The sequence below is a fragment of the Nocardioides euryhalodurans genome (genome assembly GCF_004564375.1).
GTDB lineage: Bacteria > Actinomycetota > Actinomycetes > Propionibacteriales > Nocardioidaceae > Nocardioides > Nocardioides euryhalodurans.
In genome coordinates this window covers 3174955-3228646 of record NZ_CP038267.1, presented here as the reverse complement: position 1 = coordinate 3228646, position 53692 = coordinate 3174955, and the positions used below count along the sequence as shown (strand labels likewise).

The window sequence follows — 53692 nt, the reverse complement described above, 5'->3', positions numbered from 1 at the left end:
GGTGGCGGCCACCGGACGTCTTGCCCTCGCCACCACCGTGCGGGTGGTCGACGGGGTTCATGACGACACCGCGGACGGTCGGGCGCTTGCCCTTCCAGCGCATGCGGCCGGCCTTGCCCCAGTTGATGTTGGACTGCTCGGCGTTGCCGACCTCACCGACGGTGCCGCGGCAGCGGACGTCGACGAAGCGCATCTCGCCGGACGGCATCCGCAGCGTGGCGCGGGAACCCTCCTTGGCCACCAGCTGCGCGCTCATGCCGGCGGAGCGGGCGATCTTGGCGCCGCCACCGGGACGGAGCTCCACGCAGTGGATGGTGGAACCGACCGGGATGTTGCGCAGCGGCAGGTTGTTGCCGGGCTTGATGTCGGCGTTGGGGCCGGACTCGACCGCAGCACCCTGCACCAGGTCGCGCGGGGCGATGATGTAGCGCTTCTCGCCGTCGGCGTAGTGCAGCAGCGCGATGCGCGCGGTGCGGTTGGGGTCGTACTCGATGTGAGCGACCTTGGCCGGCACGCCGTCCTTGTCGTAGCGACGGAAGTCGATGATCCGGTAGGCCCGCTTGTGGCCACCGCCCTGGTGACGGGTGGTGATCCGGCCCTGGTTGTTGCGACCGCCCTTCTTGGGCAGCGGACGGGTCAGCGACTTCTCCGGCGTGGTCCGGGTGATCTCGACGAAGTCGGCCACCGACGAGCCACGACGGCCCGGGGTGGTCGGCTTGTACTTGCGGATAGCCATGTCTGTTCCTTCTCGGGCGCTCAGGCGCCGAAGATGTCGATGCGGTGGCCCTCAGCGAGGCTGACGATGGCGCGCTTGGTGCTCGCGCGCTTGCCGATGCCGTAACGCGTACGGCGGGTCTTGCCCTGGCGGTTGATCGTGTTGACCGACGTGACCTTGACGTCGAACACCTTCTCGACCGCGATCTTGATCTCGGTCTTGTTGGCGTCCGGGCGCACCAGGAACGTGTACTTGTTGGCGTCGAGGAGGCCGTAGCTCTTCTCGGACACCACCGGTGCGATCAGGACGTCGCGGTGGTCCTTGTGCAGGGTGCTCACTTCTCGCCCTCCTCGGCCTTGGCGGCCTGCTTCTCGTCCGCCGGGGCGGCCTTGCTCACGAAGGCGTCGTAGGCGCCCTTGGTGAAGACCACGTCGTCGGAGGCCAGCACGTCGTAGGTGTTGAGCTGGTCGACCGCGACGATGTGGACCTCGGGCGCGTTGCGCAGCGAGAGCCAGGTCATCGAGTCGTTGCGCTCGAGCACCACGAGGAACTTGGTGCGGTCGGCGAGCCCGGCCAGCGCACCGAGCGCCGACCTGGTGGACGGCTTGTCGCCGCTCACGAGGCTGTCCACGACGTGGATCCGGTCGTTGCGGGCCCGGTCGGAGAGGGCGCTGCGCAGGGCGGCGGCCTTCATCTTCTTGGGGGTCCGCTGGGAGTAGTCACGCGGCTGCGGGCCGTGGACGACGCCACCGCCGGCGAACTGCGGCGCGCGGGTCGAGCCCTGACGGGCGCGGCCGGTGCCCTTCTGCTTGTAGGGCTTCGCGCCACCGCCGCGGACCTCGCCGCGGGTCTTGGTGGCGTGGGTGCCCTGACGCGCGGCCGCCTGCTGGGCCACCACGACCTGGTGGATCAGCGGGACGTTGACCTCGACGTCGAAGATCGCTGCCGGGAGCTCGACCTTCAGGGTCTTGACGGTGTCAGCCATGCTCAGGCCTCTCCATTCTCAACGGTCTTCTTCGCGGCGGTGCGCAGCACGACCAGACCACCCTTGGGGCCGGGGATGGCGCCCTTCACGAGGATCAGGCCCTTCTCGGCGTCCACCGCGTGCACGGTGAGGTTCTGGGTGGTGACGGTGTCCGTACCCATGCGGCCGGCCATCCGGACGCCCTTGAACACGCGACCGGGGGTCGCGCAGGCGCCGATCGAGCCCGGCTTGCGGTGGTTGCGGTGCGCACCGTGGGAGGCGCCCACGCCGGAGAAGCCGTGACGCTTCATGGTTCCGGCGAAGCCCTTGCCCTTGCTGGTGCCGGTGACGTCGATCTCCTCGCCGGCGGCGAAGGTGTCGACACCCAGCTCCTGGCCGACGGAGTACGCGGCGGCGTCGCTGGTCCGGATCTCGACCAGGTGACGACGCGCGGTCGTCCCGGCCTTGGTGAAGTGACCCGCCTGCGGCTTGGTGACCTTGCGGCCGTCGATCTCGCCGTAGCCGACCTGGACGGCGTTGTAGCCGTCGGTCTCGGGCAGGCGGACCTGGGTGACCACGTTGGTGGTCGCCGCGATCACGGTGACGGGGACGATGCGGTTGTTCTCGTCCCAGAGCTGGGTCATGCCGAGCTTGGTGCCCAGCAGTCCCTTGACGGTGCGTTCGAAAGTGGCAGTCATCGAAGATTCCTCAGAGCTTGATCTCGATGTCGACGCCGGCGGGAAGATCCAGGCGCATCAGCGAGTCGACGGTCTTGGGGGTGGGGTCGATGATGTCGATGAGGCGCTTGTGGGTGCGCATCTCGAAGTGCTCGCGCGAGTCCTTGTACTTGTGGGGCGAGCGGATGACGCAGTAGACGTTCTTCTCGGTCGGCAGCGGCACCGGGCCGGCGACCTTGGCACCCGTACGGGTGACGGTGTCCACGATCTTGCGCGCCGAGGTGTCGATCACCTCGTGGTCATAGGCCTTGAGCCTGATGCGGATCTTCTGTCCCGCCATAGGTCTCTCTCGTCCTCTTCGTAGTCAGTGCCGCGTACTGTCCCGGAGCCCCCGGTCGGGGACCTCCGCATCGCTCCCACCCGAGCTCCGACCCCCGCGGTCGGGCGTGTCGCGCAACGTGGCGCAACACAAGACCGCAAGGATCCTGCTCGTTGTCTGGTGGCGCCCGGCGTGAGCCCGGGCCGATCGGGTCTCACGGTTCGGTGCGACCACACAGGTCCTACCGCTTCGATCTCGTGAGACGCGATTAAGTAGTCAAGATGTGGCGCACCCCGGCAACCCGCCGAAGCAACCGGACTATCTTGGCAGACGCGTCCGCGTGAAGCCAAATCGGATGGAACCGGCCGCCCCCGAGGCGGGGATCGCGAGGCACGCGACGGCGGCCAGGACGCACAGCCCACCGGCCGTGAGCCAGGCCGCGAGGTAGTCACCCTGCACCGTCCGCACCCATCCCGCGAAGCTGGCGGCCACCCCCGCGCCGACCATGTGGGAGGCGAAGACCCAGCCGAAGACCACGCCGGAACGCTCGATCCCGAAGTGCTGGCGGCACAGGGCGACCGTCGGAGGGACCGTGGCGACCCAGTCGAGCCCGTAGAACAGGATGAACAGGAACAGGCTCGGGTGCACGTGCGGGCCGAGCAGCCACGGCACGGCGAGCAGCGACAACCCGCGGAAGAAGTAGTAGCCGAACAGCAGGTAGCGGCTGTCCACCCGGTCGGTGAGCCAGCCGCTGGCGACGGTCCCGACGATGTCGAAGACACCGATCAGCGCCAGCAACCCGGCGCTCGTGGTGGCGGGCATCCCGTGGTCGTGCGCCGCAGGGATGAAGTGGGTGCCGATCAGTCCGTTGGTCGACCAGCCGCAGATCCAGAAGGTGCCGAGAAGGATCCAGAACGTGCGCGAGCGTGAGCTCTCCCGCAGGGTGCGCAGGGCCAGCGTCGCCGCTCCGGCCCCTTCGGCGGGTGCAGGTGGCGGGGTGGCCGGCTCGTCGTCCGGGGCGCCGTACGGCGTGGTGCCGACCTGCGCCGGGGAGTCCCGCAGCACCCACAGCACGAGGGGCACGAGCAGCAGCGCGAACACCGTCACCAGCGCCGCCGCCCACCGCCACCCGGGGCCGGCCGCCAGCGCCGCGATCGCGGGCAGGAAGACCAGCTGGCCGGTGGAGCTGGCCGCGCTGAAGACGCCCACCACCACCCCGCGGTGGCGGACGAACCACCGGTTCGCGACGATGGCGCCGAAGACGAGGGCCAGCGAACCGGTGCCGATCCCGACGGCGAAGCCCCACAGCAGCCAGAGCTGCCACGGGCTGGTCATCACCAGGGTCAGGCCGGAGCCGAGGGCGACCAGGGCCAGCGCGGCGGCCACCACCCGGCGCACGCCGAAGCGCTCCATCAGGGCTGCGGCGAAGGGGGCGGTGAGTCCGTAGACGACCAGGTTGAGGCTCACCGCGCCGCTCGTGGTCGCCCGGGACCAGCCGAACTCCTCCTCGAGCGGGACCAGGAGCGCGCCGGTCGAGGAGCGGAACCCGGCAGCGGCGACGAGTGCGGCCATCGTGACCCCGGCGACCCACCAGGCGCGGTGGATCCCGGTGCGCGCGCCCGGCTCGCGGATGACGGTCACCGAGAGATCGTAGGGGCAGGATGCTGCCAGCGCAGGGTGTGGCCGGGTCCCGGACGGCGGCGTACGGTCGGAGCATGTCCGGGGTCCTCGAGGCCGTGGCCTCGTTGCTGCTGATCGCGATGGTGCTCAAGATCATCCTCGCGGCGCTCCTGGGCGGTCTCTACGAGTGGCGCAGCTGGCGGCTCCTGGTCCGGCTCGGCCGGCGGGTCCTGGGGCGTCCCGAGACCGAGGCGCCCCCGACCCGCCCGATCGAGCAGATCGCGGCCGACGTGCGTCGGATCTCGGTCCGCTACCACCAGGACGGCATGAGGTTCGCGCAGTACGAGGGGCGTCGTCAGGCCTACGACCGGGTGCTCGCCGAGGCGGCCGACACCCTGGACATCCCGCACCTCGTCGGCGTCCTCCCACCCGGTGCCGAGCTCGACCGGGAGCGACTGCGCGTCGAGACCCTGCTGGTCGATGCCGGGGTGCTGCCCCACGCGGCCTAGGGCGGGTCTCAGCTCTCGGCCGTCGCGAGCGTCGTCCAGCGAGGTGCCCGCGGGCGGAGCGCAGCAGGCCATGGAGCTGGGAGACAGGCCCTAGGAGGGCACGACCCGCCGGTAGCTGAGGTCGGTGATGGAGCGCCCCACGGCCAGGCCCTTGCGCTCGAACTTGGTGACCGGCCGCTCGGACCACCGCTCCACCTCGCCGCCCTCGAGCAGCGGCTCGGCGTCGAGGACCTCGTGCATCTGCTCGGCGTAGTCGGGCCAGTCGGTGGCGAGCCGCCACTCCCCGCCCGGACGGAGCCGGGAGGCCGCGAGCCGGGCGAAGCCGGCGTCGACGAGGCGGCGCTTGTGGTGCTTCTTCTTCGGCCAGGGGTCGGGGAAGAAGGTCCAGAGCGCGGCGAGCCGGTCGGGCTCGACCACGTGCTCGAGCATCCAGGCGGCGTCCACGGAGCAGAAGCGGACGTTGGTCGCGCCGGCCGTGGCGACCTCGGCCAGGGCCGCGGCCACCCCGGGCCGCCACACCTCGATGGCCAGGACGTCGTGGTCGGGTCGAGCCGCCGCCAGCACCCCGGTGGCCTCCCCCACCCCCGGGCCGATCTCGACCACGAGCGGGGCCTCGCGCCCGAACCAGTCCGAGAGACGGAAGGACGGGTCGTCGACGGCCTCGTCGGGGATGACCATGCGGTCGGCGTACGCCTCCCAGGCGGCGGCCTGCGAGGGGGTGAAGCGGCTGCCACGGCGCGAGTAGCTCAGCACCTCACGCATCCGGCGTCCGTCCTCGGTGAGCCGCTGGTGGGGGCGTGCAGGCCGGACCGGTTCGTTCACCCCTGCATTGTCCCGTCACGCGGGTCGCCCGGTGCGCCCGGGTACGCCCGCGCCCTAGATTGCCTCCATGATCGACCGCGACCGCCTGGCCTCCCTGCGTGCCGACGAGGAGGAGCGCTTCGCGCGCGGCCATCCGGCCTCCGCCGACCTCGCCGCTGCCGCCGACCGCAGCCTGCTGGCCGGGGTCCCGATGCCGTGGATGACCCGGTGGCCGGGGCGGTTCCCGGTCTTCGTCGAGTCCGCCGGCGGCGCGCGGCTCACCGACGTCGACGGCCACGAGTACGTCGACCTGTGCCTCGGCGACACCGGGGCGATGACCGGGCACGCCCTCCCCCAGGTCACCGAGGCGCTCGCCACGCGCGCCGGCGCCGGGATCACCACGATGCTGCCCTCCCCCGACGCGATCTGGGTGGCCGAGGAGCTCGCCCGGCGGTTCGGGCTGCCGGCCTGGCAGCTGGCGATGTCGGCCACCGACGCCAACCGGTTCGTGCTGCGTTTTGCGCGCCACCTCACCGGCCGGCCCCGGGTCGCGGTCATGGACTGGTGCTACCACGGCACCGTCGACGAGACCCTGGCCGTGCTCGACGGCGACCGGGTGGTGCCGCGGCCCGGAGCTCTCGGTCCACAGGTGGACGTCGCCGTCACGACCGCGGTGGTCCCCTTCAACGACGCCGAGGCACTCGACCGCAGGCTCGCCGAGGGGGACGTCGCCTGCCTCCTCATGGAGCCGGCGCTCACCAACATCGGGATCGTGCTCCCGGAGCCGGGCTACCTCGACGCGGTCCGCGAGATCACCCGACGCCACGGCGTGCTGCTGGTGGTCGACGAGACGCACACCCTGTGCGCGGGGCCGGGCGGCTGCACGGTTGCGTGGGGCCTGGAGCCGGACCTGCTCGTCGTCGGCAAGCCGATCGGCGGCGGGGTGCCCGTGGCGGCGTACGGGATGACGGCGGAGGTGGCGGGACGCCTCTCCGGCCCCATGAAGGGGCACGAGATCGACGTCGCGGGCGTGGGCGGCACCCTCACCGGCAGCGCCCTCGCGCTCGCCGCGGTGCGGGCGACGCTGTCGACCTGCCTGCGCGAGGAGGACTTCGCCGTGGCCATCCCGCTCGCGGAGCAGTTCACGGCCGGGGTCACCGAGGTGATCGAGCGCCACGGACTGCCCTGGCACGTCCAGCGGCTCGGCTGCCGGGCGGAGTACTGGTTCTGCCCGCCACCGCGGGACGGCGCCGCCGCGGCCGCCGCCGTCGACGAGGAGCTCGAGGGCTTCCTGCACCTGTGGTGCCTCAACCGCGGGGTGCTGCTGACGCCGTTCCACAACATGGCGCTGCTCAGCCCGCACCACTCGGCGGCGGACGTCGACCGCCACACCGAGGTGTTCGGCGAGGCCGTCGCCGCGCTCGTCGCGCCCTGACCGGCTCGGGACGGTGCGGCCGGATCACGGCTAGGGTCCCCGCCATGGACATGCTGCGGGGCGAACGGATCGCCGAGGCCGACCTGACCGACTGGCGCAAGCTCGCCCAGGGACTGCACGCCAGGTTCCTGGTCGACGACTTCGGCGCCGGCGCACGGTTCGTCGTCGCGGTGGGCGAGGCGGGCGACGTCCTCGGCCACCACCCGCGCGTGTCGATCGGCCGCGGGTACGTCGACCTCGAGCTGGTCACTGCCGACGCCATCTATCGTGACGACGAGGGCACCGAGCACGTCGTCGAGTGGGTGACCCAGCAGGACGTCGACCTCGCGCGTCGGATCACCGAGATCGCGGCCGACCAGGGGCTCGACGCCGATCCTGCCTCGGTCAGCGAGGTCGAGCTCGGTCTCGACACGACGAGCTCGGCCACCATCGCCCCGGTGTGGGCCGCCCTGCTGACGGGGAGCGCTGACTCGCAGGGACGCGGCAGCCCCAGCGACGAGGTCCGGGACGCCACGGCGCGGGTGCCGAACCTGTGGTTCGGGGACGCCGAGGAGCACGAGACCCCGGGTCAGCGGTTCCACGTCGAGGTCTACGTGGCGCCGGAAGCGGTCGACCGACGGATCGCCGCCGCCGTGGCCGCGGGTGGGACCGTCGTCGACGACAGCAACGCGCCCTCGCTCACCGTGGTCGCGGACCAGGACGGCAACAAGGGTGTCGTCTGCGTCGACGTGTCCGCTGCGACGAAGGGCTGAGCACGCCGACGCCCTTGCCCCGTGGTGGGGTCAGGCCAGGCCCGCGGACTCCGCGCTAGCGGCGACGCAGAACTGGTTGCCGTCGGGGTCGGCCAGCGTGACCCACCGGAAGTTGTCGTCACCCCGGCGCCCGACCAGGGACGCGCCCGCACCGAGCAGGCGCTCGACCTCCGCGTCGAGGTCGTCGGCCGACAGGTCGAGGTGGACCCGGTTCTTGCCGGGCGTCGGGTCGTCGACCTGCTGGAAGGCCAGCAGCGCCGGCAGCCCGCCGCCCGCGAGGATGAGGTAGCCACCGTCGAAGTCCTGCACGACGTGGGAGCCGGTCTGCTCGGCCCACCAGCCGGCGAGAGCCGTCGCGTCCGAGGTGTCCATGGTGATCATGCCCAGGGTGAGTGCCATGCGCGGCAGGCTAGCCGCAGCCACCGACAGGGTCGCCGGAAATGCAGCTCGGCCCCGGACCGGAGCCCGGGGCCGAACTGGTGGATCAGCGGGTCAGCGACCCGCGGGGATCACTTGGTGATCTTGGTGACCCGGCCGGCGCCGACGGTGCGGCCACCCTCCCGGATCGCGAACCGCAGGCCCTCGTCCATGGCGATCGGCTGGATGAGCTCGACGGCCATCTCCGTGTTGTCGCCCGGCATGACCATCTCGGTGCCCTCGGGGAGGGTCACGACGCCGGTCACGTCCGTGGTGCGGAAGTAGAACTGCGGACGGTAGTTGTTGAAGAACGGCGTGTGACGGCCGCCCTCCTCCTTCGAGAGGATGTAGACCGAGGCCTCGAAGTTGGTGTGCGGGGTCGTGGTGCCCGGCTTGATGACGACCATGCCGCGCTCGACGTCCTCGCGCTTGGTGCCACGGAGCAGCAGACCGACGTTCTCACCGGCCTGGCCCTCGTCGAGCAGCTTGCGGAACATCTCGACACCGGTGACGGTGCTCTTCTGCGAGCCCTCGCGGATGCCGACGATCTCGACCTCCTCGTTGACCTTCACGATGCCCCGCTCGATGCGGCCCGTGATGACGGTGCCACGACCGGTGATCGTGAAGACGTCCTCGACCGGCATCAGGAACGGCTTGTCGGTCTCGCGCTCCGGGGTCGGGATCGCCTCGTCGACGGCGTTCATGAGCTCCATGATCGACTCGCCCCACTTGGCGTCGCCCTGCAGCGCCGGGAAGGCAGCCACCTGGACGACCGGGATGTCGTCGCCCGGGAACTCGTACTCGGAGAGGAGCTCGCGCACCTCCATCTCGACGAGCTCGATGAGCTCCTCGTCGTCGACCATGTCGCACTTGTTGAGCGCGACCACCAGGGCGGGGACGCCGACCTGGCGGGCCAGCAGCACGTGCTCACGGGTCTGCGGCATCGGGCCGTCGGTGGCGGCGACCACGAGGATCGCGCCGTCCATCTGCGCCGCGCCGGTGATCATGTTCTTGATGTAGTCGGCGTGACCGGGGCAGTCGACGTGGGCGTAGTGACGCGCCTCGGTCTGGTACTCGACGTGCGCGATCGAGATCGTGATGCCGCGCTGACGCTCCTCGGGAGCCTTGTCGATCTCATCGAACGCCGACGCCGCGTTGAGGTCGGGGTGCTTGTCGTGCAGCACCTTGGTGATCGCCGCGGTCAAGGTGGTCTTGCCGTGGTCGATGTGACCGATCGTGCCGATGTTGACGTGCGGCTTGGTCCGCTCGAACTTCGCCTTAGCCACTGTGGGCTCCTCCTGGTGTGGTGGTGAACTTGACTCGTATTGCTGTGTGTTTGCCGAGGGTCCGGCGACTTACTCGCCGCGGACCTTCTTGACGATCTCGTCGGCGATGTTCGTGGGAACCTCGGCGTACGAGTCGAACTCCATCGAGTACGACGCCTGACCGGAGGTCTTGGACCTCAGGTCGCCAACGTACCCGAACATCTCGGACAGGGGCACGAGGGCGTTGATGACCATGTCACCGTGACGCTCCTCCTGTGCCTGGATCTGGCCGCGACGGCTGTTGATGTCGCCGATGACCGTGCCGAGGAAGCTCTCGGGAGTGGTCACCTCCACGGCGAACATCGGCTCGAGGAGGACGGGCTTGGCCATCCGCGCGGCCTCCTTGAAGGCCTGGTTGCCGGCGATCTTGAAGGCCAGCTCGGAGGAGTCGACGTCGTGGTAGGCGCCGTCCTCGAGCGTGAACTTCACGTCGACCATCGGGTAACCGGCGAGGACGCCGAACTCCATGGCGTCCTGACCGCCCTGGTCGACCGAGGGGATGTACTCCTTCGGCACGCGACCACCGGTGACGTTGTTGGCGAACTCGTAGCCCGCACCCGTCCCGGTCTCGGGGTCGATGTTCGGGCCGAGCGAGATGACGACCTTCGCGAACTGGCCCGAGCCACCCGTCTGCTTCTTGTGGGTGTAGCTGTGCTTGGAGACCTCCTTGCGGAGGGTCTCGCGGTAGGCGACCTGCGGCTTGCCGACGGTGGCCTCGACGCGGAACTCGCGCTTCATCCGGTCGACGAGGATCTCCAGGTGGAGCTCACCCATGCCCGCGATGATCGTCTGCCCGGTCTCCTCGTCGGCCTTGACCGTGAAGGTCGGGTCCTCGTCGGAGAGACGCTGGATCGCCATGCCCAGCTTCTCCTGGTCGGACTTGGTCTTGGGCTCGATCGCGACCTCGATCACCGGGGCCGGGAAGGTCATCGACTCCAGCACCACCTGGTGGGCCGGGTCGGACAGGGTGTGGCCCGTCTTGGTGTCCTTGAGGCCCATGACGGCCACGATCTGGCCGGCGCCGACCGACGCGATCTCCTCACGCTTGTTGGCGTGCATCTGGTAGACCTTGCCGATCCGCTCCTTGCGGCCGTTGACCGAGTTGACCACGGTCGAGCCGGCCTCGAGCTTGCCGGAGTAGACCCGGACGTAGATCAGCTTGCCGAGGTGCGGGTCGCTGGCGATCTTGTAGGCGAGGCCGGAGAAGGGCTCGTCGTCGCTGGGCTTGCGCACCAGCTCCTTGTCCTCGTCCTTCGGGTCGTGGCCCACGATGCCCTCGATGTCGAGCGGCGACGGGAGGTACTTGACGACCGCGTCGAGCAGGGGCTGGACGCCCTTGTTCTTGAACGCCGTGCCGCACAGCACCGGGTTGACCTTGTCGGCCAGGGTGGCGCGACGGATCGCGTCCTCGAGCTCGGGGACCGTGAAGGTCTCGCCCTCGAGGTACTTCTCCATGATGTCGTCGTCGGCCTCGGCCAGCGTCTCGAGCAGCTTCTCGCGGTACTCGTCGGCCTGGGCCTGCATCGCGGCCGGGATCTCCTCGACCTCGTAGTCCTCGCCCATCGTGGTCTCGCCACGCCAGGTGAGGGCGCGCATGCCGACCAGGTCGATCACGCCGAGGAAGTCCGACTCCGCGCCGATGGGCAGCTGCAGCACCAGCGGGGTGGAGTTGAGGCGGTCGACCATCATGTCGACGCAGCGGAAGAAGTCGGCACCGGTGCGGTCCAGCTTGTTGACGAAGCACATCCGCGGGACGGAGTACTTGTTGGCCTGGCGCCACACGGTCATGGTCTGCGGCTCGACACCGGCGACACCGTCGAAGACCGCGACCGCGCCGTCGAGCACGCGCAGGGAGCGCTCGACCTCGGCGGTGAAGTCGACGTGGCCCGGGGTGTCGATGATGTTGATCTGGTGGTCCTTCCACCAGCAGGTGGTCGCGGCGGACGTGATGGTGATGCCGCGCTCCTGCTCCTGCTCCATCCAGTCCATGACGGCCGCGCCGTCGTGGACCTCACCGATCTTGTAGGAGATACCGGTGTAGAAGAGGATGCGCTCGGTGGTCGTCGTCTTGCCGGCATCGATGTGGGCCATGATGCCGATGTTGCGGACGACGTTGAGGTCGGTGGTGATGTCGACAGCCACTGTGGTCAGCGTTCCTTAGGAAGTCGGGTTCCAGCGATGGGAGCGAGGCGCCTGCGGTGCTGCGAGCAGCAACCTGGATCGGTGACCACAGGCGGCCCCGGCCACATCACCAGCGGTAGTGGGCGAAGGCCTTGTTGGACTCGGCCATCTTGTGGGTGTCCTCGCGCTTCTTCACCGCGGCGCCGAGGCCGTTGGAGGCGTCGAGGATCTCGTTCATCAGGCGCTCGGACATCGTCTTCTCGCGACGGTCGGCGGCGTAGCCCACGAGCCAGCGCAACGCCAGCGTGGTGCCGCGCGTGCCCTTGACCTCGATCGGGACCTGGTAGGTCGCACCACCGACGCGGCGGGACTTGACCTCGATGGCCGGCTTCACGTTGTCGAGCGCACGCTTGAGCGTGATGACCGGGTCGGTGCCGGTCTTCTCGCGGCAGCCCTCGAGGGCGGAGTAGACGATGCGCTGGGCGACCTGCTTCTTGCCGTCCTGGAGCACCTTGGAGACCAGCTGGGTCACCAGCTGGGACCCGTAGACCGGGTCGACGTCGATCGGCCGCTTGGGAGCGGGACCCTTGCGCGGCATATCAGCTCTTCTCCTTCTTCGCGCCGTAACGGCTGCGGGCCTGCTTGCGGTTCTTGACACCCTGGGTGTCGAGCGTGCCGCGGATGATCTTGTAGCGCACGCCGGGCAGGTCCTTCACACGACCGCCGCGGACGAGCACGATGGAGTGCTCCTGCAGGTTGTGACCGACACCCGGGATGTAGGCAGTGACCTCGACGCCGCTCGACAGGCGCACGCGGGCGACCTTGCGGAGGGCGGAGTTCGGCTTCTTGGGGGTGGTGGTGTAGACGCGGGTGCAGACGCCGCGGCGCTGCGGGGATCCCTTCAGGGCAGGCGTCTTGTTCTTGGACACCTTGTCCTGGCGGCCCTTGCGGACCAGCTGATTAATGGTGGGCACCTGGGCGGTTCCCTTTCTGGGCTTCTCTCAGAACCCGGCACCTTGCCGGGCACGACGTGTTGCGATGGAGCGGTGTGCCTGTGATGGGCGCCCTGCGAGATCGGGGCGCGCTCAACGGTCTGGTCGTCCCAGACACGAGGATTGAGATTACTCCCCGCCCCAACACCGGTCAAAACGGCGGATCAGCGCCCGACGGGCACTCCCGCGGGCGCTGTCGGAAGGGTCACCGTCTCCGGCTCGGGGGCCGGCCGGGTGCGGAGGTAGAAGGCGCTCGCGGCCAGCACCCCGACCGCGGTCGCGGCACCGCCGATCCACAGCGTCCACCGGGGTCCTGCGACCTCCCCGATCCACCCGATCAGGGGCGCCCCCAGGGGCGTCCCACCGATGAAGATCATCATGTAGAGGGCCATCACCCGCCCGCGCATCCCCGGGTCGGTGTGCAGCTGGACGAACGAGTTCGCCGCCGTGATCATCGTGAGCGCGCTCAGCCCGAGCAGCGGCGTCATCAGCGCGAAGGTGAGGTACGTCGGCATCGCGCCGGCGATCATCTCGAGCACCGCGAAGGTGAGGGCCGCCAGCACGATCAGCCGGTGGCGTACGCGGACCCGGCGGGCGGCGACGAGCGACCCGGTGAGCGAGCCGACCGCCATGAAGGTCCCGAGCAGGCCGTACTCGGTCGCACCCTTGTCGAAGGTCTCGGTGGCCATCAGGGCCGAGGTCAGCTGGAAGTTGAGGCCGAAGGTGCCGGCGAAGAACACGATCGCCATGACCAGCATCAGGTCGGGGCGGCCCCGGACGTAGGCCAGCCCCGCCCGGATCTGGCCGGGCTCGCGGCGCACCAGCTCGGGGCTGTGGAGCAGCCGCGCGTCGAGCGAGCGGAGCGACAGCACCGGGGCGACGTAGCTGACGGCGTTGACGAGGATCACCCACCCGGTCGCCACGACGCCGCCGCCGAGGGCTGCGATCAGGATGCCGGCCACCGCCGGCCCGACGATGCGAGCCGCGTTGAAGCTGGCGGAGTTGAGGCCCACGGCGTTGGTGAGGTCGTCGGCGTCGACCAGCTCGGAGACGAAGCTCTGGCGGGCAGGCGCGTCGAAGGCCGAGGCAGTGCCGAGCACGAGGGCCAGCACGTAGACGTGCCACGTCTGGGCCACGCCCGTGACCGCCAGCAGCCCCAGGACCACGGCGGGGACGGCCATGCCGACGTTGGTCAGCTGGAGCAGCCGCCGCTTCGGGATCCGGTCGGCGACCAGCCCGGCGAGCGGCGAGAGCAGCAGGAACGGCAGGAACTGCAGCCCGGTGGTGATGCCGACGGCGGCACCGCTGCCGGCGGTGAGCTGGAGCACCAACCAGTCCTGGGCGACGCGCTGCATCCAGGTGCCGGTGTTGGAGACGACGCCACCGGCTGCGTAGCGACGGTAGTTGGGGTTGTGGAGGGAGCGGAACGTGGGACTCAACTAGAGGAGAGCCTTTCGAGGATCGGGGCCGCCTCACGGAGGACGGCGCGTTCGTGCGGCGAGAGCTCGGCGAGCCGGCGGGCGAGCCAGGCGTCGCGGCGGCGTCGGTCGGCCAGCACGGTCTGGCGACCGCTGTCGGTCAGCACGACCACGACCTGGCGGCCGTCGGTCTCGTGCTTGCGGCGGACCACGTGGCCGCCGTCCGCGAGGCAGTTGACGGTGCGGGTCATCGACGGGGGCTGGACCATCTCGAGGGCCGCCAGCTCCCCCACCGTCAGCTCGCCGTGGCGGTAGAGGGACCCGAGGACCGCCATCGCGTTGAGGCTGAGCTCGTTGTCGGGGTGGCGCTCGTTGGCGAGCCGGCGTCGCAGCCGCATCACCGAGAGCCGGAGCTGGGAGGCGAGGCCGGCGTCGGTACGCGCTGCCTTCTCGACCGTGGGAGCCATGTCGTTAGCCTAACTCATTACCTCTGCTAACTATTCCGGATCGTCCTATGCTCGTGCGGTGGTCGAGTACCTGATGCCGCGCGGTTCCGGGAGCGACGTCTTCCTCGTCGAGGCCGACCCGGCGTGGCCCGCCGAGTACGCCCGGCAGGAGGCAAGGGTCCGTTCAGCCTTGGGCGACGTCGTCGTGGAGCTGCACCACGCGGGGTCGACCTCCGTGCCCGGCCTGGCCGCGAAGCCCGTGATCGACATGGTGCTGGTGGTGCCGGACGCGAGCGACGAGGCGGCGTACGTCGAGGGGCTCAGGGCTGCCGGCTACGTGTTCCGCCTCCGCGAACCAGAGTGGTTCGAGCACCGGCTGTTCTGGGACCAGGACCCACGGGTCAACCTCCACGTCTTCGGCGCGGGGTGCGAGGAGGTGGACCGGATGCTCGCCTTCCGCGACCACCTCCGCCGCCACGAGGCGGACCGGGCGACGTACGAGCGGACCAAGCGCGCCCTGGCTGCCCGCTCGTGGGACCGGGTCCAGGACTACGCCGACGCCAAGTCCGAGGTGGTCGCCGACATCATGACCCGCGCGCTCAGGTGAGCCAGTCGGTGATCGGGTTGATGCCGAAGTAGACGAGGAACAGTGCTGCCACGATCCACATCAGCGGGTGCACGGCCCGGACCTTGCCGCGGATCAGCTTCAGCAGCACGAAGGCGAGGAATCCGGCGCCGATGCCGGTGGTGATGGAGTACGTGAACGGCATCAGCACGATCGTGAGGAAGGCCGGGATCGCGATCTCGAGGTCCTCCCAGTCGATGCCCCGGACCTGCTGCATCATCAGGAAGCCCACCAGCACGAGTGCCGGCACGGCCGCTTCGCTCGGGATCACGTTGACCACCGGGGCGAAGAACATCGCCAGCAGGAAGAGCACGCCGGTGACCACGCTGGCGAGGCCGGTGCGCGCGCCGTCGGCCACTCCCGACGCGGACTCGATGTAGGAGGTGTTGCTCGAGACCGAGGCGGCGCCGCCGGCGGCAGCCGCGACCGAGTCGACGATCAGGATCCGTCGGGTGTTCGGCGGGTTGCCCTCCTCGTCGAGGAGCCCTGCCTCGGCCCCGACCGCCGTCATCGTCCCGAGGGTGTCGAAGAAGTCGGCCAGCAGCAGCGTGAAGACGAACAGGGCGGCGACGACGACCCCGGCGTTCTCCCACGAGCCCAGCAGGTTGAACTCACCGATCAGCTGGAGGTCCGGCATGCCGACGATCTCGCTCGGCCAGACGGGCACGTTGAGGAGCCAGCCGGTGGGGTTGAAGCCGGCCTCGGAGAACGCCGGGCCGGTCTCGGTGATCTGCTCCACCACGATGGCGAGCACGGTCATCGACAGGATCGAGATCAGGATCGCGCCGCGCACCCGCAGCACGTAGAGGGAGAAGGTCAGCACCAGGCCGAGGCAGAAGATCGCGACCGGCCAGCCGGCCAGCTGGCCGGTCGGGCCGAGCTGCACGGGCACGGTGGTGTTGGCGACGTCCGGGATCCGGCGTACGAAGCCGGCGTCCACGAGCCCGATGATCGTGAGGAACAGCCCGATCCCCACCGAGATCGCGATCTTGAGCTGTGCCGGGACGGCGCGGAACACGGCCTCGCGGAAGCCGGTGAGCACCAGCACCAGGATGATCAGGCCCTCGATCACGACCAGGCCCATCGCGTCGGCCCAGGTCATCTGGCTGGCGATGGAGAAGGTGACGAACGCGTTGAGGCCCAGCCCGGTCGCCAGCGCGAGCGGGTAGTTGGCGACCACGCCCATGAGCAGCGTGAGCACGCCCGCGGCGAGCGCCGTCGCGGCGCTGATCGCTGCGAAGTCGCCGCCGGCGAGGAGGTCGCCGTTCATGTCGACGCCACCCAGCAGGATGATCGGGTTGAGCACGATGATGTAGGCCATCGTCAGGAACGTGACGACGCCACCGCGGACCTCGCGCTCCACGGTCGAGCCGCGCTCGGAGATCTTGAAGAACCCGTCCAGCCCACCACGGGAGGATCGGGTGCCGGTGGCCGGGCCGGGGTCGGTCTTCTCGCTCACGGCGGCAGCATGTCAGAGCGCGGGCCCGTCCTGCGGGTGACCTGCCGGGCAGCCGGGATATCGTGGCGGACGTGGAGCTCCGCGACGACCAGCCGATGAAGCACGAGATCGGCAACCGCACCTACATCGTCGCCGACGTCGAGCCCCTGGACGTCGACGGCGTCCGCACCGTCGAGGTCGGCTCCGCGTTGTGGCTGCTCGGGTTCCTCGCGCTGCTCCCCTTCTACGGCCGCCTCGAGGGGGACGGGAACCTCTGGTGGCTCTGGACCTGCCTCGCGGGCTTCGGCCTGGGCCTGTGCGGCCTGGAGTACTGCCGTCGCCGCCGGCGTGCCCGCGCGGAGCTCGCCGCCGACACCGATGAGTGACGCTCCGCCGACCCGCTGGCAGCTGGCCGGCGGCGCGGGCGGGCACGCCTACGGACGCGCCTTCGCCGACCTGATCGCCGCCGGGCGCGACGTGGACGGCGAGGCCAGGCTGGCCGACGCCCTCCTCCCCCGCGGCGCGACGGTCCTCGACGCGGGGTCGGGCATGGGACGGGTCGCCGCGGCACTCCAGGCGCGCGGGCACCGGGTCGTGGGGGTCGAGGCCGACGCCGCCCTCGTGGCCCAGTCGCGCGAGGCGTGGCCCGCGGTGCCGGTGGTGGGGGCCGACCTGGTCCAGACGACGCCCGAGCTGCTGGCCGGCGAGGGCCACCCCACGGCGTACGACCTGGTGGTGGCGGTCGGGAACGTCATGGTCTACCTCGCCGAGGGCACCGAGCGGATCGTGCTCGGCAGGATGCGCGACCTGCTCGCCCCCGGTGGCCGCGTCCTGGTCGGGTTCCACCTGCGCGAGACGCCGACCCGGGCGCGCCACTACCCGCCGGAGGAGTTCGTCGGGGACGTCGAGGCGGTCGGCCTCCAGGTCGAGCTGCGCGCCGGCAGCTACGAGCTGCACCCGCCAAGCGACGAGTACGCCGTGTGGCTGCTCGGCCGCGCCGGGACCTAGAGCGGGTCGAGCTCGTCCACGCCGACCGTGTCGAGGACCGGCGGCGGCAGCGGGACCGGCTCGTGCTTCTTGGCGATCTGCACCTCGGAGTGGGCGCCGCAGCCGTGGTCGAGCGAGACGACACGACCGTCGTCGTTGGCGTTGCCGTTGGCGCAGACACCGAAGGTCAGCGACAGCGGACCCGCGATGCGGACCAGGAAGCCGCAGGTGGAGCAGACGTCGGGCGCCGACTTGGCCAGCGGCGCCTCGGGGCCGCCGTCGCCGTCGTACCAGCGCTCGGCCGCGAGGTCGCGCCCCTCCACCGAGAGCGTCCGCACCCGGCCCAGGCCGAGGTCCTGGGCGACCTGGCGCACCTGGGCCTTGTCGTCGCTGTCGAGCGGGTCGTCGCCGAAGGAGTACGTCGGCACCAACCGCGGGTCGTCGTCGGGGACGGGCATCAGGTCGCCCGGGGACAGGTCGCCCGGCTGCACGCGCTCCTTGTAGGGGATCCACGCAGGCGCCACGATCGCCTCGTCACCCGGGACGAGGACGACCTCGTCGACGGTGACGTTGCGCTGGCGGCTCGCCCGGGCCACGGTCACCGCCCAGTGCCAGCCGCGGTAGCCGCGCCGCGTGCAGGCGAACAGGTGGGTGACCAGCCGCTCCCCCTCGACGACGTGGCCGAGGTGCTCGCCGACGTCCGCCGCGTCGACCTCCTCGGTCAGGGCGGCGCGCGCGGCGTCCGCCGCCTTGACGGCGACGGCGTCTGACTTGGCACGCAGGGTGGGGGTCACGGGTCGCATCATGACAAATCACTGGTTCCCGTGTCAGGTCGGGGCGCCGATCGTCTCGCGTCAGGACGATTGGGCAGGATGGGCGCATGACCGAGCAGCGACCGCAGGGCGAGCCGGGGCCGGGTCCTGGCACCCGTTCGCGGACACGCGCGGTCGGGGACGGCATCAGGGCCAGCGCCCGCGCCACGGCGCGGGGAGCCGCGGCAGCCGCGCGCGGCACCGGCCGGGCCAGCCGGTTCACGGTCCGGCAGGCCACCCGGGCGTCCGAGGCGGAGGGTGCGGGCGAGTCCGGGCTCTCGCGGCTCATCCAGATGCACTTCTTCAACACCGCGGGTGACTCGGCGGTCGCGATCTCCCTCGCGGGCACGCTCTTCTTCCAGGTCCCCTCGGGCGAGGCGCGCGGCCAGGTGGCGCTGTTCCTGGGCCTGACGATGCTGCCGTTCGCCATCGTCGCCCCCCTCATCGGGCCCTTCCTGGACCGGTTCGCCCACGGCCGGCGCTGGGCGATCGGGGCGACCATGGCGATCCGGGCCTTCCTGTGCTGGGCGCTCGCCACCTCGGTCGCCGACGAGTCCCCGTGGCTCTTCGCCGCTGCGCTCGGCGTGCTGGTCTCCTCCAAGGCCTACGGGGTGACCCGCGCCGCCGCCGTGCCTCGCCTGCTGCCGCGGGACTTCACCCTGGTGCGTGCCAACGGCCGGGTGTCGCTCGCCGGCACCGTGGGCGCCGCCGTGGCTGCTCCGATCGCCGGCCTGCTGTCCCTCGTGGGGCCGGAGTGGTCGTTGCGCTACGCCTTCGCGATGTTCGTGGTCGCCACCGTGTGTGCGATCCGGCTCCCGGAGAAGGTCGACTCCTCGGCCGGCGAGGAGGACCTCGTGCTCCGGGGTGGTGCCGCCGAGGCCGCCACCACCCGCCGGGGCCGTGCGCGGATGCAGATCCCCCCAGCCGTCGCCTTCGCGCTCCGGGCCAACTGCGGGCCGCGGTGGGCGTCGGGGTTCCTGATCATGTTCATGGCCTTCCTCCTGCGCGAGAACCCTCCCCCGACCGACCTGCAGCCCGAGCTGCTCGTCGGCCTGGTCGTCGGCGCGGCCGGGGCCGGCAACGCGCTGGGCATCGTGCTGGCGTCGGTGCTCAAGCGCATCAACCCCAACGTGACCGTCGTGCTCGCCCTCCTGGCGGTGAGCGCCACCACCCTGCTCGCCGCGCTGTTCTACGGCGTCCTGCCGCTGGTGCTGCTCGGGCTCAGTGCCGGCCTGGCGCAGTCGCTGGCGAAGTTCTGCCTCGACGCGACCATCCAGCGGGACGTGCCGACGCGGGTGCAGGCCAGCGCCTTCGCGCGCAGCGACACCACGCTCCAGCTGGCGTGGGTCATCGGCGGCTTCGTCGGGATCGCCCTCCCGCTCGAGCCGGCCCGGCTCGGGCTCGGGGTCGCCTTCGTGGTGCTGACGGCCTGGACGGTCTTCGTCCTGGCCACGCGCCCGCAGGCGAGCCGACCCGCGGCCGCGGCCTGAGCCCGCGACGGTCGGCCGGGCTCAGATCTCCAGCTCGCCGGCGAGCGCGCGCAACAGCTTGGCGGTCGGACGGGCGGTCTTGGCGTCGGGGTGGCGGCCGTGGCGGTAGGACTCCCCGACACCGTCGAGCAGACGGATCGTGTCCTCCACGATCGTCACCATCTCCTCGGGGTCCTTGCGCCGCTGCTGGGCCTGGTTGCGCTGGACGGACTGCGGGGCGTCGAGCAGCCGCACCTGCAGGGCCTGCTCACCCCGTCGTCCCTGCGCGATGCCGAACTCCACGCGCGCACCGTTCTTGAGGGTCGTCACGCCCTCGGGGAGCGCGTCGGAGTGCACGTAGACGTCCGGGCCGTCCTCCTGCGAGAGGAACCCGAACCCCTTCGCGGGGTCGAACCACTTCACCTTGCCAGTCGGCACGACTGTCGCCTTTCCACCTTCCGTTGCCAGCGGCACGGCGCCGCAGCAGCGACCCACCCTATGTCGCCGCCTCCGGGCGGGCCAACCGAGTTCAGGCGGAGGCCAGGTGGTCCTCGAACCAGGCGGGGAACGCGGTCAGGTCCTCGAGGACCACGTGCGTGCCGGCCGCCTCCAGCTCCTCGCGCGTGCAGCCACCGGTGAGCACCGAGACGCTCACCGCTCCGGCAGCCAGCGCACCCTCGACGTCGTGCACGTGGTCGCCGACGTAGACGCTGCACCCCTCGCGCAGCAGCACCTCGGCCTTGCCGACACCCCAGAGCTCACCGGCGAGGACGTCGTGGTCGAGGGCCAGGTGGTCGAGGTGGAGCCGGGCGTTGGGCGTGAACTTGCCGGTGACCACGACGACACGGCCGCCCGCCCGGCGTACGGCGTCGAGGGCGGCGACGGCGCCCGGGAGGACCGGCACGGGCGTGATCGCGTGGTCCGGGTAGAGCACCCGGAACCGGTCGACGGCCGGACCGACCTCCTCGGCGGGGAGGTGCGGCGTGAGGAGGTGGTCGAGCGGCGGGCCGAGCCGGGCGGTCATCTCCTCGACCGGGAACGCCACGCCGAGCTCGTCGCCGAGCACCTCGAGCACCGTGCCGATGCCGTGGGCGGTGTCGATGAGCGTGAGGTCGAGGTCGAAGCCGACGGCGGGGGCACTGGGCACGGCACAAGGCTAGGCGGGCACGAAATCCTGTGGATCGTGTGCCCCGGCTTGACAGCTTGGGAGACACTGGTCGTTTCCGAGTCGTGGGGCAGGTGGGAAACGTGGTACGTCGGATGCGCCGTGGTGGCCGTGCCGTGCTCGGCGCCACCGTGCTGGCGCTCGCCGGCGCTGCCCTCGTCCCGACCGCCCACGCCGACGACGCCCCACGCGACCCGCAGCTGCACCTGGTGACCTTCGCCGGCCCCGGCACGGCCGGGTACGACGGCCCGAGGTCGCGCGCGTCCTTCCGGGCCGAGCTCACCAGACGCCAGGACGCCGCGCTGCGGCGCATCGGCTCCCCCACCCCGGCCTACCGGTGGACGACCGCGCTGAGCGGCTTCGCCGTACGGCTCACGCCGGCGCAGGCCGACGACCTGCGCGCCCTCCCCCACGTCGCCGACGTCGAGGAGAACTCCGTGCGGCCGCTCGCCGCGACCGGGGCCGCGCTCGCCGCCCGGGCCGACGTCCCGGGCGGGCGCGGTGGTGCCGGCGTCGTCGTCGGCGTCGTCGACAGCGGCATCTGGCCCGAGGGCCCGATCTTCGCCCCCGGCCCCGGCCTGGGCGACGCCGCGTCCGGCTTCGACGGCACCTGCCAGCCGGGCGAGGAGTGGGAGCCGGCCGCCTGCTCCGGCAAGCTGGCGGCCGCGTCGTGGTTCGTCGAGGGCTTCGGGCGCGAGCACGTCTCGTCCACCGAGGTCCTCTCGCCGCGCGACGTCCTCGGCCACGGCACGCAGGTCGCGTCGGTCGCGGTCGGCAACGCGCGCGTCTCCACCGGCGTGGCCGGGCTGCCGGCCAACTACTCCGGGACCGCGCCCCGCGCACGGCTCGCGTCCTACAAGGCGTGCTGGAGCGCCCCCAACCCCAGCGACGACGGCTGCGCGACGGCCGACCTGGTCGCCGCGGTCGACCGGGCGGTCGAGGAGGGCGTCGACGTCCTCAACCTCTCGGTCTCCGGCTCCGACGGCACCGGCGCGGTCGACCGCGCCCTGCTGGGCGCCGCCGAGGCTGGCATCGTCGTGGTCGCGGCCGCGGGCAACGACGCCGAGCACGCGTACGCCGCGCCCGAGACTCCGTGGGTGACCACGGTCGGTGGGCTCGCCGGCACCGGTGCCGCCGGATCGGTCCGCCTGGCCGGCGGGCCGCGGCTCGCGGGCGCGATGACCGTACGACGCTCCGTCGACGCGCCGGTCGTCCTGGCCTCCGCCGTGCCGGCCCCGGGGTCGACCCGTGACGAGGCGGCCCGGTGCGTCCCGGGGGCGCTGGACGCCTCGCGCACCGCCGGCGCCGTCGTGGTGTGCCAGCGCGGCGAGGTCGCCCGGATCGCCAAGTCGACCGCGGTCGCGCGCGCCGACGGGGTCGGCATGGTCCTCGTCAACACCGCGCCCGGCAGCGTCGCCTACGACCTGCACGACGTCCCCACCGTCCACCTCGACGAGGCGGCCGGTGACCGGCTGGTGCAGTGGGTGCGCCGGCAGGACGACCCCCGCGTCGGCCTCGACCCGACCGACGGTCGGGTCGGCCCGGTCCGGGTCGCCGGCTGGTCCGCCGGCGGCGACCCGCTCGGCAGCTTCGTCAAGCCCGACCTGGTGGCCCCGGCGACGGGCATCCTCGCCGCGACCGCACCGGGCCCGAGCGGCGACCGGTGGGCCTTCCTCAACGGCACCTCCGCCGCAGCCGCCCGCACCTCCGGACTGGCCGCCACGCTGCTCGCGCGACACGACTGGTCGGCGCCGGTCGTCCGTTCGGTCCTCGCCACGAGTGCGCGGCCGCTGCCGGCCGGTGCGCTGCGCTCCGGCTCGGGCCGGGCCCGTCCCGAGGTGGCGATGCGCACCCGGCTCGCCTACGACACCGACCCGGCCGCCTACCGCGGCTGGCTCCGCGGCGCCCGGGCCGACGTCAACAGCGCCTCGATCGCGCTCCACGGCGGCGACACCCGGGCCACCCGCACGATCACCAACCTCGACGACGAGGCGCGCTACTGGTCGGTCGAGGCCGACGGCTTCGGTCGCCACGACGTCGAGGTCGCGCCGGCAGCGGTGCGGCTCGGGCCGGGCGAGTCCGCGACGTACACGGTGCGCGTGCAGGGTCCGGCCCGTCGCGGTGTCGACGACGGCACCATCACCTGGCGGGGTCCCGACGGGGTCCGGGTCCGGATCCCCGTCGTGATCAGCCGCTGAGCCCGAGCTCGGCCGACGACTTCTCCCGCATCTCGACCTTGCGGATCTTGCCCGTGACCGTCATCGGGAACTCCTCGACGACGAGGACGTAGCGCGGGATCTTGTAGTGCGCGAGGCGTCCGGTCGCGAAGGCCCGTACGGCGTCGGCGTCGAGCGCCTCGGCACCCGACTTCATCCGCACCCAGGCGCAGAGCTCCTCGCCGTACTTCTCGTCGGGGACGCCGATCACCTGGACGTCCTCGATGTCGGGGTGGGTGTAGAGGAACTCCTCGATCTCGCGGGGATAGATGTTCTCCCCGCCGCGGATCACCATGTCCTTGATCCGCCCGACGATGGTGCAGTAGCCGTCCTCCCGCATCTCGGCGAGGTCGCCGGTGTGCATCCAGCCGTCGGCGTCGATCGCCTCGCGGGTCCGGGCCTCGTCCTCCCAGTAGCCGAGCATCACGGAGTAGCCGCGGGTGCACAGCTCCCCCGGCTCGCCCCGCTCGACGGTCTCGCCGGTGGCGGGGTCGACCACCTTGATCTCCACGTGGGGGTGCACCCGTCCGATCGTCGAGGTACGCCGGTCGAGGTCGTCCTCGGCGCGGGTCTGGGTCGACACCGGGCTGGTCTCGGTCATGCCGTAGCAGATCGACACCTCGGCCATGTGCATCTCCTCGATGCACCCCCTCATCACCTCGACCGGACAGATCGAGCCGGCCATCACGCCGGTACGGAGGCTGCTCAGGTCGAAGGAGGCGAAGTCGGGATGGTTCTGGAGGGCGATGAACATCGTCGGGACGCCGTAGACCGCGGTGCAGCGCTCCTCCTCGATGGTCCGCAACGTGATCTCGGGGTCGAAGCCGGGTGCGGGGATCACCATGGTGGCGCCGTGGGTGGTGCAGCCGAGGTTGCCCATCACCATCCCGAAGCAGTGGTAGAAGGGCACCGGGATGCAGAGCCGGTCCTCCTCGGTGAATTTGATCAGCTCGGTCGTGAAGTAGCCGTTGTTGAGGATGTTGCGGTGGCTGAGGGTCGCGCCCTTCGGGTAGCCGGTGGTGCCCGAGGTGTACTGGATGTTGATCGGGTCGTCGGGGTGCAGCGGCCAGGTCACCAGCTCGGCCAGGGTCACGCCCGGGTCGCTGACGTTGTGGTCGGTCCACTCCGGCGTCCCGAGGAACAGCACCTGCTCGAGCCCGACCTCCTCGCGCACCTCCTCGACCATCGCCCGGTAGTCGCTGGTCTTGAACTCCGTCGCCGAGATCAGCAGGCGCACGCCGGACTGTCGCAGCGCGAAGGAGAGCTCGTGGGTGCGGTAGGCCGGGTTGATGTTGACCAGGACCGCCCCGATCTTCGCGGTGGCGTACTGGGTCAGCGTCCACTCCGCGCAGTTCGGCGACCAGATCCCGACCCGGTCGCCCTTGCCGATGCCTGCCCGGACCAGCCCGATCGCCAGCCCGTCGACGGCGGCGTCCAGCTCCGACCACGTCCACCGGCGGCCGCTGGCCACCTCGACCAGGGCCTCCCGGTCCGGGTGCGCGGCGACGGTGCGGGCGAGGTTCTCCCCGATGGTCTCCTCGAGCAGCGGGGTGTCGGTCTCTCCGGCGGCGTAGGACTCCATGGCCCGCAAACGTACGCCCGGGCGCCCGTCCGCGCCACGACCGGACGGGGAGGTCAGTAGCGTGGGGGTCGTGCTGGACACCGACGCCGTCCTGGACCTGATCCGTGAGGTGGCCGAGAAGGTGATCAACCCACGGTTCCGGGCGCTGTCCTCGGAGCAGGTCGACGAGAAGGGACCGGGCGACCTGGTCACGGTCGCCGACAAGGAGTCCGAGCGGCTGCTGACCCGCTTCCTGGTCGACGCCTACCCCGAGGCCGTCGTGCTCGGCGAGGAGGCGTACGCCGCGCGGCCCGAGCTGCTCGAGGAGTTCCAGTCGGCAGAGCACGCCTTCACCGTCGACCCGGTCGACGGGACCAAGAACTTCGTCAAGGGCTCACCCGACCACGCCGTGATGGTGGCCGAGGTCCGTGCCGGCGAGACGGTCCGCAGCTGGATCTGGCAGCCTCAGCACGAGCTCGCGTACGTCGCCGAGGTCGGCGCCGGCGCCTGGCGCAACGGCGAGCGCCTGACCCGGCCGACGCCTGCCGCAGAGCCGGCCGACTGGCGCGGCGTCACCTCGCGCTGGCGCTGGCTCGGTCGCTCGCTGGGCGACCTGGAGCCGCTGAAGCTCACCTGGGTGTGCTGCGGCGTCGACTACCCCAAGCTGGTCGAGGGCGAGGCCGACTTCGTGGTCTACGGCCGCGCGAACCCCTGGGACCACGCGCCGGGGTCGCTGCTGCTGAGCGAGGCGGGCGGCTACGCCGGCACCCACGACGGTCGCCCCTACCGGCCGACCGACCCGCTCGAGGTGCACGAACGCCCGGCCGGCCTCCTGGCGGCGGCCGACCGGGCGACGTACGAGCACGTGGTGCCGCTGTTGTAGCAGCGGGCTGCAGGTCCTGACCCCGTCGTGTGACGGGAGGGATCAGCGGTGCGCGCCCCGCACCACGCGGTCGTGGCGGAGGGAGGAAGCCTTGGTCTCCTTGGCGAACAGCACGGCGACGATCGTGAGCACCGAGGCGGCGGCGAGGTAGATGCCGACCGCCGTGGTGTTCTTCTCCTCCACCGAGCCGAGCAGCTCCACGGCGATGATCGGTGCCAGCGCACCGGCGAAGATCGACGCCAGCTGGTAGCCCACCGACGCGCCGGTGTAGCGCACCGAGGTGCCGAACAGCTCGGAGAAGAACGCCGCCTGGGGCGCGTACATCAGCGAGTGGAAGAGCAGGCCGACCACGACCGCGAGCAGCACGCTGCCGGTGGTCATGTCGTCGAGCAGGCCGAAGAACACGAAGCCCCACACGCCCACGCCGATGGCGCCCGCGAGGTAGAGCGGGCGGCGGCCGACGCGGTCGGAGAGCGCGCCGATCATCGGGATGATGACGAACTGCATGCCCGCACCGATGAGCAGCATCTTGAGGATCAGGTCGTTCTCGGCACCGAGGTAGGTCGTCACGTAGGTGATCGAGATGATCGTGAAGATGTAGTAGGAGATGTTCTCCGCCATCCGCATGCCCATCGCGATGAAGACCTCGCGCGGGTAGGTCTTGATGACCTCGAGGATCGGGAGGTGCGAATCGGTCTCCTTCTTCTCGGCGATCTCGGCCTTGGCCTCCTGGAAGACCGGCGACTCCTCGAGCGAGAGCCGCACGAACAGGCCGATCAGCACGAGCACGGCCGAGAGCAGGAACGGGATCCGCCAGCCCCACGCCTCGAAGTCGGCGTCGCTCTGGACGGCGGCCAGGACGAACAGCACGCCGGTGGCGAGCATGTTGCCCAGCGGCACGCCCGCCTGCGGCCACGAGGACCAGAAGCCGCGGCTCTTCTCGTCGCCGTGCTCGGCGACCATCAGCACCGCACCGCCCCACTCACCGCCGACGGCGAAGCCCTGGAAGAGCCGGCAGACGAGCAGCAGGATCGGGGCCAGGATGCCGATCGAGGCGTACGTCGGCAGCAGGCCGATCGCGAACGTCGCGACACCCATCATCATCAGCGAGACCACGAGCATCTTCTTGCGACCGACGCGGTCACCGAAGTGTCCGAAGACGACGCCACCGAGCGGGCGGGCCACGAAGCCGAGGGCGTAGGTGCCGAAGGCGAGCAGGGTGCCGGTCACGGGGTCGGACTCGGGGAAGAACAGCGCCCCGAAGACCAGCGCGGCGGCCGAGCCGTAGAGGAAGAAGTCGTACCACTCCACGGCGGTGCCGATGAGGCTGGCGAAGACGACCTTGACGATCGAGGTCTTCCCCGGTTCGCGGCCCGTGTCGGGCTGGGGGACGGACTGGGTGGTCATGAGGGGTGGTTCCTTTCGGGTTCCTCGTGGGAGGGCGGGGGTGGAGGGGAGGAGGGTCAGGCGGCGGTCCAGCCGCCGTCGAGCAGGAAGGACGAGCCGGTGATCGAGGCGGAGGCCGGACCGCACAGGAAGGCCACCATGTCGGCGACCTCGCCCGGCTCGACGAGCCGCTTGAGCGCCGTCCGGGCGAGCAGGACGTCGTCGACGACCTCGTCCTCGGGGATGCCGTGCGCCTTGGCCTGGTCGGCGATCTGGCCCTCGACCAGGGGGGTGCGCACGTAGCCGGGGCAGACGGTGTTGCTGGTGACGCCCTTGCCCGCGCCCTCGAGGGCGATCACCTTGGAGAGGCCCTCGAGGCCGTGCTTGGCACTGACGTACGCCGACTTGTAGGCCGATGCGCGGTGGCCGTGGACGCTCGAGACGTGGACGATCCGCCCCCAGCCGCGCTCGTACATGCCGGGCAGCACCTGGCGGGTGAGCAGGAAGGGGGCGTGCAGCATCACGCGGTGGATGAAGGCGAAGCGCTCGGGGTCGAACTCCTCGATCGGTGCGACGTGCTGCAGCCCGGCGCAGTTGACGAGGATGTCCGCGTCGAGGCCGAGACCGGACACGGCGTCTCCGTCGGCCAGGTCGACGGCACGGTGGTCGCCGCCGAGGTCCGCCGCCAGCTTGGCGGCAGCCTCCTCGTCGAGGTCGACCACGGTCACGGCAGCACCGAGGCCGGCCAGGTGGCCGGCGATGGCGGCGCCGATGCCGCTGGCACCGCCCGTGACGACCGCCCGGCGACCGCCGAGGCTCGCGTGTGTGACTGGGGTCTCAGGCATGCGCTCGACGCTAGGGCTTGCGCGCCTCCGCGTTCCATGTTCCTAGGGCCCACACATTCGTCGAGTGAGTGTGGGATGAGCACATGTGAGGCGCGCGAAGGCTGAGTGCGCCTCACCGCTGCAGCCGGTGCACCCGCAGCGCCAGCTGCAGGTCCAGCCCCCGTCCCGGCTCGCGCCAGTCGCTTCCGAGCAGGTCGGCCACCCGGTCCAGCCGCTGGGAGACCGTGTTGGGGTGGACGTGGAGCACCGAGCCGGTCTCCTTGACCCGCCCCCCGGTCGCGAACCACGCCTCCAGGGTCTCGACCAGGCTGGTGCCGCGGGCCTCGTCGTAGTCGAGGACGGGGCCGAGGGTGGTGCGCAGGTACGCCGCCAGCTCGTCGGGACCGTTCTCGCCGAGCAGCAGGCGGGTCAGCCCGAGGCCGGCCGGGTCGCTGACCTCGCCGACCCGGCCGAGGGTGAGCAGGGTGTCGAGGCACCGGCGCGCCTCGGCGTACGCGTCGGCGAGCGTGTCGGGATCGGCGGCCGCCACACCGACGGTGGCCCGTCCGCCCCCGCCGGCGACGACGCCGGCGAGCTGCTGCCCGACCGCGACCGGGTCGGCTGCGGGGACGAGCAGCACCAGCCGGCCGCTGTGCTCGCCGGCCAGGCCGCGCTGCTCCGAGGCGAGCCGCGCGAGCGCCCGCCCGGCCGCGAAGCGCTCGAGCCCGTCGATGGCGGCGACCGCGATCGCGAGGGGCGGGTCGAGCACGACCTGCCGGCGCCGGGCCCGCTCGCGCAGTGCCGGCAGCGCCTCGGTCCGGGCGTCGAGGAGATCGCCGAGCAGCTCGCCGCCGAGCCGGTCCTCGGTCTCGGCGACGGTCCGCGCGAGCAGCAGCACCAGCGCCGTGACCAGTGCCCCGCGCTCGAGGGTGCGCCGCTGCGGCAGCCCGAGCGGGCGACCGCCGGTGTCGAGCACCAGCGTCGCGACGTGGTCGGCACCGGCCTGGGCGACGGCGACGTACCGGCCGTCGTGGCGGACCGCCCGTCCCGAGGCGATGGCCTCGTCGACGGCGTCGGCCCAGTCGCCGCCGGCCGCGTCACCTGCCAGCAGCTCCCCGCCCGGCGCGTGGACCGCCAGCGCGCCGCCCAGCACCTCGGAGAGCACCGAGGCGACCTGCTCGACCCCGCCCCCGGCGACCAGGAGGTCGGTGAGCCGGTCGTGGGCGAGCGCGGCGCTCTCGACGGCGGCGGTGTGCTCGGTCATCGTGCGGTGGGCGGCGTCGAGGTCGGCGAAGAGCCTGGCGTTCTCCAGCGCCACCGATGCGTGCGCGGCGAACGAGGTCAGCAGGCTCACCTCGTGCGGCGGGAAGGGCCGGACCGAGCGGTGCACCGCGAGGAGCGCACCGATCACCCGGCCCTCGACCGTCAGCGGCACCCCGAGGATGGCGCGGATCTTCTCCCCGGCCACCGCCTCGTCGATGTAGCCGCGGTGCAGGAAGCGGCTGTCGGACTGGTAGTCCTCGGTGAAGTACGGCGCCCCCGTCTGCGCCACCAGTCCGAGGAGGCCGGTGCCGAGCGGCAGCCGCAGCGACCGGAACTCCGGCGTCAGCGCACCGTCGGTGACCTTCATGTAGGACGCACCCTCGGGCTCGTCGTTCAGCGAGAGGTAGGTCATGTCGGCGTTGAGCAGCTGCCGTGCACGCCGGACGATCGCGGTCAGGATCGCGTCGACGTCGCGGATCGCGGTCAGGTCGGAGGCGGTCTCGTAGAGCGCACGCAGCTCCGCCTCGCGGGCCTGCCGGTGGGTGATCAGCTCACGCAGCCGCAGCGCCACGTCGCACTGCCGGCGCAGCTCGGCGACCTCCTCGTCGGTCCGGCCCACGGCCTCGGCGGTGGCGATCACCGCGTCGAAGGCCTCGCGCGGGGCCTGGTCGTAGAGCAGGTCGAGGAAGGTGTCGTTCACCAGCGCGTCCCGTCCGGCGGCATCAGGAGACCACCACCTCGACCGCGACCCCGTCGCCGAGGTCGAGCACGGCGCCGGGAAGGAGGGGTACGGCGACGCCGGGCTGCAGCTCCTCGGGTGGCATCCCCGGTTGCACCAGCACGCTGCCGTTGGTGGAGCCCAGGTCGGTGACCACGGCGGACCCGGGATCCTCGCCGGGCCGCACCTCGAGGTGGGTCGCCGAGATCTCCCGGTCCGGACTCGGCACCGTGACCAGCCGCGGGTCGTCCTCCTCGCCCAGCCGGGACGCGTCGGGGGCGCGACCGACGAGCACCGGCCGGTCCACCTCGACGGTCTCCCCGGTCGGCAGCAGCAGGCTCACCACGAGCGGCTCGACGCCGACGGCCTCCGTCGGCGCGGTCGGCTCCGGGGTGGCCGGCTCCTCGTCGTACGCCGGCTCCACGGGCGGTGGCTCGACCAGCGATGCCTCGTCGGCCTCGGGCTCGGCCGCCGGCAGCTCGTCGGCCACGACCGGCTCGACCACCTCGGACACCCGCACCAGACCGTCCCCGAGGTCGAGCCACCCGGACTCGGGGTGGGCTTCGCCGACCTCGATCCGGAGACCGGTGACCCCGCGCAGCGCCCGCTCGACCCAGGTGGTCGCGCCGGTGCCCTCGACGGTCACCTCCTCCGCGGCGGTGGCCAGCGTCGCCCGGGCGGCACCCCGGATCACGACCCGGGTCTCCCCCGCGGTCTCGCTCACCAGCACGAAGCCCGGCAGGTCGCGCAGACCGTCGGCGATGAGCACGTCGAGCACCTCGTCGAAGCCGTCGCCGTCGTCGACCAGCGCCCACACCGCCGGCACGCGTGCCTTCTCTGTCGGCGGCAGGAGGACCGTGGCGTGCTCGCCGAAGACGCCGAACCACGCGCCGGGTCGATAGCTGCGCACTGCACCGGTCACGGCGACCCCCTCGTCCGGGCCCGTCGCGTCCTGCCTCACGTCGGGTCCGACCATCCCACCACATCGACCACCACGGCGGTCGCGTTGTCGCGGCCGCCCGCGGCGACGGCCTCGTCGACCAGCCTCCCGGCGGCTTCGTCGGGATCCGGACACTCGCGCAGGGCTGCGCCGATGGCGTCGTCGTCGATCATGCCGTTGACCCCGTCGGTGCACAGCAGCAGCCGGGGCGCTCGCGACACCGGCAGCAGGACGTGGTCGGGCTCGGGCTCGTCGGGGCCACCCAGGGCACGCGTGATGACGTGTCGCTCGGGGTGTCGGGCCGCCTCCTGCGGCGTCAGCCGGCCGGAGCTGACGAGCTCCTGGACCAGGCTGTGGTCGACCGTCACCTGGGTGAGGGTGCCGCCGGCGAGGAGGTAGCAGCGCGAGTCGCCGAGGTTGGTGACCTGCCAGGCCGGGCCGTCGTCGGTCTCGACGAGCAGCACGACGACCGCGGTGGTGCCGGGGGTGGCCCGTCGGCTGCCGGCGCCGCGCGCCGCGGCGTACTCGTTGATCCGCTGCTGGCAGCGGCGGAGCACCTCCTCGACCACCTCCCGACCCCGTCGGGGGTCGTAGCCGGCCTCGGCGAGGGCCGCGAAGCCCTCGACCACGATCCGGCTCGCGACGTCGCCGCCGTCGTGGCCGCCCATGCCGTCGGCGACGACGAAGACCGGCGGCGCGACCAGCAGGTCGTCCTCGTTGACCTCGCGGACCAGCCCGACGTCCGTCCGCGCGCCGTGGCGCAGCTCCACCTGCTCCATCACACCTCCCGGGGTGCGAGGAGCGTACGACCTCCGGAGCCGGCGCGCGTGCGTGCCGGGCCGGGTAGCGTTGAGGGGATGTCGCGAGGGAGTGCGCACGGCGAGGGCAACCGGTCCCTGGCCGACCAGCTGCGGGGGTGGCCGGAGGACCGGCTCACCCGGCTGCTGCGCGCGCGCCCCGACCTCGCGACGCCGGCCCCCCAGGACTCCTCCCAGCTCGCCTCGCGGGCTGCGACCCGGGCGTCCCTCGCGCGGGCGCTGGACCTGCTGACACGGCTGGAGCTCGCCGTGCTCGACGCCCTGGTCGTCGCTGTCGAGGCGGAGCCCGCCGACCTGGCGCCGCTGGTCCATGCCGACCGCGACCGGGTCGCCACCGCTGCCGAGCGTCTGGTCGACCTCGCGCTGGCGTGGGAGTCCGGCAGCGGGTTGCGGCCGCTCACGGGCGTCGCCGCGACGATGGCCGCCGGCGGCCCCGGAGTCAGCGGGGTCCGTCCCCGGAGCGACTCGCCCCTGCCTGCCGCGGGGATCGAGGCGCTCCTCGACCAGCTGAGCCCGCAGGCCCGCCGCATGCTCGACCACGTCGACGAGCACGGCGGCCAGGCGACCACCGGGGCGGCACGACGCAGGGTCCGACCCGAGGACGCGACCACGCCGGCCGAGGAGCTGGTGTCCCGAGGGCTCCTGGTGCCGCGCGACGACGGACTGGTGGTGCTGCCCGGCGAGGTCGCACTGGTGCTGCGCGGAGGGCGGACTACCCGGGAGCCGGTCGACGTCGTGCCGTCCGTGGCCACCTCGTCTCGGGCCGCGTCGCTGGTGGACCGGGCCGCCGCGGGGGCGGCGTACGAAGCGGTGCACCGGGTCGAGCTGCTGCTCGACCACTGGGGGCTCGAGCCGCCCGGGGAGCTGCGGTCGGGCGGGCTCGGGGTGCGCGACCTCAAGGCGACCGCCGCACTGCTGCACACGACCGAGCCGACTGCCGCGCTGCTGGTCGAGGTCGCCGCCGAGGCCGGGCTGCTCGCCACCCGCGCCGACGCCCACGGCGACCCGGTCTGGGTCCCCACGGACGCCTTCGACGCGTGGCTGACGCGCGCCCTCGCCGAGCGCTGGCTGCTGCTCGCCACGACCTGGCTGCGGATGGTCCGCGTCCCCGCGCTCGTCGGGAGCCGCGACGCGGCCGGCAAGGGGCGCAACGCGCTCTCCCCCGACCTGACGAGCCCGACGGTGGCCGAGTCCCGGCGTGCCGCCCTGTCCGGCCTGGCCGAGCTGCCGGAGGGCGAGGTGCTGGCGAGCGGCACCGGGGTGCCGTCCCTGGTCGCCCGGCTCGACTGGACCCGGCCACGACGGCCCCGGTCGCGGGCCGACGAGGTCGCCGCGGCGGTCGAGGAGTCCGCGACGCTCGGGCTGACGGGGCTCGGCGGCCTGCCGTCGTACGCCGCGGCGCTGCTCGCCGACGAGGAGGACGCCGCCGCGGCCGCCCTGGCACCGCTGCTGCCCACGCCCGTCGAGCAGGTCGTGCTGCAGGCCGACCTCACCGCCGTCGCGCCCGGGCCGCTCGAGTCAGCCGTCGCGCGGCGGCTCCACCTCGTCGCCGACGTCGAGTCGCGTGGGGGCGCGACGACCTACCGGTTCACCGCCGGTTCGGTCCGGCGCGCGCTCGACCAGGGCTGGTCGGCCCTGGAGGTGCACGCCTTCCTCGACGAGGTCGCGGCGACGGAGGTGCCGCAGCCGCTGCGCTACCTGGTCGACGACACCGCCCGTACCTTCGGCAGCATCCGGGCCGGCCACGCCGAGTCCTTCCTGCGCGCGGACGACGAGACCGTCCTGACCGAGCTGGTCCACCACCCGCGCGCGGGGGCCCTGCGCCTGCGACGGCTCGCGCCCACCGTCGTCATCAGCGAGCTGTCGCTCGAGGTGCTGCTGCCCCGGCTGCGGGAGCTCGGGGCAGCGCCGGTCGTCGAGGCCGCCGACGGCACGGTCCGGGTGGCGCGCCCGGACCTGCTGCGGGCCCGGAGCCCCCGCGGCCGGCGGGCGTCCTCGACCGTGGTCGCGCGCGAGGCCGCGCTGGCCGCCCAGGTGGTGGCGGCGATCCGGGCCGGCGACCAGGTGGCGGCCACCCGACCGGCCGGCGCGGTCGAGACCCTGACGCCGAGCGGGTCGCTGGCCGCGCTGCGCGAGGCGATCGAGGTGGGTGTGCCGGTGCTCATCGGCTACCTCGACAACCACGGCACCCGGACCGAGCGACTGGTGCATCCCGAGGCCGTCGAGGGCGGCCAGCTGTCGGCGTACGACGTCCGCAGCGACGACCGCCGCCACTTCGCCGTCCACCGGATCACCTCCGTCCGGCCGGCCGCGCGCGACGCACCGCGGTAGGTGCCCCACCCTAGAATTGCGGTATGGACTTCGTGCGCTACGCCGAGGCGACGGCCGGCCTCCTCAACGCCGACCTCCCCGACCGTGACGCGCTGGTCGCGCACCTCTCGGGCCGCACCTGGCTCCACGGGACCGTCTCGGACCGTGACGCCACCGTGCTGCGGCGCTTCCAGCGCGAGCTGCGGCCGGTCTTCGAGGCCTCCGACGCCGCAGACGTGCGCGGGGTGATCGAGGGGCTCAACGCGCTGATGGAGAAGCACCCGATCACGCCGATGATCTCCGACCACGACCCCGACGACCTCCACCTCCACGTCGCCACCCGGGCCGACTCGGTCTCGCAGCTGCTCATCGGCGAGGCACTGCTCGGGCTGGCCACGCTGGTCTGCGACCTCGGTCCCACGCGGATGGGGGTCTGTGCCGACGCCAAGTGCTCGTGCGTCTACGTCGACACCTCCCCCAACCAGTCGCGCCGCTACTGCTCCGACCGCTGCTCCTCGCGGGCCAACGTGGCCGCCTACCGCGCCCGGCAGAAGGCCGCGGCCACTGCCTGAGCCTCCCCCTCCCGAGCTGGTCGCGCGGCTTCGTGCCGCGGGCTGTGTCTTCGCCGAGGACGAGGCGGTGCTGCTGGTCGGGGCTGCTCACGGAGCGGCGCTCGAGGCGCTGGTCGCTCGCCGGACGGCCGGCGAGCCGCTGGAGCACGTGCTCGGGTGGGCGGCCTTCGCCGGGCGCCGGGTGGCCGTCGCGCCCGGCGTGTTCGTGCCGAGGCGGCGTACGGAGCTGGTGGTGCGGCTGGCGGTCGGGATGGTCCGCCGCCGGATGCGCCTCGAGGGGCCCCCAGATGATGCATCGGGCGGCGGACCATCGCACCCACTCGTCGTGGACCTGTGCTGCGGCTCGGGGGCGATCGGGGCCGCGGTGGCGGCCCTCCTGCCCGAGGCCGAGGTGTGGGCGAGCGACCTGGACCCGGTCGCGGTCGCCTGCGCCCGGCAGAACCTGCCGCCGGAGCGAGTCGTCACCGGTGACCTCTTCGACGCGTTGCCCACGACCCTGCGCGGGCGGGTCGACGTGCTGGTCGTCAACGCCCCGTACGTCCCGACCGACGCGATCGCGACGATGCCGCCGGAGGCGCGCGAGCACGAGGCCCGGATCGCGCTCGACGGAGGCGCCGACGGGGTCGACCTGCACCGTCGGGTGGCGGCGGGCTGTCGGGAGTGGCTGCGGCCGGACGGCCACCTGGTGATCGAGACCAGCCGCTCCCAGGCGCCGCTGACCCTGGCCGCCTGCGCCGACGCCGGGCTGGCGGCGTACGTCGAGACCGACGACGACCTGGACGCGACGGGGGTCGTGGCGTCCTCGTTGTGACGCCCAGTGGCTCGCCCCCGTACGCTGGACAGGCCATGAACCCACCCCACGAAGCGGCTCGCTGCGCTCACGCCTCCGCGGGGACCCCGGAATGAACGACGGCCCCCTCATCGTCCAGTCGGACAAGACGCTCCTGCTCGAGGTCGACCACCCGCAGGCGATCGACTGCCGCAAGGCGATCGCGCCGTTCGCCGAGCTCGAGCGCAGCCCGGAGCACGTCCACACCTACCGGCTCACGCCGCTCGGTCTCTGGAACGCTCGCGCCGCCGGCCACGACGCCGAGCAGGTCGTCGACACCCTGCTGACCTACAGCAGGTACGCCGTCCCGCACGCGCTGCTGGTCGACGTGGCCGAGACGATGGCGCGCTACGGGCGGCTGCGCCTGGACAAGCACCCGACCCACGGGCTGGTGCTCACCAGCACCGACCGGCCCGTGCTGGAGGAGGTGCTGCGCGCCAAGAAGGTCGCCGGGATGCTCGGCGCCCGCCTCGACGACGACACCGTGGTGGTGCACCCGAGCGAGCGGGGCAACCTCAAGCAGGCGCTGCTCAAGATCGGGTGGCCGGCCGAGGACTACGCGGGCTACGTCGACGGCGAGGCCCACCAGATCGACCTCGCCGAGGACGACTGGACGCTGCGCGACTACCAGCGCGAGGCAGCGGAGTCGTTCTGGCACGGCGGCTCGGGCGTCGTCGTGCTGCCCTGCGGCGCGGGCAAGACACTGGTCGGCGCGGCCGCGATGGCCCACGCCCAGGCCACCACGCTGATCCTCGTCACCAACACGGTGAGCGCCCGGCAGTGGAAGTCCGAGCTGGTGAAGCGGACCAGCCTGACCGAGGACGAGATCGGCGAGTACTCCGGCTCGGTCAAGGAGATCCGCCCGGTCACCATCGCGACGTACCAGGTGATGACGACGCGCCGGAAGGGCGTCTACTCCCACCTCGAGCTGCTCGACGCCCGCGACTGGGGTCTCATCGTCTACGACGAGGTGCACCTGCTGCCCGCCCCGATCTTCCGGATGACCGCCGATCTCCAGGCCCGCCGCCGGATCGGGCTGACCGCCACCCTGGTCCGCGAGGACGGCCGCGAGGGCGACGTCTTCTCGCTGATCGGCCCCAAGCGCTACGACGCGCCGTGGAAGGACATCGAGGCCCAGGGCTGGATCGCGCCGGCCGACTGCGTCGAGGTCCGGGTCTCGCTGAGCGAGTCCGAGCGGCTGGCGTACGCCACCTCCGAGCCCGAGGAGCGCTACCGCCTCGCCGCCTGTACGCCGGCCAAGACCCGGGTCGCCGAGCAGCTGGTCCACCAGCACGCCGGCGAGCCGACGCTCGTGATCGGCCAGTACCTCGAGCAGCTCGACGAGATCGGCGCCGACCTCGACGCCCCGGTCATCAAGGGCGACACGACCGTCAAGGAGCGGCAGCGGCTCTTCGAGGCGTTCCGCACCGGCGAGATCAGCCTGCTCGTGGTCAGCAAGGTCGCCAACTTCTCCATCGACCTGCCCGAGGCGGCCGTCGCGATCCAGGTCTCCGGCTCGTTCGGGTCACGCCAGGAGGAGGCGCAGCGGCTCGGGCGGCTGCTGCGGCCGAAGGCCGACCGCCGGACGGCGCGCTTCTACACGATCGTGTCGCGCGACACCGTCGACGCCGACTTCGCCCAGAACCGGCAGCGCTTCCTCGCCGAGCAGGGCTACGCCTACCGGATCCTCGACGCCGTCGACCTCTGAGGTCGTGGCGCCGGTCAGGGACACCCGACGTGAGGGCGTCAGCTCCGCACCTGGAGGCGCACGTCGACCTCGTCGCCGACGTCGACCCCCTCGGCCCGGCGGACCGGGCGCTTGACCGGCAGCACGTAGGCGTCCTCCTCCTTCGACGGGAAGACGCTGGTCTCCCAGGTCGAGCCCCCGAGCGTGACGAGCACCGGGACGGAGCCGAAGCCACGGGGCTCGTGGAGGCCGGCGCCGATCTCGTCGGAGACCTCGGCCGGCACGGTCAGGAAGACCCACGAGTCCTCGCGGGCCTGCCAGGCCCACAGCCGGGCCCGGAAGGTGTGCTCGTCCACGGTGGCGAGCCTAGGGCCCGCCACCGAAGGTCGGGGAGTGCGTCAGCGCGCGGCTGCGGCGGCCGAGGCCTCGGTGTCACCCGTGGGCAGGTGGCCGCCCTTGTCCTCGAGATGGGCTCGGATGAACCACTGGAACTTCTCCAGCTCGGCCGTCTGGCCGATGAGCAGGTCCTCGGTGATCGGGTCCAGCTCCGCCGCGACGGCGATCGCCTTGCGGTGGTCACCGATGACGCCGGTGTAGACGAGGTCGAGCGCGGCCAGGTGGGCCGGCACGGTGTCGCGGCCGAGGGAGTAGTCGTCCCAGGTCCGCTCGGCGACGGCGGCACCGGGACGGCCGTCGGGCGATCCGCCCAGGGTCGCGATCCGCTCGGCGATGTCGTCGGCGTAGCCACGCACCAGGTCGACCTGGGGGTCGAGCATCTCGTGGACGGCGATGAAGTTCGGCCCCACGACGTTCCAGTGCACGTGCTTGAGGGTGAGGTGCAGGTCGTTGGCGGCGGTCAGCCGCTGCTGCAGGACGGTGGCCAGCTGCTGGCCCTGGTCGTCGGACAGTCCAGGAACACTGAAGGTGGTCATGAGGGGTCAACGCGGCCGGTGGCCGAGGATGTTCCCCCGACCCGACCCCGACCTTCCCCCGGGATCGCCGGCTCAGGGGTGATTTCCGGCTGCCGGCGAGGCAGGCTCGGAGCATGAGCACCACACCCGTCTCCCGTTCCCTCGTCCGCCCCCGCCGGGGCCGGATGATCGCCGGCGTCTGCGCCGGCCTCGCCCGCCGCTTCGGCGTCACCCCGACGACCGTGCGCGCGATCTTCCTGATCAGCTGCCTGCTGCCCGGCCCGCAGTTCCTCGTCTACATCGCGCTGTGGGTCCTCGTGCCCGAGGAGGACGAGGGCTAGGGGCCTCTCCGTAGGCTCGACGCATGGCGACCGACCTGCGCACACGGATGGGCGGGGCGATCTTCCGGATCGCGGCCGGGCCCGACGGGCCGAAGCACCGCGACCGGATCCACGGCCGCCCGGGACCACGCTGGTTCGAGGGCGACTCCCCCATCGGCCGGGTCCACGGCGACGCGTCGATGTTCATCGGCGGCATCCGCGCCCTGCTGCTGCAGACGATGCACCCCGCCGCGATGACCGCGGTCGCCGAGCACTCCGGCTACCGCGGCGACATGCTCGGGCGCCTCGCGCGGACCAGCCGCTTCCTGGCGGTGACGACCTTCGGCCACGTCGACGACGCCCAGGCCGCGGTCGACGCGGTCCGCGCCATCCACGAGCGCGTGACGGGGTGGATGCCCGACGGGTCGACGTACGCCGCCTCCGACCCGCACCTGCTCGGCTGGATCCACGTCGCGGAGGTCGACAGCTTCCTGGTCGCCCACCAGCTCTACGGGCGGCAGCCGCTCGACCGGGCCGGTCGCGACGAGTACGTCGCGCAGACCGCGGAGGTCGCCCGCCGGCTCGGGGTGGTCGACCCGCCCACGACCGAGGCGGAGCTGGCGGCCGCGCTCGAGGCGTACCGCCCCGAGCTCCGCTCGACCGACCACGCACGGGAGGCGGTCCGCCACGTGATCCTGCACCCGCCGATCGCCCTGCCGGCGCGGCCGGCGTACGCCGTCCTCGTCGCTGCCGCGGTCGGGCTGATGCCCCGGTGGAGCCGGCGACCGCTGGGGCTGCCGTGGCTGCCGGTGTCGGAGCGCACGGTCGTCCGTGCCCTCGGTTCGGCGGCCACCGGGACCATCCGCTGGGCGATGACGCCCGGCCGCGCCGCCGCCCGTGAGCTGGCCGAGCAGAGAGCAGGGTGAACCCCGGCCCGGTCCTTGGTTGAATGCGGACATGGAGCTCGAGGACCGGTGGCCGCTGGGGACGCACCCCGACCTCCGTGACGAGCTCGTGGCGGCGTACGACCACGACGGGCGCGGCTACCACGACCGGCTGCACCTGACCGAGGTGCTCGACCACCTCGACCTGCTCGGCTGCGACGACCCCGCCGTGCTGCTGGCGGCCTGGTTCCACGACGCGGTCTACGACGGCCGGGCGGGCGCCGAGGAACGGTCGGCCCAGTGGGCCCGCCGTGCCCTGCCCGAACCGCCGGCCCGCGAGGTGGCGCGACTGGTGCGGCTCACCGAGCAGCACCGACCGGCCGCGGACGACGAACCGGGCCGGCTGCTGTGCGACGCCGACCTCGCGATCCTGGCCGCCGGCGAGGAGCGCTACGACGCCTACACCAGGGGCGTGCGCCAGGAGTACGCCCACCTCCCCGACGCCGCGTTCGCCCACGGCCGCGCCGCCATCCTGCGCGACCTCGTCGACCGCCCGCACCTGTTCCACACCCCGCGCGCCCGTGAGCTCTGGGAGGAGCGCGCCCACGCCAACGTCGCCGCCGAGCTGGCCCGCCTCACCGGCAGCTGAGTCTCAGCGGGGCTTGCGGCGGCGCAGCCCGGTGGCGACGAGGCGGGAGACCAGCTCGCGGGAGGAGACGGGGGTGGCGCCGGCGGCGACCATGTCGCCGTACCACTCCTCGGGGACGTCGTAGTGGTCGCGGTCGAAGCCGCGCTCGGGGATGCCGACCTCACGCGCGAACGCGTGCAGCTCGTCGTAGGACGCGTCGCTGGCGAGGTGGGACCACAGCCGACCCCGCCCAGCCGCGTTCGGCGGGTCGATGAGGATCATCCGGCGGAGGCCCCGGTGACGCGGGCCACCGCGTCGTCGACGAGCAGCCGCCACGAGCGGACGTGGCCCGCGTCGACGTACGCCTTGTCACTGCCGCCCGGCCGCACCTGGGGCCCGAGGTGGAAGGCGCGCACGCCGGCCCGGACGAACCACGGGACGTGCTCGCCGAGCAGCCCGCGTCCCGGGACCAGCAGCCGGGCGACCCGCGGAGCACGGCTCGCCAGCGCAAGCAGGTCGTCGTAGCCGGTGGCGAGCCCCTGCGGCGAGCCGGCCGAGCAGACGCCGACCAGCCCGGGGAGGTCCACGACCCTCGCCCACGCCCGCTCCGCGTCCAGCGAGGAGTCGATCGCCCGGTGGAAGGTCCACGGCACCCCGGGCAGCTGGGCGGCGAGGTGGGAGCAGACCTCGGTGTCGACGTCGAGGTCGGAATCGAGGAAGCCGAAGGACAGCCCGGCTGCCCCGCACCGGAGGTAGTCACCGGCGAGCCCGACCAGCCGGGCGAGCTCGCCGCCGGTGGTCGTCCAGGAGTCGGTGAGCCGCAGCACGACGAAGACCGGCAGCTCGGTCTCGCGGCACACGGACGAGACGAGGGCCGGCTCCGGTGAGAGGTCGCCGTCCGTCGCGAGGTGGAGTCGGTCGGCACCCCCCTCGTCGGCCCCGGGGACGTCGCCGGGGCCCCGTACGGCGACCTCGAGCACGGCCTCACCCATGGACTCACTGTAGGACCGCCGGCTCCACCCGGCGGGGTGGGCGCGCGAGGCACAATGGAGGGATGGACCACCGGCTCTTCCTCGCGGCACGGGCCCGGGTCCTCGCCGACCTGCAGGCACGCCGGCAGGCGACCCCCGAGATGGTGTCGGTCCTCGAGGACGCCGTGGAGGATCGGAAGTGGTGGGCCGAGCAGTGGCCCGAGGGTGCGATGTACGTCGCCGGGCTGGTCGCCCAGGACGTGCAGGACGCCGTCCTCGACGCCGGAGGCCGGTGGCCGGTCTGCCTGGGTTGCGGAGACGCCCCCGAGCACGCCCTGCACATCCAGCCCGACCTCGGCGGGCCCGACCCGGTGTGGGTCTGCGAGGAGTCCGGGACGGCCGTGGCCGAGCTGGGAAGGCTCTGAGCGGTTCCTAGGTCTCCCGCCCGAGCTGCACCCACATCGTGAAGCGGTCGCCGCGGTAGACCGAGCGCGACACCTCCACGATCTTCTCCACCGCGAGCGCCCGGCGCGAGTGTCGCATCACGGGACCACCGGCCGGGATCTCGAGCAGCCGTCCCTCGTCGGCGTTGGCGACGTCGGCGGTGATGGAGTCCTCGGCCCAGGTCGGACGCAGGCCGCGGTCGGCGAGGGCCTCGTAGAGGCTGGTGGGCATGCCGCTCTGCAGGAATCCCGGGAGCAGCACCTCGTTGAGGTAGGCGTCCTCGACGCACATCGGGTGCCCGTCGGCGCGGCGCAGCCGGCGCCAGTGGATGACGGGGTCGCCGGCGGTCATCTCCAGGGCCCGCGCGACGCCGGGACCGGCCGTCTCGCGCCGGGCGAGGAGCGTCTGGGACTCCGCGAGCATCCCGCGGCTGCCCATCTCCTCGGTGAAGCTCCGCATCCGCCCGACCGTGCGGCGCGGGTGGGCGACGAAGGTCCCGCGACCGGGGATCCGCTCGAGCAGGCCCTCGGCGACGAGCGAGTCCATGGCCTGGCGGACGGTCATCCGGGCGACGTGGAACTGGTGGACGAGCTCGCGCTCGGAGGGCGCTGCGGTGCCGGGCTGGGCCTCGCGGACCAACCCCCGGACGTACTCACGGACCTGCACGTGCTTGGGCACGCGGCCGTGGCCGACCAACACTCCCTCCACGGACAAGGAGGCTACTCCTCCTTTCGGGTGTTCGTCCTGCGTCTGTTCCATGAGATCATCGAACATCTGTTCGACTTCGTGCTAGGGTCGCGGCATGCAGTTCCAGGGGACGCTGTTCGACTCCGGGCCCGGTCTGTTGGCGCCCGAGCGACGTCCGCTCGCCCGCGGGGCCTGGCTCGACGTGCAGCGCAACTGGCTGGCCGACCCCGACGAGGTCCTCGCCGCACTGGTCGCCCGGGTGCCGTGGCGCGCCGAACGGCGCCAGATGTACGACCGGGTCGTCGACGTACCCCGCCTGGTCCACACCTACGGCGTCGGGGAGCCGCTCCCCCACGCCGGCCTGGTCGAGGCGCGCGACGCGCTCTCCGAGCACTACCGGCCCGAGCTGGGCGAGCCCTTCGTGACGGCCGGCTGCTGCTACTACCGCGACGGCCACGACAGCGTCGCCTGGCACGGCGACCGGATCGGTCGCGGCAACAGCCAGGACACGATGGTGGCGATCGTCTCCGTCGGCGACCCGCGCCGGCTCGCGCTCCGCCCGCGCGGTGGCGGTGAGTCGATCTCCGTCGAGATGGGCCACGGCGACCTCGTGGTGATGGGCGGCTCCTGCCAGCGCACCTGGGAGCACGCCGTCCCGAAGGTGGCCCACGCGGGGCCGCGGCTCTCGGTCCAGTTCCGGCCGCTCAACGTGTTCTGACGCCTGGTCAGGTCCCTGTCCGCGCCCTCCTCGCATCGCCGGCGAGGATTGGGCTAGTCGCGACCCAGCAGCCACCACAGCAGCAGGGCCAGGACGGCCAGCGCGCCGACCGCCGGCTTCCAGTACGCCCGCACGAGCACCGGCAGCACGGCCGCACCCAGGTCGAGTGCGTCGTCCTGCTGGGCGGGACGCGGCGCCGGCCGGGGCGGCGACGACGGAGGGGGTACGCCGGCCGCCTGCCGCTCGGTTCTCGGGGCCTCCGGGTCGGGCACCGGCGAGGCCGCCGGGTCCGCGGAGGATCGAGCGTCGCCCGGAGCGGCCGGGTCCGGGACCGCGGCTGCTCCTACGGCCGACGCCGCGGGGTGGGAGGCATCCCCCGGAGGTGGAGCCGGGGCGGACTCCTCCTCCGGGGGTGCGTCCGGGGCGGCCGGCTCGGCGGTCAGCCGCTGCTCGAGGCACGCGACGAACTGCCCGAGCAGCTTGTCGGACACGTCCTTGATGACGTTGCCGCGGCCGAACTGGGCCGCCTTGCCGGTGATGTTGAGATCGGTGGTGACGTCCACCTCGGTGGCGCCCGAGCCCGCGTCGGTCATGCGGGCGGTCACCATCGCCCCGGCGGTGCCGTTGCCCCGCTTGTCCTTGCCCTTGGCGTCGATCACGAGCCGGTGGGCGGTCTCGTCCTTCTCGACGAAGGTGCCGGTTCCGGTGTAGACGAGGGCGATCGGACCGAGCTTCACCTTGACCGTGCCCGTGAAGGACTCGGTGTCGGCCTCGGTGACGGTCGCCCCCGGGAAGCACCCCGCGACACCCTCGATGTCGTTGAAGTGCGCCCAGGTCTCCTCGACCCCGGCAGGGACGGTGAACCTGTGGTGGAGCTCCATCGGACCCCGCTCACGCCCCGGCGGCCGCGAGCACGGCCCGCCGGACGAGCACCGTGGCGAGGTGCTTGCGGTAGTCGCTGTCGCCGTTGAGGTCCGAGGGTGGCTCGGTGCCCTGGGCGGCCAGGTCGGCGGCCGCACGGACGCCGTCCTCGGTCGCGGCAGCACCCGCGAGTGCCTCCTCGACGGCGGTGGCCCGTACCGGCGTGGACCCCATGTTGGTCAGCCCGATCCGGGCCTCGGCGATGCTGCCGCCGTCGACGCGCACGGTCGCGGCGACCGCCACGATCGGCCACTGGTGCACCACCCGCACGAACTTCTCGTAGTGGGACCCCCAGCCGGTGTGCTTCGGGACCCGGATCTCGGTGAGGATCTCGTCCTCGCCGATCGCGGTCTCGAAGAAGTCGACGAAGAACTCCGTCGCCGGGACCGTCCTGGTCCCGCCGCTGCCGGCGATGACGAACTCGGCCCCCAGCGAGAGCGCCCCCGCGCCGAGGTCGCCCGCCGGGTCGGCGTGGGCGAGCGCACCGCCGAAGGTGCCGCGGTGACGGATCTGCGAGTCGGCCAGCTGGTCGGTCGCCTTGGCGATCACACCCGCGTGCTCGCGGACCAGCTCGCTGGTGCGGACGTCGTGGTGGGTGGTCATCGCCCCGATGACGAGGGCGTCCCCGTCGTCGCGGATGCCGCGCAGCGACTCGATCCGCCCGAGGTCGATCACCATCTCGGGGGCGTTGAGCCGCATCCGCAACACCGGCAGCAGGCTCTGACCGCCGGCGATGATCTTGGCGTCGTCACCGTGCTCGGCGAGGGCCGCGAGTGCGTCCTCGACCGAGGTCGGGGCCACGTAGTCGAACTGGGCGGGAATCACAGCGCACCTCCAGCGGTCCGGTCGACGGTGCCGTCCATGCCGGTCGACTCGTCGAAGTGCGGGGCGGCCGCACCCGTGGTCGGGTCAGCACCCCCACCACCGGCATCGTGGATCGCCTTCCACACCCGTTCGGGCGTGCAGGGCATCTGGATGTCGGAGATGCCGAGGTGGCGTACGGCGTCGACGACCGCGTTGACCACGGCGGGGGTGGATGCGATGCAGCCCGCCTCGCCGACGCCCTTGGTCCCGAGGGTGTTGGTGGTCGACGGCGACGTGGTGTGGTCGATGTCGAAGCTGATCGTGTCGGCCGAGGTCGGCAGCAGGTAGTCGACGAACGACCCGGAGACCAGGGTCCCGGAGTCGTCGTGCACCGCCTCCTCCCAGAGCGCCTGGGCGATCCCCTGCACCAGGCCGCCGTGGACCTGGCCCGCGACGATCAGCGGGTTGATGATGTTGCCGATGTCGTCGACGCAGACGTACTTGCGCATCGTGACCGCACCGGTCTCGGTGTCGACCTCCATCGCGCACAGGTGGGTGCCGTGCGGGAAGGAGAAGCTGACCGGGTCGAAGGTCGCGTCGGAGTCGAGCGAGGGCTCGATGCCGTCGGGGAGGTTGTGGGCCGCGAAGACCGCGGTGGCGATCTCCCCGATGGCCATCCCCTGGTCGGTGCCCTTGACCGAGAACCGACCGTCCGTGAACTCGAGGTCGTCGACGGACGCCTCCAGCAGGTGGGCGGCGATCGGCCTCGCCTTCTCGATCACCTTGTCGGCCGCTCGGACCAATGCCTCGCCGCCCACGACGAGCGACCGCGAGCCGTAGGTGTCGTAACCCTTCGTGGCGATCTGGGTGTCGCCGTGCAACACCTCCACGTCCTCGAACGGGACGCCCAGCCGGTCGGCGACGATCTGGCTGAACGCCGTCTCGTGGCCCTGCCCGTGGGCGCTGACACCGGTGACGACCTCGACCTTGCCGGTGCCGCCCATCCGGATCGCCGCGTGCTCCCAGCCACCCGCGCCGTAGTTCAGTGCCCCCAGCACCCGGCTCGGCGCCAGGCCGCACATCTCGGTGAAGGTCGAGATGCCGAGGCCGAGCTGGACCCGGTCACCGGCGTCGCGGCGTCGCTTCTGCTCGGCCCGCAGGTCGTCGTAGCCGAACATCGCCATGGCCTTCTCGGTGGCCGCCTCGTAGTTGCCGGAGTCGTACTCCAGTCCGGCCACCGTGGTGAAGGGGAACTCCTCGTGCTTGATCCAGTTCTGCTCGCGGATCGCCATCGGGTCGACACCCACCTCGACGGCGAGCTCGTCCATCAGCCGCTCGATCGCGTACGTCGCCTCCGGACGGCCCGCGCCACGGTAGGCGTCGGTGAGCGTCTTGTTGGTGTAGAGGGTGGTGCAGTTGAACTGGTAGGCCGGGAACTTGTAGATGGCGTTGAACATGAAGGCCCCGAGGATCGGCACTCCACCGCCGACCGTCCCGGCGTAGGCGCCGAGATCCGCGAGCAGGTCGACCTTGAGCCCGGTGACCGTGCCGTCGCTGGTCGCCGCGAGAGTCAGGCGTTGCCACTGGTCGCGGCCGTGGTGGGCCGCCATCAGCGACTCCGAGCGGGTCTCGGTGTACTTGACCGATTTGCCGGTGCGGCGAGCGAGGAGGACGGCGATGATCTCCTCGGGGACGAACTGGAGCTTGCCTCCGAAGCCACCCCCGACATCCGGAGCGATGACCCGGATCTTGCTCTCCGAGATCCCGAGCACTGCGGCGAGGAAGAACCGGGTGATGTGCGGGATCTGGGTCGAGGACCAGAGCACCAGCTGCTCACCGGTGGGGTCGCACACGAACGAGCGCGGCTCCATGAACGCGGGGATCAGCCGCTGCTGGCGGTACTCGCGCTCGATGACGATGCCATTCGCCCGCGCCTCCTCGATGGCTCCGTCGACCGAGCCCCCCGTCCCCGCATCGGCCGAGTCGAACTGCCAGAAGGCGGACCTGTTGGTGCCGAGGTCGGGGTGCGCGAGGACCGTGTCCTCGGCGGCCTGCTTGAGGTCGAGGGCGGCCGGCAGCTCCTCGTAGTCGACATTCACCAACTCGGCGGCGTCGCGCGCGGCAGCGGCGCTGCGGGCGACCACCACCGCCACGATCTCACCGGCGAACGCCACCCGGTCGACCGCGATGGCCGGGTGCGGGGGCGACTTCTGCTCCGTCGTGATGTTCCAGGCCGTCGGGATGCTTCCCTGCTCGTCCGCGACATCAGCCCCGGTGACGACGGTGACGATGTCGGGCGCGGACTTCGCCGCCTCGGTGTCGATGGAGGTGATGGTGGCGTGGGCGAACGGGCTACGCACCATCGCGAGGTGCAGCATGCCGGGCAGCGTGAGGTTGTCGGTCCAGCGGGTACGGCCGGTGATCAGGCGCTGGTCCTCCTTGCGGCGGCGGTCGCGGCCGATCTCGGCCGCGGGGCGCTCCTGGGTGGCGGTCACGAGGACGCACCCCCCTCGGCGGCGTGGAGGACGCTGCGGACGATGTTGTGGTACCCGGTGCAGCGGCACAGGTTGCCCTCGAGGCCCTCGCGCACCTGCTCCTCGGTGGGGTGCGGGTGCTCGTTGAGGAGGTCGATGGACTGCATGATCATCCCGGGCGTGCAGTAGCCGCACTGGAGGCCGTGGCACTCGCGGAACGCCTCCTGGACCGGGTGCAGCTTCTCGCCGTCGGCGAGGCCCTCGATGGTCGTGACCTCGTGGCCGTCGGCCTGCACGGCGAGCATGTTGCAGGACTTCACGCTCTGGCCGTCCAGGTGCACGGTGCAGGCACCGCAGTTGCTCGTGTCGCACCCGACGACGGTGCCGGTCTTGCCGAGCTTCTCGCGCAGGTAGTGCACGAGCAGCATGCGGGGTTCGACGTCGTCGGAGACGGACGCCCCATCGACGTTGAGACTGATCCGGGCCATGTGCGGCTCCTCCTCGTGGCAGTGATCCAGGACGGACCTGTGATGGCGCTCACGTTAGGGCTGCGGGGTTGGTGGATGGTTGGCCGTTCCGTGGGGCCGGGCGGCCGCTAGGTTCGGGTGCCGTGAGCCACCACGCCCCACCGGTCGACCCGGACGCCCGGGCGCCCGGGAGCGGTCCCCGGGTGCTGGCCGCGGTGGCCCTCGGCGGTGGCCTCGGCTCGGCCGCCCGCTGGTCGGTCTCCGAGCTGCTGGTGGCCGACGGCTTCCCATGGGCGACCTTCGCCGTCAACGTCGCGGGCTGCCTGCTGCTGGGCGTGCTGATGGTCGTCGTGACCGACGTGGTCACCGACCGGCCGCTGCTCCGGCCGTTCGTCGGGGTGGGGGTGCTGGGGGGCTTCACGACCTTCTCGACGTACGCGGTGGAGACGCGCGACCTGCTCGCGGCGGGCGAGGCCGCGGTGGCGTCGGCGTACGTGCTGGGGAGCGTGGCGGCGGGGCTGGTGGCCGTCTGGGCCGGCCTGCTCCTGACCCGACGAGCACTCGACGCGGGAGCACGCTCGTGACGCTGCTCCTGGTCCTGCTCGGCGGCGCGGTGGGGGCGCCGCTGCGCTACCTGGCCGACGGCTGGGTGACCGCACGGGTGCGCGGCCCCGTCCCCTGGGGGACGTTCGCGGTGAACGTGGTCGGGTCGTTCGTGCTCGGGCTGCTCCTCGCGTCGGGCCCGGAGTGGCTGGTCATCCTCGGCGGGGCCGGCGTCTGCGGGGCGCTGACGACGTTCTCGACGTTCTCGTTCGAGACCGTGCGCCTGCTGGAGCAGGGACGGAGCGCGCCCGCGCTGATCAACGTCGTCGGCAGCGTGGGTGTGGGCCTGGCCGCGGCCGCGGCCGGGTGGTGGCTCGGGTCGGTCTGACCGGACCGACGCGGCGCCGCGGCCGCGTCAGCGCCGGGCAGCGGCGAGCCGGCCCTTGAGCAGCGCCTTCAGGGGGTGCTCGACGTCGCCGAGCGCCGCGAGACTGCGCTCCACGACCTCGGTGTCGTGAGGGGCCAGCTCGCTGTAGCGCAGCACGGCGGCGGGCTCGGGGTCGGCCAGCAGCGCCTCCCGCATCGAGACGGCGAGGTAGTCGGCGAGCTCGGCGAGGGCCGGGGCGTTGGTGCCGGGCAGCAGGTCGCCGCCGTACGACGCGACGGCGGCCTTGACCTCGCCGCGCCCGAGGAGGATGAGCACCTCCTCGACGTCGGTGCGGACCGGCATCGTGAGCCGGTAGGGGCGCGAGGCCAGCTGGCCGCCCAGCGCCGAGCGCAGGTGGGACACCTCCGCCTTGAGCGTCGACAGCGTGACCGCCTGGTCGCCGTAGACCATCGCGTGGAGCCGCTCCAGCGAGATGCCCTCGGGGTGGAGGCACAGCACCGCGAGCACCTCGGTCTGGCGCCGGTTGAGCAGCAGCCGCTGCCCGTCGAGCCACGCCTCGGCGGTGCCGAGCAGCGACAGGGTGAGCCCCGGCTCGGGCGGCGCGAGGTCGCGCCGGACCCCGTCCCACTGGTGGGAGCGGGGCATCGCGGTCTCGATCAGCCGGGCCAGCACCCGCGCGGTCGCGAGCCCGATCGGGTGGGTCCGCTCCCAGGTCGTCGACAGGTCGATCACGCCGAGCTGCTCCCCCGACACCGGGTCGTGGACGGGTGCCGCCCAGCACACCCAGTTGTGGACGATCGGCGCGAAGTGCTCGGCGCTGAAGACCATCGACGGGTCCCCGGTGCGCGAGGCGATCGCCAGCGCGTTGGTCCCGACGCTGGCCTCGTCCCAGCGACCGGCCGGCACGAAGTTGACCGACTCGGCCTTCCGGCGCATCACCCGACCGCCGTACGTCCAGAGGATCCGGGTCTCGGGGTCGGTCACCGCGAGCACCAGGTCGCCGTCCTCGGCGGTCTTGCGGAGCTCGGACTCGACGCGCTCGACCGCGATCTGGAGCGGCGAGCCCTGGAAGTACGCCGCCGTCTCGGCCTCGTCGGCCAGCGGCGCCTGGGCCACGTCGGGGCCGATCGAGGCGGTGGAGAGCCGCCAGCTGCTGAGGATCTCGGGACGCACCGCGTCCGCGGCGTCGTCACCGCCCTCGACGAACTGCGTCCACGCGCGCACCGAGTCGAGACGTCGTGACTGCAGGTCGTCGCTCGTGGTGCTCATGTCCGCCCCGGAAGAGTTGTGATGCCGGTCACGGTAGCGCTCGGGTGGTGACGCCTCAATCGCGCCCGGGTCGGACGGCTCAGTGGTGGATCCGGCCCTCCCGCGTCCCGAGCCGGTCACCGGAGCCGCCCCACTGCAGCGCCACGATCTCGGCGGCGATGCTGATCGCGGTCTCCTCGGGGGTGCGCGCGCCGAGGTCGAGCCCGATCGGGCTGGAGAGCAGGTCGATCTCCTTCTCGGTGAGACCGGCCTCGGCGAGGCGTACGAGCCGGTCGTCGTGGGTACGCCGGCTGCCCATCGCCCCGACGTACGCCGGTCGCCGGTCCTCGGGCAGCCGCAGCGCGACCTCGAGCAGCGGGACGTCGAACTTCGGGTCGTGGGTCAGCACCGCCAGGACGGTCCGCTGGTCGATCCGTCCGGCCTCCACCTCGGCCTTCAGGTAGCGGTGCGGCCAGTCGACGACCACCTCGTCGGCCTCGGGGAAGCGGCTGTCGGTGGCGAAGACCGGCCGGGCGTCGCACACGGTGACGTGGTAGCCGAGGAAGCTGCCGACCCGGGCGACGGCGGCGGCGAAGTCGATCGCCCCGAAGACCAGCATCCGCGGCTTGGGGGCGAACGCCCACACGAACACCCGCATGCCCTCACCCCGCCGCTCGCCGTCAGGGCCGTAGGTCAGGGTCGCGTTGTGGCCCGCCGCGAGCAGGCCGAGCGCGTCGTCGCGGACGGCGTCGTCGGCGCGGTCGGAGCCCAGGCTCCGGGATAGTCCCCGAACTTCCTGCTCCCGATCGGTCGATTCGCCAGCAGAAGATCCGGGGACTACCTCACCTGCACCCTCGGGCCGGACCACCAGCCGCCGTCCCAGCCTCGTGGGGTCGGGGTGCTCGATCACGGTGGCGAGGGCGACCGGGCGCCCGGCGGCGACGTCGGCCGCGATCTCGCCGAGCTCGGGGAAGGTCTCGCGGCTCACCTTCTCGACGAAGACGTCCAGGATCCCCCCGCAGGTCAGGCCGACGGCGAAGGCGTCGTCGTCGGAGACGCCGTAGCGCTCGAGCACCGGGTCGCCGGAGGCGACCACCTCCTGGGCCAGCTCGTAGACGGCGCCCTCGACGCAGCCTCCCGACACCGACCCGACCGCCGAGTCGTCGGGTCCGACCAGCATGGAGGCGCCGGCCGGGCGGGGCGCGGACTGGAAGGTCGCGACCACGGTCCCGACCCCGACGGTCTCACCGGCCTCCCACCACGCCAGCAGCTCACTCATCACGTCACGCACGGGACACCAGCTCCGTCAGGTCGGCGAACGTGGCCAGCGAGTGACCGGCCACGAAGTCGTCACAGTGCGGCAGTGCCGCGCGTACGCCGGCCTGGACCGGCTCGTACCCCGCCTTGCCGCGGTGGGGATTGACCCACACCACCCGGTGGGCGATCCGCTGCAGCCGGGCCATCTGCTCGGCGAGCAGCTCGGTGCCGCCGCGCTCCCAGCCGTCGCTGAACACGACGACCACCGCCCCGCGGGCCATCCCCCGCTGGCCCCACCGGGTCAGGAACATCTGCAGGGTCTCGCCGAGCCGGGTGCCGCCGGACCAGTCCGGCACGGTCTCGCCGGCCGCCACGATCGCGCGGTCGGGGTCGCGCAGCCGCATCGCGCGGGTGACGTGGGTGAGTCGGGTGCCGACGGTGAAGGTCTCGACGGCCGAGCCGCCGGTGCGGGTCCAGCGGTGCGCCAGCCGCAGCAGCGCGTCGGCGTACCCGCTCATCGAGCCGGACACGTCCACCAGCAGCACCACCCGCCGCGGGCGGGTGCCGCGCCGGCGCCAGGCGATCTCGGCCGGCTCCCCCATCCGGCGCAGGCTGGCGCGCAGGGTGCGGTGGGCGTCGATCTCGCCGCGGTGCCACCGCTTGTGCCGGGCCGTATGCCGCAGCGGCGGTCGGCAGGTCAGGGTGGAGAACATCGTGGCCAGCCGCGCCTTCTCGGCCGCCGAGAGGGCTGCGACGTCGCGGTGCCGGAGCACCTCCGCGGCGCTCGCCGCGGCGCGGACCGCCTCCTCCTCGCCCGCCTCGCCTTCGCCCCCGTCGGGCTCGGACTCGGGGAACGACGACACGGGGGTCGAGGGTGCCGACGGTCGTGACCGCGGCAGCCCGTCGCGGGCGTTGAAGAAGGCGTCGAAGACCTGGTCGTGGCGCTGCAGGTCGTCGGGGGCGGCGCAGAGGGTGGCCCGACCCGCCCAGTAGACGCCGCGGCGGTCCTCGACCCCGGTCAGGGCAGCGGCGGCCAGGTAGCCCTGGGCGCGGTCGGAGGTGACCGGGACGCCGGCCGCGCGCAGCGCGCGGGTGAAGGCGAGCAGGATCTCGTCCCCCGCCCTCGGCTCGACGGCCACGGTGCTCACCTCGCCAGCATCCGGTCCAGCGCCTGCTTCACCCGGTCGCTGTCCTCGCGGTACTTCACCAACGCCCCGAGCGTGGTCGCGGCGGACTCGAGGTCCAGGTCCTGGGTCCCGAGGTAGTGCAGCGCCTTCGCCCAGTCGAGCGTCTCGGCGACGCCGGGGGGCTTGAGCAGGTCGTCGCGGCTGCGCAGCTGCTGGACGACGGTGACCACCTGGCGGCGGAGTGCCTCGGAGACCTCGGGGGCCCGGGAGCGGACGATCTCGACCTCGCGCTCGAGACCTGGGTGCTCGATCCAGTGGTAGAGGCAGCGCCGTTTGAGCGCGTCGTGGAGCTCGCGGGTGCGGTTGGAGGTGAGCACCACCACCGGCGGTACGGCGGCCGCCACGGTGCCGAGCTCGGGGATGCTGACCTGGTAGGTCGACAGCACCTCGAGCAGGAACGCCTCGAACTCGTCGTCGGCCCGGTCGACCTCGTCCACGAGCAGCACGGCCGGCGACTGCTGGAGGGCCTGGAGCACCGGCCGGGCGAGCAGGAAGCGCTCGTCGTACAGGCTCTTCTCGGTCTCCTCGATCCCCGACCCTTCATCGCCGTGGACGGCCTCGAGGGTGCGCAGGTGGAGGATCTGGCGGGGGAAGTCCCAGTCGTAGAGGGCTTGCGTCGCGTCGATCCCCTCGTAGCACTGCAGCCGGATCAGCGGCAGGTCCATCGACTCGGCCAGCGCCTCGGCCAGCGCGGTCTTGCCGGTCCCCGGCTCGCCCTCGAGCAGCAGCGGCCGCTCCATGCGCAGCGCGAGGTAGAGCACGGTCGCCAGCTCGTCGTCGGCGAGGTAGCCGGTCTCGCCGAGCCGACCGGCGAGGTCGGCGGCGCTGGTGATGCTCCCGGGGGCCATGCAGCAAGGCTACGTCGGGCGATGTTGGCCGATGGTTGGCCAGCGGTCGTGGCGGTCACCACCGTGGATAGTGCGTCACAGAACGGTCGTCGCCAGGCCGAGACAGCAACCATTCTGTGACGCACTATCCCTCCGGCTGCTCGCCACCCCCACGCGCCGCGCGACCCTCCACGCGATCCGCGAGTGTCGCGGCCAGCAGCCGTGCCACCGGGAGGTCGAGCCCGCGGTCCTCGGCGGTGAGGACGACGTCGCGCAGGTCCTTGCGCCACGACCGTTGCTCCGGAGGCGTGCCGATCTCGTCGTAGGTGCGCACCATGTCGTCGAAGAACCCCCAGTTCCGGGTCACCCACGACTCCCCCAGGCTGGTCGCCACGACGTCGAGCACGTCCTGCTCCGCGACGCCGTACGCCGCGGCCAGCGCCATCCCCTCGTGCGCCCCGGCGAGCGCGGAGAACAGCATCGTCTGGTTGGCCAGCTTCACCGCGGACCCGGCACCCGTCCCCCCGACGTGGTGGACGTGCGGTCCGAGCAGGCCCAGCACCGGCCGCACCCGGGCCACGGCCGCGGCCTCCCCGCCCACCATCAGGGTCAGGTCGCCCTCGGCGGCCCGATCGGGCCCTCCGCTCACCGGGGCGTCGAGCACGTGCACGCCGTGGCGCAGCCCTTCGGCAGCGAGCGCGGTGACGGTCGGCGGCAGCACGGTGCTGTGCACGACGACCACCGCCCCGGCGGGCAGGAGGGCGAGCAGCGCGTCCGGACCGGACAGCAGTTCGGTCACGGCATCGTCGTCGGGCACGACCACCAGCACGACCCGGCAGTCCGCGAGGTCAGCAGCCGTACGAGCAGCGCGCGCGCCGTCGGCGGCCAGGGAGCCGACCCGGTCGGGGTCGACGTCCCACGCGACCACGTCGTGGCCACCGGCGAGCACCCGGGCAGCCATCGGACGCCCGATGCTGCCGAGCCCGCAGCAGCCGACCC

The 53692-nt window shown here is 72.4% G+C and carries 58 protein-coding genes (1 of these 58 cut by a window edge); 20 read left to right on the top strand and 38 right to left on the bottom strand.

What is annotated here, in order from left to right; translation table 11 throughout:
- The 6 genes from rplB to EXE57_RS15550 all read right to left on the bottom strand — a co-directional run.
- Positions 1–736, bottom strand: the 5' portion of a protein-coding gene (gene rplB, locus EXE57_RS15575) for a 50S ribosomal protein L2 (protein ID WP_135079050.1). Its footprint begins 101 nt before the window's first position; only the first 736 of its 837 coding nucleotides appear in the window; it begins with the start codon at positions 734–736; its stop codon lies beyond the left edge, outside the window.
- A gap of 20 nt (positions 737–756) precedes the next feature.
- Positions 757–1053 (bottom strand): 50S ribosomal protein L23, encoded by a 297-nt coding sequence (gene rplW, locus EXE57_RS15570; protein WP_135079048.1) that lies wholly within the window; start codon positions 1051–1053, stop codon positions 757–759.
- Positions 1050–1700 carry a 50S ribosomal protein L4 gene (gene rplD, locus EXE57_RS15565; protein ID WP_135079046.1) on the bottom strand — a complete coding sequence of 217 codons (651 nt, stop codon included), beginning with the start codon at positions 1698–1700 and terminating at the stop codon, positions 1050–1052. The genes rplW and rplD overlap by 4 nt, the downstream gene beginning before the upstream one ends.
- 2 nt (positions 1701–1702) lie before the next feature.
- The gene (rplC, locus tag EXE57_RS15560; protein ID WP_135079044.1) at positions 1703–2377 is read right to left on the bottom strand and encodes a 50S ribosomal protein L3; all 675 of its coding nucleotides are present in this window, start codon (positions 2375–2377) and stop codon (positions 1703–1705) included.
- Between the two features lie 10 nt (positions 2378–2387).
- Positions 2388–2696 (bottom strand): 30S ribosomal protein S10, encoded by a 309-nt coding sequence (rpsJ, locus tag EXE57_RS15555; protein ID WP_008360994.1) that lies wholly within the window; start codon positions 2694–2696, stop codon positions 2388–2390.
- A gap of 297 nt (positions 2697–2993) precedes the next feature.
- A complete protein-coding gene (locus EXE57_RS15550; RefSeq protein ID WP_244246871.1) occupies positions 2994–4316 on the bottom strand; it encodes an MFS transporter in 1323 nt (440 codons plus the stop codon).
- Positions 4317–4390: 74 nt separating this feature from the next.
- On the opposite strand from EXE57_RS15550, the gene EXE57_RS15545 reads away from it, so the two are divergent.
- Positions 4391–4804, top strand: a complete 414-nt coding sequence (locus EXE57_RS15545) for a hypothetical protein (RefSeq protein ID WP_135079042.1) — start codon at positions 4391–4393, stop codon at positions 4802–4804.
- A gap of 90 nt (positions 4805–4894) precedes the next feature.
- Here EXE57_RS15545 and trmB read toward each other — a convergent pair whose 3' ends face one another.
- Complete coding sequence (gene trmB, locus EXE57_RS15540; RefSeq protein WP_244246870.1) at positions 4895–5626, bottom strand: tRNA (guanosine(46)-N7)-methyltransferase TrmB; 732 nt, start codon at positions 5624–5626, stop codon at positions 4895–4897.
- 67 nt (positions 5627–5693) lie between these two features.
- On the opposite strand from trmB, the gene EXE57_RS15535 reads away from it, so the two are divergent.
- Positions 5694–7040 carry an aspartate aminotransferase family protein gene (locus EXE57_RS15535; RefSeq protein ID WP_135079040.1) on the top strand — a complete coding sequence of 449 codons (1347 nt, stop codon included), beginning with the start codon at positions 5694–5696 and terminating at the stop codon, positions 7038–7040.
- A gap of 44 nt (positions 7041–7084) precedes the next feature.
- Positions 7085–7792, top strand: a complete 708-nt coding sequence (locus tag EXE57_RS15530; protein WP_135079038.1) for a 4a-hydroxytetrahydrobiopterin dehydratase — start codon at positions 7085–7087, stop codon at positions 7790–7792.
- A gap of 30 nt (positions 7793–7822) precedes the next feature.
- On the opposite strand, the gene EXE57_RS15525 is transcribed toward EXE57_RS15530, so the two are convergent.
- From EXE57_RS15525 to EXE57_RS15495, 7 genes are all read right to left on the bottom strand, one after another.
- Entirely contained in the window at positions 7823–8191 is a 369-nt protein-coding gene (locus tag EXE57_RS15525) for a VOC family protein (RefSeq protein ID WP_135079036.1), read from the bottom strand.
- Positions 8192–8301: 110 nt separating this feature from the next.
- Complete coding sequence (gene tuf / locus EXE57_RS15520) at positions 8302–9495, bottom strand: elongation factor Tu (protein ID WP_135079034.1); 1194 nt, start codon at positions 9493–9495, stop codon at positions 8302–8304.
- A 69-nt stretch (positions 9496–9564) separates the two neighbouring features.
- Positions 9565–11625, bottom strand: a complete 2061-nt coding sequence (gene fusA / locus EXE57_RS15515) for an elongation factor G (RefSeq protein WP_244247098.1) — start codon at positions 11623–11625, stop codon at positions 9565–9567.
- A 157-nt stretch (positions 11626–11782) separates the two neighbouring features.
- Positions 11783–12253 carry a 30S ribosomal protein S7 gene (rpsG, locus tag EXE57_RS15510; protein WP_135079030.1) on the bottom strand — a complete coding sequence of 157 codons (471 nt, stop codon included), beginning with the start codon at positions 12251–12253 and terminating at the stop codon, positions 11783–11785.
- 1 nt (position 12254) lies between these two features.
- Complete coding sequence (rpsL, locus tag EXE57_RS15505) at positions 12255–12629, bottom strand: 30S ribosomal protein S12 (RefSeq protein ID WP_028636428.1); 375 nt, start codon at positions 12627–12629, stop codon at positions 12255–12257.
- Positions 12630–12811: 182 nt separating this feature from the next.
- Positions 12812–14086 (bottom strand): MFS transporter, encoded by a 1275-nt coding sequence (locus EXE57_RS15500; RefSeq protein WP_244246869.1) that lies wholly within the window; start codon positions 14084–14086, stop codon positions 12812–12814.
- The gene (locus tag EXE57_RS15495) at positions 14083–14532 is read right to left on the bottom strand and encodes a MarR family winged helix-turn-helix transcriptional regulator (protein ID WP_135079028.1); all 450 of its coding nucleotides are present in this window, start codon (positions 14530–14532) and stop codon (positions 14083–14085) included. The genes EXE57_RS15500 and EXE57_RS15495 overlap by 4 nt, the downstream gene beginning before the upstream one ends.
- A gap of 58 nt (positions 14533–14590) precedes the next feature.
- Between EXE57_RS15495 and EXE57_RS15490 the strand changes: the two genes are divergently transcribed.
- Entirely contained in the window at positions 14591–15118 is a 528-nt protein-coding gene (locus EXE57_RS15490; RefSeq protein ID WP_244246868.1) for a GrpB family protein, read from the top strand.
- Here EXE57_RS15490 and EXE57_RS15485 read toward each other — a convergent pair.
- Positions 15111–16595 carry an NCS2 family permease gene (locus EXE57_RS15485; RefSeq protein ID WP_135079026.1) on the bottom strand — a complete coding sequence of 495 codons (1485 nt, stop codon included), beginning with the start codon at positions 16593–16595 and terminating at the stop codon, positions 15111–15113. The two genes, EXE57_RS15490 and EXE57_RS15485, sit on opposite strands and share 8 nt — an antisense overlap.
- Positions 16596–16666: 71 nt before the next feature.
- Between EXE57_RS15485 and EXE57_RS15480 the strand changes: the two genes are divergently transcribed.
- Together EXE57_RS15480 and EXE57_RS15475 are read left to right on the top strand one after the other, a co-directional pair.
- A complete protein-coding gene (locus EXE57_RS15480) occupies positions 16667–16960 on the top strand; it encodes a DUF2530 domain-containing protein (RefSeq protein WP_244246867.1) in 294 nt (97 codons plus the stop codon).
- A complete protein-coding gene (locus EXE57_RS15475) occupies positions 16953–17582 on the top strand; it encodes a class I SAM-dependent methyltransferase (RefSeq protein WP_135079024.1) in 630 nt (209 codons plus the stop codon). Before EXE57_RS15480 ends, EXE57_RS15475 begins: the two co-directional genes overlap by 8 nt.
- Here the strand turns inward: EXE57_RS15475 and EXE57_RS15470 are convergent.
- On the bottom strand, positions 17579–18364 hold the full coding sequence (locus tag EXE57_RS15470) for a DUF3027 domain-containing protein (RefSeq protein WP_425271715.1): 786 nt from the start codon (positions 18362–18364) through the stop codon (positions 17579–17581). The two genes, EXE57_RS15475 and EXE57_RS15470, sit on opposite strands and share 4 nt — an antisense overlap.
- A 77-nt stretch (positions 18365–18441) precedes the next feature.
- Between EXE57_RS15470 and EXE57_RS15465 the strand changes: the two genes are divergently transcribed.
- Complete coding sequence (locus tag EXE57_RS15465) at positions 18442–19863, top strand: MFS transporter (protein ID WP_135079020.1); 1422 nt, start codon at positions 18442–18444, stop codon at positions 19861–19863.
- A 21-nt stretch (positions 19864–19884) separates the two neighbouring features.
- Here the strand turns inward: EXE57_RS15465 and EXE57_RS20400 are convergent, their stop codons facing one another.
- Both EXE57_RS20400 and EXE57_RS15455 read right to left on the bottom strand, forming a co-directional pair.
- Complete coding sequence (locus EXE57_RS20400) at positions 19885–20280, bottom strand: cold-shock protein (protein ID WP_135079018.1); 396 nt, start codon at positions 20278–20280, stop codon at positions 19885–19887.
- Between the two features lie 91 nt (positions 20281–20371).
- Positions 20372–20989: an HAD family hydrolase gene (locus EXE57_RS15455; protein WP_135079016.1), complete on the bottom strand. Its 618-nt coding sequence runs from the start codon at positions 20987–20989 to the stop codon at positions 20372–20374.
- A gap of 83 nt (positions 20990–21072) precedes the next feature.
- Between EXE57_RS15455 and EXE57_RS15450 the strand changes: the two genes are divergently transcribed.
- The gene (locus EXE57_RS15450; protein ID WP_135079014.1) at positions 21073–23205 is read left to right on the top strand and encodes a S8 family serine peptidase; all 2133 of its coding nucleotides are present in this window, start codon (positions 21073–21075) and stop codon (positions 23203–23205) included.
- Here the strand turns inward: EXE57_RS15450 and EXE57_RS15445 are convergent.
- Positions 23195–24805 (bottom strand): AMP-binding protein, encoded by a 1611-nt coding sequence (locus EXE57_RS15445; RefSeq protein WP_135079012.1) that lies wholly within the window; start codon positions 24803–24805, stop codon positions 23195–23197. The two genes, EXE57_RS15450 and EXE57_RS15445, sit on opposite strands and share 11 nt — an antisense overlap.
- 70 nt (positions 24806–24875) lie before the next feature.
- On the opposite strand from EXE57_RS15445, the gene EXE57_RS15440 reads away from it, so the two are divergent.
- Positions 24876–25667: an inositol monophosphatase family protein gene (locus EXE57_RS15440; protein ID WP_208542874.1), complete on the top strand. Its 792-nt coding sequence runs from the start codon at positions 24876–24878 to the stop codon at positions 25665–25667.
- 42 nt (positions 25668–25709) lie between these two features.
- On the opposite strand, the gene EXE57_RS15435 is transcribed toward EXE57_RS15440, so the two are convergent.
- The 5 genes from EXE57_RS15435 to EXE57_RS15415 form a co-directional block, all read right to left on the bottom strand.
- Positions 25710–27074, bottom strand: a complete 1365-nt coding sequence (locus EXE57_RS15435; protein WP_135079010.1) for an MFS transporter — start codon at positions 27072–27074, stop codon at positions 25710–25712.
- Between the two features lie 56 nt (positions 27075–27130).
- Positions 27131–27898, bottom strand: a complete 768-nt coding sequence (locus tag EXE57_RS15430) for a 3-hydroxybutyrate dehydrogenase (protein WP_135079008.1) — start codon at positions 27896–27898, stop codon at positions 27131–27133.
- A 112-nt stretch (positions 27899–28010) separates the two neighbouring features.
- Entirely contained in the window at positions 28011–29840 is a 1830-nt protein-coding gene (locus tag EXE57_RS15425; RefSeq protein WP_244246865.1) for a helix-turn-helix domain-containing protein, read from the bottom strand.
- 22 nt (positions 29841–29862) lie between these two features.
- On the bottom strand, positions 29863–30780 hold the full coding sequence (locus EXE57_RS15420) for an FHA domain-containing protein (protein WP_135079004.1): 918 nt from the start codon (positions 30778–30780) through the stop codon (positions 29863–29865).
- A gap of 35 nt (positions 30781–30815) precedes the next feature.
- Positions 30816–31577: a PP2C family protein-serine/threonine phosphatase gene (locus EXE57_RS15415; RefSeq protein WP_135079002.1), complete on the bottom strand. Its 762-nt coding sequence runs from the start codon at positions 31575–31577 to the stop codon at positions 30816–30818.
- Between the two features lie 78 nt (positions 31578–31655).
- On the opposite strand from EXE57_RS15415, the gene EXE57_RS15410 reads away from it, so the two are divergent.
- From EXE57_RS15410 to EXE57_RS15395, 4 genes are all read left to right on the top strand, one after another.
- Positions 31656–33947, top strand: a complete 2292-nt coding sequence (locus tag EXE57_RS15410) for a helicase-associated domain-containing protein (RefSeq protein WP_135079000.1) — start codon at positions 31656–31658, stop codon at positions 33945–33947.
- Between the two features lie 23 nt (positions 33948–33970).
- A complete protein-coding gene (locus tag EXE57_RS20010) occupies positions 33971–34498 on the top strand; it encodes a CGNR zinc finger domain-containing protein (protein WP_135078998.1) in 528 nt (175 codons plus the stop codon).
- 67 nt (positions 34499–34565) lie between these two features.
- A complete protein-coding gene (locus EXE57_RS15400; RefSeq protein WP_244246864.1) occupies positions 34566–35309 on the top strand; it encodes a putative protein N(5)-glutamine methyltransferase in 744 nt (247 codons plus the stop codon).
- Between the two features lie 91 nt (positions 35310–35400).
- Positions 35401–37035, top strand: a complete 1635-nt coding sequence (locus EXE57_RS15395) for a DNA repair helicase XPB (RefSeq protein WP_135078996.1) — start codon at positions 35401–35403, stop codon at positions 37033–37035.
- Positions 37036–37073: 38 nt separating this feature from the next.
- Here the strand turns inward: EXE57_RS15395 and EXE57_RS15390 are convergent, their stop codons facing one another.
- Both EXE57_RS15390 and EXE57_RS15385 read right to left on the bottom strand, forming a co-directional pair.
- On the bottom strand, positions 37074–37370 hold the full coding sequence (locus EXE57_RS15390) for a DUF1905 domain-containing protein (RefSeq protein WP_135078994.1): 297 nt from the start codon (positions 37368–37370) through the stop codon (positions 37074–37076).
- 42 nt (positions 37371–37412) lie between these two features.
- Positions 37413–37946 (bottom strand): Dps family protein, encoded by a 534-nt coding sequence (locus EXE57_RS15385; protein ID WP_135078992.1) that lies wholly within the window; start codon positions 37944–37946, stop codon positions 37413–37415.
- A gap of 113 nt (positions 37947–38059) precedes the next feature.
- On the opposite strand from EXE57_RS15385, the gene EXE57_RS15380 reads away from it, so the two are divergent.
- Genes EXE57_RS15380 through EXE57_RS15370 form a run of 3 tightly spaced genes read left to right on the top strand, consistent with a single transcriptional unit; the run spans position 38060 to position 39778 of the window.
- Positions 38060–38266 carry a PspC domain-containing protein gene (locus EXE57_RS15380; RefSeq protein WP_135078990.1) on the top strand — a complete coding sequence of 69 codons (207 nt, stop codon included), beginning with the start codon at positions 38060–38062 and terminating at the stop codon, positions 38264–38266.
- A gap of 23 nt (positions 38267–38289) precedes the next feature.
- A complete protein-coding gene (locus EXE57_RS15375) occupies positions 38290–39171 on the top strand; it encodes an oxygenase MpaB family protein (RefSeq protein ID WP_135078988.1) in 882 nt (293 codons plus the stop codon).
- A 31-nt stretch (positions 39172–39202) separates the two neighbouring features.
- A complete protein-coding gene (locus EXE57_RS15370) occupies positions 39203–39778 on the top strand; it encodes an HD domain-containing protein (RefSeq protein ID WP_135078986.1) in 576 nt (191 codons plus the stop codon).
- 3 nt (positions 39779–39781) lie between these two features.
- On the opposite strand, the gene EXE57_RS15365 is transcribed toward EXE57_RS15370, so the two are convergent.
- Both EXE57_RS15365 and EXE57_RS15360 read right to left on the bottom strand, forming a co-directional pair.
- The gene (locus EXE57_RS15365; RefSeq protein ID WP_135078984.1) at positions 39782–40039 is read right to left on the bottom strand and encodes a DUF4031 domain-containing protein; all 258 of its coding nucleotides are present in this window, start codon (positions 40037–40039) and stop codon (positions 39782–39784) included.
- Complete coding sequence (locus tag EXE57_RS15360) at positions 40036–40749, bottom strand: copper homeostasis protein CutC (protein WP_135078982.1); 714 nt, start codon at positions 40747–40749, stop codon at positions 40036–40038. The genes EXE57_RS15365 and EXE57_RS15360 overlap by 4 nt, the downstream gene beginning before the upstream one ends.
- A 62-nt stretch (positions 40750–40811) precedes the next feature.
- Between EXE57_RS15360 and EXE57_RS15355 the strand changes: the two genes are divergently transcribed.
- On the top strand, positions 40812–41153 hold the full coding sequence (locus EXE57_RS15355) for a hypothetical protein (protein WP_135078980.1): 342 nt from the start codon (positions 40812–40814) through the stop codon (positions 41151–41153).
- Positions 41154–41160: 7 nt separating this feature from the next.
- Here EXE57_RS15355 and EXE57_RS15350 read toward each other — a convergent pair whose 3' ends face one another.
- Complete coding sequence (locus EXE57_RS15350; protein ID WP_244246863.1) at positions 41161–41880, bottom strand: GntR family transcriptional regulator; 720 nt, start codon at positions 41878–41880, stop codon at positions 41161–41163.
- A gap of 94 nt (positions 41881–41974) precedes the next feature.
- Between EXE57_RS15350 and EXE57_RS15345 the strand changes: the two genes are divergently transcribed.
- Positions 41975–42577, top strand: coding sequence for an alpha-ketoglutarate-dependent dioxygenase AlkB (locus tag EXE57_RS15345; protein WP_135078976.1), 603 nt, complete (start codon positions 41975–41977; stop codon positions 42575–42577).
- A gap of 53 nt (positions 42578–42630) precedes the next feature.
- Here the strand turns inward: EXE57_RS15345 and EXE57_RS15340 are convergent, their stop codons facing one another.
- From EXE57_RS15340 to EXE57_RS15325, 4 genes are read right to left on the bottom strand one after another with little or no spacing between them, the layout of a single operon-like run.
- On the bottom strand, positions 42631–43458 hold the full coding sequence (locus tag EXE57_RS15340) for an SRPBCC family protein (protein ID WP_135078974.1): 828 nt from the start codon (positions 43456–43458) through the stop codon (positions 42631–42633).
- A 10-nt stretch (positions 43459–43468) separates the two neighbouring features.
- The gene (locus EXE57_RS15335) at positions 43469–44323 is read right to left on the bottom strand and encodes an FAD binding domain-containing protein (RefSeq protein WP_135078972.1); all 855 of its coding nucleotides are present in this window, start codon (positions 44321–44323) and stop codon (positions 43469–43471) included.
- Entirely contained in the window at positions 44320–46797 is a 2478-nt protein-coding gene (locus EXE57_RS15330) for a xanthine dehydrogenase family protein molybdopterin-binding subunit (RefSeq protein WP_135078970.1), read from the bottom strand. The genes EXE57_RS15335 and EXE57_RS15330 overlap by 4 nt, the downstream gene beginning before the upstream one ends.
- On the bottom strand, positions 46794–47264 hold the full coding sequence (locus EXE57_RS15325; RefSeq protein WP_135078968.1) for a (2Fe-2S)-binding protein: 471 nt from the start codon (positions 47262–47264) through the stop codon (positions 46794–46796). Before EXE57_RS15325 ends, EXE57_RS15330 begins: the two co-directional genes overlap by 4 nt.
- Before the next feature lie 122 nt (positions 47265–47386).
- Between EXE57_RS15325 and crcB (EXE57_RS15320) the strand changes: the two genes are divergently transcribed.
- Together crcB (EXE57_RS15320) and crcB (EXE57_RS15315) are read left to right on the top strand one after the other, a co-directional pair.
- Positions 47387–47827, top strand: coding sequence for a fluoride efflux transporter CrcB (gene crcB / locus EXE57_RS15320; protein ID WP_208542873.1), 441 nt, complete (start codon positions 47387–47389; stop codon positions 47825–47827).
- The gene (gene crcB / locus EXE57_RS15315) at positions 47824–48174 is read left to right on the top strand and encodes a fluoride efflux transporter CrcB (RefSeq protein WP_135078966.1); all 351 of its coding nucleotides are present in this window, start codon (positions 47824–47826) and stop codon (positions 48172–48174) included. The genes crcB (EXE57_RS15320) and crcB (EXE57_RS15315) overlap by 4 nt, the downstream gene beginning before the upstream one ends.
- 27 nt (positions 48175–48201) lie before the next feature.
- Here crcB (EXE57_RS15315) and EXE57_RS15310 read toward each other — a convergent pair whose 3' ends face one another.
- From EXE57_RS15310 to EXE57_RS15290, 5 genes are all read right to left on the bottom strand, one after another.
- Complete coding sequence (locus EXE57_RS15310) at positions 48202–49443, bottom strand: transcriptional regulator (RefSeq protein ID WP_135078964.1); 1242 nt, start codon at positions 49441–49443, stop codon at positions 48202–48204.
- Positions 49444–49522: 79 nt separating this feature from the next.
- Complete coding sequence (locus EXE57_RS15305; RefSeq protein WP_425271685.1) at positions 49523–50701, bottom strand: XdhC family protein; 1179 nt, start codon at positions 50699–50701, stop codon at positions 49523–49525.
- A 4-nt stretch (positions 50702–50705) separates the two neighbouring features.
- Positions 50706–51827 carry a vWA domain-containing protein gene (locus EXE57_RS15300; RefSeq protein ID WP_244246862.1) on the bottom strand — a complete coding sequence of 374 codons (1122 nt, stop codon included), beginning with the start codon at positions 51825–51827 and terminating at the stop codon, positions 50706–50708.
- Positions 51824–52714, bottom strand: coding sequence for an AAA family ATPase (locus EXE57_RS15295; protein ID WP_135078960.1), 891 nt, complete (start codon positions 52712–52714; stop codon positions 51824–51826). The genes EXE57_RS15300 and EXE57_RS15295 overlap by 4 nt, the downstream gene beginning before the upstream one ends.
- 124 nt (positions 52715–52838) lie before the next feature.
- Positions 52839–53654: an NAD(P)-dependent oxidoreductase gene (locus EXE57_RS15290; protein WP_135078958.1), complete on the bottom strand. Its 816-nt coding sequence runs from the start codon at positions 53652–53654 to the stop codon at positions 52839–52841.
- Positions 53655–53692: the final 38 nt, after the last annotated feature.

Bases quoted from the DNA above. Each gene is read 5' to 3' on its own strand.
- rplD (WP_135079046.1), bottom strand. From the start codon at position 1,700: ATGGCTGACACCGTCAAGACCCTGAAGGTCGAGCTCCCGGCAGCGATC.
- rplC (WP_135079044.1), bottom strand. From the start codon at position 2,377: ATGACTGCCACTTTCGAACGCACCGTCAAGGGACTGCTGGGCACCAAG.
- rpsJ (WP_008360994.1), bottom strand. From the start codon at position 2,696: ATGGCGGGACAGAAGATCCGCATCAGGCTCAAGGCCTATGACCACGAG.
- EXE57_RS15545 (WP_135079042.1), top strand. From the start codon at position 4,391: ATGTCCGGGGTCCTCGAGGCCGTGGCCTCGTTGCTGCTGATCGCGATG.
- EXE57_RS15535 (WP_135079040.1), top strand. From the start codon at position 5,694: ATGATCGACCGCGACCGCCTGGCCTCCCTGCGTGCCGACGAGGAGGAG.
- EXE57_RS15530 (WP_135079038.1), top strand. From the start codon at position 7,085: ATGGACATGCTGCGGGGCGAACGGATCGCCGAGGCCGACCTGACCGAC.
- EXE57_RS15525 (WP_135079036.1), bottom strand. From the start codon at position 8,191: ATGGCACTCACCCTGGGCATGATCACCATGGACACCTCGGACGCGACG.
- fusA (WP_244247098.1), bottom strand. From the start codon at position 11,625: ATGGCCCACATCGATGCCGGCAAGACGACGACCACCGAGCGCATCCTC.
- rpsG (WP_135079030.1), bottom strand. From the start codon at position 12,253: ATGCCGCGCAAGGGTCCCGCTCCCAAGCGGCCGATCGACGTCGACCCG.
- EXE57_RS15495 (WP_135079028.1), bottom strand. From the start codon at position 14,532: ATGGCTCCCACGGTCGAGAAGGCAGCGCGTACCGACGCCGGCCTCGCC.
- EXE57_RS15475 (WP_135079024.1), top strand. From the start codon at position 16,953: ATGAGTGACGCTCCGCCGACCCGCTGGCAGCTGGCCGGCGGCGCGGGC.
- EXE57_RS15470 (WP_425271715.1), bottom strand. From the start codon at position 18,364: ATGCGACCCGTGACCCCCACCCTGCGTGCCAAGTCAGACGCCGTCGCC.
- EXE57_RS15465 (WP_135079020.1), top strand. From the start codon at position 18,442: ATGACCGAGCAGCGACCGCAGGGCGAGCCGGGGCCGGGTCCTGGCACC.
- EXE57_RS15445 (WP_135079012.1), bottom strand. From the start codon at position 24,805: ATGGAGTCCTACGCCGCCGGAGAGACCGACACCCCGCTGCTCGAGGAG.
- EXE57_RS15435 (WP_135079010.1), bottom strand. From the start codon at position 27,074: ATGACCACCCAGTCCGTCCCCCAGCCCGACACGGGCCGCGAACCGGGG.
- EXE57_RS15430 (WP_135079008.1), bottom strand. From the start codon at position 27,898: ATGCCTGAGACCCCAGTCACACACGCGAGCCTCGGCGGTCGCCGGGCG.
- EXE57_RS15415 (WP_135079002.1), bottom strand. From the start codon at position 31,577: ATGGAGCAGGTGGAGCTGCGCCACGGCGCGCGGACGGACGTCGGGCTG.
- EXE57_RS15410 (WP_135079000.1), top strand. From the start codon at position 31,656: ATGTCGCGAGGGAGTGCGCACGGCGAGGGCAACCGGTCCCTGGCCGAC.
- EXE57_RS20010 (WP_135078998.1), top strand. From the start codon at position 33,971: ATGGACTTCGTGCGCTACGCCGAGGCGACGGCCGGCCTCCTCAACGCC.
- EXE57_RS15395 (WP_135078996.1), top strand. From the start codon at position 35,401: ATGAACGACGGCCCCCTCATCGTCCAGTCGGACAAGACGCTCCTGCTC.
- EXE57_RS15385 (WP_135078992.1), bottom strand. From the start codon at position 37,946: ATGACCACCTTCAGTGTTCCTGGACTGTCCGACGACCAGGGCCAGCAG.
- EXE57_RS15380 (WP_135078990.1), top strand. From the start codon at position 38,060: ATGAGCACCACACCCGTCTCCCGTTCCCTCGTCCGCCCCCGCCGGGGC.
- EXE57_RS15375 (WP_135078988.1), top strand. From the start codon at position 38,290: ATGGCGACCGACCTGCGCACACGGATGGGCGGGGCGATCTTCCGGATC.
- EXE57_RS15370 (WP_135078986.1), top strand. From the start codon at position 39,203: ATGGAGCTCGAGGACCGGTGGCCGCTGGGGACGCACCCCGACCTCCGT.
- EXE57_RS15365 (WP_135078984.1), bottom strand. From the start codon at position 40,039: ATGATCCTCATCGACCCGCCGAACGCGGCTGGGCGGGGTCGGCTGTGG.
- EXE57_RS15360 (WP_135078982.1), bottom strand. From the start codon at position 40,749: ATGGGTGAGGCCGTGCTCGAGGTCGCCGTACGGGGCCCCGGCGACGTC.
- EXE57_RS15355 (WP_135078980.1), top strand. From the start codon at position 40,812: ATGGACCACCGGCTCTTCCTCGCGGCACGGGCCCGGGTCCTCGCCGAC.
- EXE57_RS15345 (WP_135078976.1), top strand. From the start codon at position 41,975: ATGCAGTTCCAGGGGACGCTGTTCGACTCCGGGCCCGGTCTGTTGGCG.
- EXE57_RS15340 (WP_135078974.1), bottom strand. From the start codon at position 43,458: ATGGAGCTCCACCACAGGTTCACCGTCCCTGCCGGGGTCGAGGAGACC.
- EXE57_RS15325 (WP_135078968.1), bottom strand. From the start codon at position 47,264: ATGGCCCGGATCAGTCTCAACGTCGATGGGGCGTCCGTCTCCGACGAC.
- EXE57_RS15310 (WP_135078964.1), bottom strand. From the start codon at position 49,443: ATGAGCACCACGAGCGACGACCTGCAGTCACGACGTCTCGACTCGGTG.
- EXE57_RS15305 (WP_425271685.1), bottom strand. From the start codon at position 50,701: ATGAGTGAGCTGCTGGCGTGGTGGGAGGCCGGTGAGACCGTCGGGGTC.
- EXE57_RS15295 (WP_135078960.1), bottom strand. From the start codon at position 52,714: ATGGCCCCCGGGAGCATCACCAGCGCCGCCGACCTCGCCGGTCGGCTC.
- EXE57_RS15290 (WP_135078958.1), bottom strand. From the start codon at position 53,654: ATGGCTGCCCGGGTGCTCGCCGGTGGCCACGACGTGGTCGCGTGGGAC.